48 protein-coding genes (2 of these 48 only partly in view) are annotated in these 57,671 nt (G+C 60.0%); 22 read left to right on the top strand and 26 right to left on the bottom strand.

Going from position 1 to position 57,671, the window contains the following annotated elements; all coding sequences use genetic code 11:
• The 3 genes in view from ACIPY9_RS03760 to ACIPY9_RS03750 are tightly spaced (at most 41 nt apart) and all read left to right on the top strand, a layout consistent with a single transcriptional unit that may run on beyond the window.
• Positions 1–483, top strand: the 3' portion of a protein-coding gene (locus tag ACIPY9_RS03760) for an EAL domain-containing protein (RefSeq protein ID WP_400697117.1). The gene continues 1,647 nt to the left of window position 1, outside the view; 483 of the gene's 2,130 nt are visible here — the last part of the coding sequence; its start codon lies off the left edge, out of view; its stop codon occupies positions 481–483.
• A gap of 41 nt (positions 484–524) precedes the next feature.
• Positions 525–1,052 carry a M48 family metallopeptidase gene (locus tag ACIPY9_RS03755; protein WP_400697116.1) on the top strand — a complete coding sequence of 176 codons (528 nt, stop codon included), beginning with the start codon at positions 525–527 and terminating at the stop codon, positions 1,050–1,052.
• 25 nt (positions 1,053–1,077) lie between these two features.
• Complete coding sequence (locus ACIPY9_RS03750; RefSeq protein ID WP_400697115.1) at positions 1,078–1,374, top strand: helix-turn-helix domain-containing protein; 297 nt, start codon at positions 1,078–1,080, stop codon at positions 1,372–1,374.
• 12 nt (positions 1,375–1,386) lie between these two features.
• On the opposite strand, the gene ACIPY9_RS03745 is transcribed toward ACIPY9_RS03750, so the two are convergent.
• A complete protein-coding gene (locus ACIPY9_RS03745; protein WP_400697114.1) occupies positions 1,387–1,845 on the bottom strand; it encodes a GNAT family N-acetyltransferase in 459 nt (152 codons plus the stop codon).
• Positions 1,846–2,097: 252 nt separating this feature from the next.
• Here ACIPY9_RS03745 and ACIPY9_RS03740 point away from each other — a divergent pair, with 252 nt between their 5' ends.
• Positions 2,098–2,853: a substrate-binding periplasmic protein gene (locus tag ACIPY9_RS03740; RefSeq protein WP_400697112.1), complete on the top strand. Its 756-nt coding sequence runs from the start codon at positions 2,098–2,100 to the stop codon at positions 2,851–2,853.
• Here ACIPY9_RS03740 and yccS read toward each other — a convergent pair.
• The 12 genes from yccS to ACIPY9_RS03680 form a co-directional block, all read right to left on the bottom strand.
• On the bottom strand, positions 2,816–5,014 hold the full coding sequence (gene yccS, locus ACIPY9_RS03735) for a YccS family putative transporter (protein WP_400697111.1): 2,199 nt from the start codon (positions 5,012–5,014) through the stop codon (positions 2,816–2,818). The two genes, ACIPY9_RS03740 and yccS, sit on opposite strands and share 38 nt — an antisense overlap.
• 134 nt (positions 5,015–5,148) lie before the next feature.
• Positions 5,149–6,327, bottom strand: a complete 1,179-nt coding sequence (locus ACIPY9_RS03730; RefSeq protein WP_400697109.1) for an NAD(P)/FAD-dependent oxidoreductase — start codon at positions 6,325–6,327, stop codon at positions 5,149–5,151.
• Positions 6,328–6,392: 65 nt separating this feature from the next.
• Positions 6,393–7,730 (bottom strand): ATP-dependent RNA helicase DbpA, encoded by a 1,338-nt coding sequence (gene dbpA, locus ACIPY9_RS03725; RefSeq protein ID WP_400697413.1) that lies wholly within the window; start codon positions 7,728–7,730, stop codon positions 6,393–6,395.
• A 143-nt stretch (positions 7,731–7,873) separates the two neighbouring features.
• Positions 7,874–9,277, bottom strand: coding sequence for a multidrug transporter subunit MdtD (gene mdtD / locus ACIPY9_RS03720; RefSeq protein WP_400697107.1), 1,404 nt, complete (start codon positions 9,275–9,277; stop codon positions 7,874–7,876).
• A 67-nt stretch (positions 9,278–9,344) separates the two neighbouring features.
• On the bottom strand, positions 9,345–10,670 hold the full coding sequence (locus ACIPY9_RS03715) for a TldD/PmbA family protein (protein ID WP_400697106.1): 1,326 nt from the start codon (positions 10,668–10,670) through the stop codon (positions 9,345–9,347).
• Positions 10,670–12,112: a TldD/PmbA family protein gene (locus tag ACIPY9_RS03710; RefSeq protein WP_400697105.1), complete on the bottom strand. Its 1,443-nt coding sequence runs from the start codon at positions 12,110–12,112 to the stop codon at positions 10,670–10,672. The genes ACIPY9_RS03715 and ACIPY9_RS03710 overlap by 1 nt, the downstream gene beginning before the upstream one ends.
• Before the next feature lie 104 nt (positions 12,113–12,216).
• On the bottom strand, positions 12,217–13,920 hold the full coding sequence (gene betA / locus ACIPY9_RS03705; protein ID WP_400697103.1) for a choline dehydrogenase: 1,704 nt from the start codon (positions 13,918–13,920) through the stop codon (positions 12,217–12,219).
• Between the two features lie 146 nt (positions 13,921–14,066).
• A complete protein-coding gene (betB, locus tag ACIPY9_RS03700) occupies positions 14,067–15,539 on the bottom strand; it encodes a betaine-aldehyde dehydrogenase (protein ID WP_400697102.1) in 1,473 nt (490 codons plus the stop codon).
• Positions 15,540–15,645: 106 nt separating this feature from the next.
• Positions 15,646–16,239, bottom strand: a complete 594-nt coding sequence (gene betI / locus ACIPY9_RS03695; protein WP_400697100.1) for a transcriptional regulator BetI — start codon at positions 16,237–16,239, stop codon at positions 15,646–15,648.
• A 218-nt stretch (positions 16,240–16,457) separates the two neighbouring features.
• Positions 16,458–17,150: an SPOR domain-containing protein gene (locus ACIPY9_RS03690; RefSeq protein WP_400697099.1), complete on the bottom strand. Its 693-nt coding sequence runs from the start codon at positions 17,148–17,150 to the stop codon at positions 16,458–16,460.
• 1 nt (position 17,151) lies between these two features.
• Entirely contained in the window at positions 17,152–18,888 is a 1,737-nt protein-coding gene (gene argS, locus ACIPY9_RS03685) for an arginine--tRNA ligase (RefSeq protein ID WP_400697098.1), read from the bottom strand.
• A 202-nt stretch (positions 18,889–19,090) separates the two neighbouring features.
• Entirely contained in the window at positions 19,091–21,310 is a 2,220-nt protein-coding gene (locus tag ACIPY9_RS03680) for a primosomal protein N' (RefSeq protein WP_400697096.1), read from the bottom strand.
• Between the two features lie 165 nt (positions 21,311–21,475).
• Here ACIPY9_RS03680 and rpmE point away from each other — a divergent pair, with 165 nt between their 5' ends.
• The 3 genes from rpmE to ACIPY9_RS03665 all read left to right on the top strand — a co-directional run bounded on the left by rpmE (position 21,476) and on the right by ACIPY9_RS03665 (position 23,983).
• Positions 21,476–21,697, top strand: coding sequence for a 50S ribosomal protein L31 (gene rpmE / locus ACIPY9_RS03675; RefSeq protein ID WP_400697095.1), 222 nt, complete (start codon positions 21,476–21,478; stop codon positions 21,695–21,697).
• 23 nt (positions 21,698–21,720) lie between these two features.
• Positions 21,721–22,524, top strand: coding sequence for a thermonuclease family protein (locus tag ACIPY9_RS03670; protein WP_400697094.1), 804 nt, complete (start codon positions 21,721–21,723; stop codon positions 22,522–22,524).
• A gap of 190 nt (positions 22,525–22,714) precedes the next feature.
• The gene (locus tag ACIPY9_RS03665) at positions 22,715–23,983 is read left to right on the top strand and encodes a malic enzyme-like NAD(P)-binding protein (RefSeq protein WP_400697092.1); all 1,269 of its coding nucleotides are present in this window, start codon (positions 22,715–22,717) and stop codon (positions 23,981–23,983) included.
• A gap of 138 nt (positions 23,984–24,121) precedes the next feature.
• Here ACIPY9_RS03665 and ACIPY9_RS03660 read toward each other — a convergent pair whose 3' ends face one another.
• Positions 24,122–26,560, bottom strand: coding sequence for a penicillin-binding protein 1A (locus tag ACIPY9_RS03660; RefSeq protein ID WP_400697411.1), 2,439 nt, complete (start codon positions 26,558–26,560; stop codon positions 24,122–24,124).
• 210 nt (positions 26,561–26,770) lie between these two features.
• On the opposite strand from ACIPY9_RS03660, the gene ACIPY9_RS03655 reads away from it, so the two are divergent.
• The 11 genes from ACIPY9_RS03655 (at position 26,771) to hemE (ending at position 42,658) form a co-directional block, all read left to right on the top strand.
• A complete protein-coding gene (locus ACIPY9_RS03655) occupies positions 26,771–27,835 on the top strand; it encodes a pilus assembly protein PilM (RefSeq protein ID WP_400697091.1) in 1,065 nt (354 codons plus the stop codon).
• Complete coding sequence (locus ACIPY9_RS03650; RefSeq protein ID WP_400697089.1) at positions 27,835–28,407, top strand: PilN domain-containing protein; 573 nt, start codon at positions 27,835–27,837, stop codon at positions 28,405–28,407. The genes ACIPY9_RS03655 and ACIPY9_RS03650 overlap by 1 nt, the downstream gene beginning before the upstream one ends.
• Positions 28,404–29,027 carry a type 4a pilus biogenesis protein PilO gene (gene pilO / locus ACIPY9_RS03645; RefSeq protein WP_400697088.1) on the top strand — a complete coding sequence of 208 codons (624 nt, stop codon included), beginning with the start codon at positions 28,404–28,406 and terminating at the stop codon, positions 29,025–29,027. The genes ACIPY9_RS03650 and pilO overlap by 4 nt, the downstream gene beginning before the upstream one ends.
• Complete coding sequence (locus tag ACIPY9_RS03640) at positions 29,024–29,551, top strand: pilus assembly protein PilP (protein ID WP_400697086.1); 528 nt, start codon at positions 29,024–29,026, stop codon at positions 29,549–29,551. The genes pilO and ACIPY9_RS03640 overlap by 4 nt, the downstream gene beginning before the upstream one ends.
• A gap of 47 nt (positions 29,552–29,598) precedes the next feature.
• Positions 29,599–31,695, top strand: coding sequence for a type IV pilus secretin PilQ (gene pilQ, locus ACIPY9_RS03635; RefSeq protein ID WP_400697085.1), 2,097 nt, complete (start codon positions 29,599–29,601; stop codon positions 31,693–31,695).
• 4 nt (positions 31,696–31,699) lie between these two features.
• Positions 31,700–32,218: a shikimate kinase AroK gene (aroK, locus tag ACIPY9_RS03630; RefSeq protein ID WP_400697083.1), complete on the top strand. Its 519-nt coding sequence runs from the start codon at positions 31,700–31,702 to the stop codon at positions 32,216–32,218.
• A gap of 112 nt (positions 32,219–32,330) precedes the next feature.
• Entirely contained in the window at positions 32,331–33,434 is a 1,104-nt protein-coding gene (gene aroB, locus ACIPY9_RS03625; protein ID WP_400697082.1) for a 3-dehydroquinate synthase, read from the top strand.
• Positions 33,435–33,444: 10 nt separating this feature from the next.
• The gene (locus ACIPY9_RS03620) at positions 33,445–35,082 is read left to right on the top strand and encodes an SPOR domain-containing protein (RefSeq protein ID WP_400697080.1); all 1,638 of its coding nucleotides are present in this window, start codon (positions 33,445–33,447) and stop codon (positions 35,080–35,082) included.
• Between the two features lie 360 nt (positions 35,083–35,442).
• Positions 35,443–39,888, top strand: a complete 4,446-nt coding sequence (gene gltB, locus ACIPY9_RS03615; RefSeq protein WP_400697079.1) for a glutamate synthase large subunit — start codon at positions 35,443–35,445, stop codon at positions 39,886–39,888.
• 121 nt (positions 39,889–40,009) lie between these two features.
• Positions 40,010–41,428, top strand: a complete 1,419-nt coding sequence (locus ACIPY9_RS03610) for an FAD-dependent oxidoreductase (RefSeq protein WP_400697077.1) — start codon at positions 40,010–40,012, stop codon at positions 41,426–41,428.
• Positions 41,429–41,593: 165 nt separating this feature from the next.
• A complete protein-coding gene (gene hemE / locus ACIPY9_RS03605; RefSeq protein ID WP_400697075.1) occupies positions 41,594–42,658 on the top strand; it encodes a uroporphyrinogen decarboxylase in 1,065 nt (354 codons plus the stop codon).
• 43 nt (positions 42,659–42,701) lie between these two features.
• Here hemE and ACIPY9_RS03600 read toward each other — a convergent pair whose 3' ends face one another.
• Complete coding sequence (locus ACIPY9_RS03600; RefSeq protein ID WP_400697074.1) at positions 42,702–43,967, bottom strand: MFS transporter; 1,266 nt, start codon at positions 43,965–43,967, stop codon at positions 42,702–42,704.
• Between the two features lie 119 nt (positions 43,968–44,086).
• Between ACIPY9_RS03600 and ACIPY9_RS03595 the strand changes: the two genes are divergently transcribed.
• Positions 44,087–44,971 carry a LysR substrate-binding domain-containing protein gene (locus ACIPY9_RS03595; protein ID WP_400697072.1) on the top strand — a complete coding sequence of 295 codons (885 nt, stop codon included), beginning with the start codon at positions 44,087–44,089 and terminating at the stop codon, positions 44,969–44,971.
• A 66-nt stretch (positions 44,972–45,037) separates the two neighbouring features.
• Here the strand turns inward: ACIPY9_RS03595 and ACIPY9_RS03590 are convergent, their stop codons facing one another.
• Complete coding sequence (locus tag ACIPY9_RS03590; protein ID WP_400697071.1) at positions 45,038–46,303, bottom strand: Hsp70 family protein; 1,266 nt, start codon at positions 46,301–46,303, stop codon at positions 45,038–45,040.
• A 172-nt stretch (positions 46,304–46,475) separates the two neighbouring features.
• Here ACIPY9_RS03590 and ACIPY9_RS03585 point away from each other — a divergent pair, with 172 nt between their 5' ends.
• Together ACIPY9_RS03585 and cbpA are read left to right on the top strand one after the other, a co-directional pair.
• Positions 46,476–48,137, top strand: coding sequence for a DUF4153 domain-containing protein (locus tag ACIPY9_RS03585; protein ID WP_400697070.1), 1,662 nt, complete (start codon positions 46,476–46,478; stop codon positions 48,135–48,137).
• 136 nt (positions 48,138–48,273) lie between these two features.
• The gene (gene cbpA / locus ACIPY9_RS03580; RefSeq protein WP_400697069.1) at positions 48,274–49,218 is read left to right on the top strand and encodes a curved DNA-binding protein; all 945 of its coding nucleotides are present in this window, start codon (positions 48,274–48,276) and stop codon (positions 49,216–49,218) included.
• Between the two features lie 9 nt (positions 49,219–49,227).
• On the opposite strand, the gene ACIPY9_RS03575 is transcribed toward cbpA, so the two are convergent.
• The gene (locus tag ACIPY9_RS03575) at positions 49,228–50,361 is read right to left on the bottom strand and encodes a sensor histidine kinase (protein ID WP_400697067.1); all 1,134 of its coding nucleotides are present in this window, start codon (positions 50,359–50,361) and stop codon (positions 49,228–49,230) included.
• A 204-nt stretch (positions 50,362–50,565) separates the two neighbouring features.
• Between ACIPY9_RS03575 and ACIPY9_RS03570 the strand changes: the two genes are divergently transcribed.
• Positions 50,566–50,910: a thioredoxin family protein gene (locus ACIPY9_RS03570; protein WP_400697066.1), complete on the top strand. Its 345-nt coding sequence runs from the start codon at positions 50,566–50,568 to the stop codon at positions 50,908–50,910.
• Between the two features lie 47 nt (positions 50,911–50,957).
• On the opposite strand, the gene ureC is transcribed toward ACIPY9_RS03570, so the two are convergent.
• From ureC to urtC, 9 genes are all read right to left on the bottom strand, one after another.
• Positions 50,958–52,658 (bottom strand): urease subunit alpha, encoded by a 1,701-nt coding sequence (gene ureC / locus ACIPY9_RS03565; RefSeq protein WP_400697065.1) that lies wholly within the window; start codon positions 52,656–52,658, stop codon positions 50,958–50,960.
• Positions 52,659–52,847: 189 nt separating this feature from the next.
• Entirely contained in the window at positions 52,848–53,156 is a 309-nt protein-coding gene (locus ACIPY9_RS03560; protein WP_400697063.1) for an urease subunit beta, read from the bottom strand.
• Positions 53,153–53,686, bottom strand: coding sequence for a GNAT family N-acetyltransferase (locus tag ACIPY9_RS03555; protein ID WP_400697061.1), 534 nt, complete (start codon positions 53,684–53,686; stop codon positions 53,153–53,155). Before ACIPY9_RS03555 ends, ACIPY9_RS03560 begins: the two co-directional genes overlap by 4 nt.
• A gap of 10 nt (positions 53,687–53,696) precedes the next feature.
• Positions 53,697–54,239 carry a GNAT family N-acetyltransferase gene (locus ACIPY9_RS03550; RefSeq protein WP_400697059.1) on the bottom strand — a complete coding sequence of 181 codons (543 nt, stop codon included), beginning with the start codon at positions 54,237–54,239 and terminating at the stop codon, positions 53,697–53,699.
• Positions 54,240–54,250: 11 nt separating this feature from the next.
• Positions 54,251–54,553, bottom strand: a complete 303-nt coding sequence (gene ureA, locus ACIPY9_RS03545; RefSeq protein ID WP_400697057.1) for an urease subunit gamma — start codon at positions 54,551–54,553, stop codon at positions 54,251–54,253.
• 61 nt (positions 54,554–54,614) lie between these two features.
• Positions 54,615–55,460: an urease accessory protein UreD gene (locus ACIPY9_RS03540; protein ID WP_400697056.1), complete on the bottom strand. Its 846-nt coding sequence runs from the start codon at positions 55,458–55,460 to the stop codon at positions 54,615–54,617.
• Positions 55,461–55,508: 48 nt separating this feature from the next.
• The gene (gene urtE, locus ACIPY9_RS03535; protein ID WP_117183373.1) at positions 55,509–56,207 is read right to left on the bottom strand and encodes an urea ABC transporter ATP-binding subunit UrtE; all 699 of its coding nucleotides are present in this window, start codon (positions 56,205–56,207) and stop codon (positions 55,509–55,511) included.
• 108 nt (positions 56,208–56,315) lie between these two features.
• Entirely contained in the window at positions 56,316–57,176 is an 861-nt protein-coding gene (urtD, locus tag ACIPY9_RS03530; RefSeq protein WP_400697053.1) for an urea ABC transporter ATP-binding protein UrtD, read from the bottom strand.
• Positions 57,173–57,671, bottom strand: the 3' end of a protein-coding gene (urtC, locus tag ACIPY9_RS03525) for an urea ABC transporter permease subunit UrtC (protein ID WP_400697052.1). It continues 581 nt past the right edge of the window; the window shows 499 of its 1,080 coding nt (coding positions 582–1,080); the start codon falls outside the window, past its right edge; its stop codon occupies positions 57,173–57,175. Before urtC ends, urtD begins: the two co-directional genes overlap by 4 nt.

Below are 57,671 nucleotides of genomic sequence, written 5' to 3'. Positions count from 1 at the left end.
ATGCCTAACCTGGCCTCGGAGCTGAAGCGCGCCATGGAGCGTTTCGAGCTTCAGCCCGGTCAGCTGGAAGTCGAGATCACGGAATTGTCATTGGTGAGTAACCTGACCCACAGCCACAAGCAGTTGCGGCAGTTGCGTGAGATCGGTGTGCGGGTGGCGCTGGATGACTTCGGGGTGGGGGAGTGTTCGCTGACACATTTGCGAAACCTTGAGCTGGACACCTTGAAGCTGGATCGGCGTTTCATTGCCGGTCTGCTCGACTCGCCGCGGGATGCCGTCCTGGCGAGCGGTATCATCGATCTGTGTCGCAACCTGGGCATGCTGGTGATTGCAGAAGGTGTCGAAACCTTTCAGCAGTATGAGTGGCTGGCCAGGAACGGTTGTCAGGTGATCCAGGGGTTCCTGGTGGCGTATCCACTGGATGCCGAGGATGCGATGTGTTTCCCCCAACACTTCGACTGGGCAAAGCTGCCACGGGTGTGATTGCGGTAGACTGGCGCTTCTGAACCACTCGATGCGCTCCCATGATTTCACCTGTTCATGCTCCGCTCAAATACTTGCAAGCCTATCCTGCCGCCCTTCAGGATCAGGTCAGGCAGTTGATTGCGCAGAACAGGCTGGGCGATTATTTGCAGCAGCGCTACCCGGAGCGTCATCAGATACAGAGTGACAAGGCCCTATATGCCTATGCGCAGGCCTTGAAGCAGGAGCATCTGCGTAACGCGCCGGCTATCGATAAAGTGCTGTTCGACAATCGCCTCGATCTGACTCATCGCGCACTGGGGTTGCACACCACGATTTCACGGGTGCAGGGCGGCAAGCTCAAGGCCAAGAAGGAAATTCGTGTCGCGGCCTTGTTCAAGGAGGCGGCCCCCGAGTTTCTGCGAATGATCGTGGTGCATGAGCTGGCTCACTTCAAGGAGTCCGATCACAACAAGGCCTTCTATCAGCTCTGTGAGTACATGCAGCCTGGCTACCACCAACTGGAATTCGACTTGCGGGTCTATCTGACGTATCGCGATCTTCAGGCTGCTGCCGGATCGATGACCTGAGTATCGCACCACCAAGGATTTGAAGATGGATGTCAGCAAGACCAAGAGCAGTTTTTATCGTCGTCTGTACGTGGCTTACCTGATCGATTGCCAGCTGGCCAGCAGCGTCCCGGCGTTGATGGACGTCACCGGCATGCCGCGCCGTACGGCTCAGGACACCATTGCAGCCCTGGCGGATCTGGATATCGAATGTGAGTTCGAGCAGCAGGAGGGCGCCCGTAATCATGCCGGGCAGTACCGGATTCGTGACTGGGGTGCGATCGACCGGGACTGGATTACCCGGAACCTGGCACGTATCAAGGATGTGCTGGGCTACCCCTGAGAGGGGTTTTCCTTATTCGAGGTCCCGGCGCATGCCGATGTGAGGAATGTCGTCCTCCATGTACACCTCGCCAACCGGGTTGAAGCCATAGCGGCTGTAGTAACCCTGCAAATGTGCCTGAGCCGACAGATAGATGGGCTGGTCGGGCCATTTTTTCTCGGCATGCTCCAGGGCCTGGACCATCAGTTCATGACCCATGCCCCGGCTGCGAATCGACGGGGCGGTCACCACGCGGCCAATGGTGACATCGCCGCCTTGCTGGATGGGGTCCAGCAAGCGCAGGTAAGCCACCAGGCTACCGTTTTGCCAGGCCATCAAATGGCAGGTGTCGCCTGTCAGGTCCAGACCATCCACATCTTGAAACACGCACTGTTGTTCGACCACGAACACCTCTGAGCGCAGCTTCAGAACGGCGTACAGCTGCTCGATGCTCAGGTCGGTATGGTGTTTGCAGATCCATTTGATAGGCATGTTGTTGACTCGGAGAGAAACCAGAAGGGAATTCTAAACGCATCCGCCGGCATTCCCAATAAAGTGCGGTGAGGTCTGTCTGTTGTTTCAATGTTGGCGGGATGAAAAACCGATGGAGTGATGGTAGGAGTGCAACATTTCTGTGGGTTGTTTCCTGAAGCAATTGGGGCTTCAATACAGACTTCAGGTGACAGTCTTGGCCGAACGCCATCATTCTGGACCGGGCTTGTCGTTCATCCGTGGAGCTTAAGCATGTTGCGATTGCTTCAAGCCATAGGACTACTGGGTTGGCTATTGATGGCCCCGGCTGGTGCAGAAGAAAAACTGCGCCTGGTTGCCGATGCATGGCCTCCGTTTACTGATGAAACATTGCTCAATGGCGGGCTGGCGACCGATATCGTCAGGACGGCATTGCACCGGGCCGGATACAGGACGCTTTACGAGCAGGTTCCTTGGGCTCGGGCCGTGCACGGCATCGCAGAAGGGCGCAATGATGTGCTGATCAATGCCTGGTTCTCTGAAGATCGCACCCGGATTGGTCAATTTTCTGCTGAATACCTGCTCAACAGGATTCGCTTTCTCAAACGCAGGAATACCGAAGTCGATGTCTCGACCCCGGCGCTTTTGCACGCGCACAGGATTGCGGTGGTGCGTGGGTATGCGTACTACCCGCTCTTCGACAATGATCCGGCGCTGAGAAAGGTCCCGGTCCACAGTTTTTCCATGGCCGTGAACATGCTGGCGGCCGGGCGTGTCGATCTGACGCTGGAAGATGAATACGTGGCTCTCTATAACCTGGCGCATGAGTCCGAAGAGGTCCGTGATCGGGTCGAGTTTCTGCCCGGATCACCCAGAGAGAACGGCCTGCACATCCTCGTCAGCCTGAAGAACCCCAGGCATGCGCAGATCGTGGCCGGTTTCGACCGTGAAATCGAGGCCATGAAGGCCGACGGCAGTTACGACGAACTGCTCAGACGGCACGGTCTATGGACGTCTCCGGACCCTTGATCAAGTGGGCCGCCAGCGTGCGCAGCGGTGCCAGCTGGCGATAGATCAAGGCCAGTTGCGTCTGCACCAGTCGCTGGCTTTCGTCCAGGTCGTCGGGCATCTGCTCCAGCTGGGTCGCCAGTGCTTCTTCCGTGTCGTTCTGGACGGCAACCGGCTGCTTGTTGGCCAGGCTCTGGGCAATTTCGTCGATGCTCGACGCCAGGGCCGCGCCTGCACCATCGATGAGCTGTTCATGGACATCGTTGGGCAGTTGGGTGTCGCGATGTGCACCCAGGCCGGACAGGTAACTCAGCAGCGTGTGGGACAGCACCAGAAAGCGGAAACCCACATCGGCCTCCTTACGGAAATGCCCCGGCTCCATGAGCATGTTGGCCAGGGTCGTGGACAGCGCGGCGTCGGCGTTGTGCGCGTTGCGCCGGGCCAGCCGGTAGGCCAGATCGTCGCTCTTGCCCTTGGCGTATTGCTGCATGATCTGACGCAGGTAGATGCTGTTGCAGGTCAGCGTGTTGGCCAGCACCTTGTTCAGCTTGCGGCCTTGCCAGTCTGGCAGGAACAGGAACACCGCCAGGCCTGCAATCAGGCTGCCCAGCAGGGTGTCGAACAGCCGTGGCAGGAACAGCCCGTAACCATCGCCCACCTGATTGAAGCAGAACAGCACCATGACGGTGATGGCGGCGGTCGACAGGGTATAGCGCGTCGTTCGGTTGACGAAGAACACCACGCCGGCCAGCACGGCACACATCGATTGCAGGATCGGGCTGGTGACCAGCTCGAACAGCGCCCAGCCCGCGGTCAGGCCCAGGGCGGTGCCGATGATCCTTTGCCCGAGCTTGCGTCGGGTCGCGCCGTAGCTCGGCTGGCAGACGAAAACGGTGGTCAGGATGATCCAGTAGCCTTGCGAGGGGTGGATCAGATGCACCATGGCATAACCGACCGTCAGGGCCAGCGGCAGGCGCAAGGCATGGCGAAACAGCAGCGACGTCGGTGTCATCTGCAGTCGCAGACGTGTCCAGACATCCTTGAGGTTGCGCGGTGAGCGGTCCAGCAGGCTGCTGTCGGTGGCGTCGGCCACGGCGTCCGGGTTGCTGGCATCGCTGATCAGGCGATCGAGTGTTTCCAGGTTGGCGGCCAGTGCCCGCAAGGAGCGTAGCAGACTGCGCCAGGCCGGATTGCTCTGGATGCGCAGATGCTCCAGGGACGCGCGCAGGTCTTCCATGGCTTCGGCAAAGCTGGGGTCGTAGACAAAGGGCTGGCGCAACTGGATGGATTCGGACAATGCCTGACAGGCCACGCCTTGCTGGCGCAGCAGGCGCTGGCAGCGAAACAGTACGTCGCTGTGGAAAAACGCTTCGGCCAGCGAGTTGTACGGGTAATGCGACGAGCTGGCGCGCTCATGAATGTCCTGGGCGATGAAATACAGCTTCAGGTAGCGGCTGACCTTCGAGCCGGGCCGACCACTGCCGACACGGTGCAGAATGATTTCCTTGGTTGCGTTGAGTGCCGCCACCACCTGACCGTTCTGCTTGGCCAGCTCCAGGCGCCGGGCTTCCACATCCAGCGTCCGGATCGGCTCGAACAGCGTCGACTTGAGCTTCAGGTACAACCCCAGCTCGCGGAACAGGCGCGCCAGGGCCTGCTGGACCGGCTGGTTGGAAAACAGCATCTGCCACAGTACCGACAACAGGCCGTACCAGGCTGCGCCCGCCACCAGCAGCATCGGTTCATGCCAGAAATCGAGGACTTCGCCGCCACGCTGATCCACACCAATCATGGTGTAGACCGACAGGATCAAGGTGCCGTAGGCAATGGCTCCATAGCGCTCGCCCAGCGCACCGAGCATGGTCAGGCAGAAACTGGCCAGCGCCAGTGAGCACACGAACAGCCAAGGGTAGGGAAACAGGAGTTCAACGGCCAGGGCGGCAATGCTGAAACACACCAGAGTCACGGCCAGGGCGTTGAGGCGGCCTTGCCAGCTGTCATCGGTTTCGGCCAGGGCGCAGGCGATAATCCCCAGGAACAGCGGAATCAACAGCCCCATCTCATTCTGATACCAGCACAGCGCCATGCTGCCGGTCAGCGCGATAAAGACCCGAACGCTATAGCTGAACTTGTCCAGTGCCCATAACCGGCGAAACGAATGACTCAGTGATTTTGATGCCATGAATGAGATGACGGCCTTGTTCGCAATTGATCGGTCTTGCAGATGGATATGTACAGGCCCGAAGCAGGCCTGTACATCCGCTTGGGAAAAAAATTATTCCCCCGCGCGTGCCGTTTTTCTGCTGCGCCGCTCTATTACACGTATTGCGCGGCTGCGTAGGCCGATGCCCAGGCCCACTGAAAGTTGAAGCCGCCCAGATGGCCGCTCACATCCAGCACTTCGCCGACAAAATACAGCCCCGGCGATTTCAGCGACTCCATGGTCTTGGACGACACTTCCCGGGTATCGATACCGCCCAGCGTCACTTCGGCGGTGCGATAGCCTTCGGTGCCGGCCGGTATCACCTTCCAGCTCGCCAGTCTGTCGGCAATCCCGGCCAGTTCTGCATGGGTGTACTGCTTCATCGGTCTGGAGACGAACCAGTGCTCGGCAATCAGGTTGGCCATCTTCTTGGTGAAGATTTCCCCCAGCAGGGTTTTCAGTTCGCTGTTCGGGCGTTCGGCCTGTTGTTGCGCCAGCCAGCTTGCGGCGTCATGGTCGGGCAGCAGGTTGATTTCCACGGTGTCGCCGGGCTGCCAGAACGAGGATATCTGCAGGATCGCTGGGCCACTGAGGCCGCGGTGGGTAAACAGGATGTTCTCGCGGAAGCTCATGTCATTACAGCTGACCAGGCAATCCACCGACGTTCCGGACAATTCACTGCACAGCTCCTTGAGCTGGTCGGTGATGGTGAATGGCACCAGACCGGCCCTTGTGGGCAGCAGGGTATGTCCGAACTGTTTGCCGACCTGATAACCGAAACCGGTGGCACCCAGCGTCGGGATCGACAGGCCGCCGGTGGCGATGACCAGCGACTCGCAGTTCAGGGTGCCCAGCGTGGTTTCCAGGCGGTAGCCGGTGTCGGTCTTCTCGATCTGCTGCACGGAGGTGTCCATATGCAGGCTGGCACCGGCCTGTCGGCATTCCTCGAGCAGCATTTCGAGGATGTCGCTGGACTTGTTATCGCAGAACAGCTGGCCGAGCTTCTTCTCGTGATAAGGCACGCCATGTCTGGCGACCATCTCGATGAAGTCCCACTGGGTATAGCGGGCCAGGGCCGATTTGCAGAAATGCGGGTTCTGCGACAGAAAGTTGGCCGGCTCGGTGTACATGTTGGTGAAGTTACAGCGCCCGCCACCGGACATGAGGATCTTCTTGCCCGGTTTGTTGGCATGATCGATCAACATCACCTTGCGCCCGCGCCCGGCGGCGGTGAGCGCACACATCAAACCTGCGGCGCCAGCGCCAATGATGACAACGTCGGTAACGGGCACAGCATGGTCCTCTCGTTACAGCCTTGTAGGAGCGAATTTATTCGCGAAGCTTTTTGTCGGGGGGCTTAAAGAATGCGAACCCGCAGCGACTTGCCCTTGATCTTGCCGTTGTTCAAACGCTCCAGTGCCTGTTTGGCAATGCTGCGATCAACGGCCACATAGGCCTGAAAGTCGAAGATGGCGATCTTGCCGACCTGCGCGCCCGGAATGCCGGCTTCGCCGGTCAGTGCGCCGAGAATGTCGCCCGGACGCAGTTTGTCCTTGCGGCCCGAGCCGATGCACAGCGTCGTCATGGCAGGCAGCAGCTTGCCACCTTCCTTGGGTTTCAGGGCGTCGTACTGCTGCCAGTTCAGCGGAGCCTTTTGCAGCTCTTCGATGGCGCGGGCACGCTGGCTTTCCGAAGGGGCGACCAGGCTGACGGCAATACCTGTTTCACCTGCACGACCCGTACGGCCAACGCGGTGAATGTGGATTTCCGAGTCGCGGGCCAGTTCGACGTTGATGACCATGTCCAGCGCATCGATATCCAGGCCACGCGCGGCGACGTCGGTGGCAACCAGTACCGAGGTGCTGCGGTTGGCAAACATTGCCAGTACCTGATCGCGATCGCGTTGTTCCAGGTCGCCATGCAGGCCAACAGCCGACATGCCCTTGGCGGTCAGGTGATCGACGACTTCCTGAACCTGCTGTTTGGTGAAGCAGAAGGCCACACAGGATGTCGGACGGAAATGAGCGAGCACCTTGACCACGGCTTCCAGACGTTGCTCTGGAGCGATTTCATAGAAGATCTGCTCGATCTGGCTGTCGGCATGCAGTGTTTCGACCTTGACGGTCTGCGGGTCGCGCATGAACTTCGAGGCAAGCTGCTTGATGCCGACCGGGTAAGTGGCGGAGAACAGCAGGGTCTGGCGACGTTGCGGGGTCTGCTCGATGATGTCGGCGATGGCGTCGTAGAAGCCCATGTCCAGCATGCGGTCGGCTTCATCGAGAATCAGGGTGTTCAGCCCGTCCAGCACCAGCGAACCTTTGCGCAAATGCTGCTGGATACGGCCCGGTGTGCCGACGATGATGTGCGCGCCGTGCTCCAGCGAGCCGATCTGCGGGCCGAAAGGCACGCCGCCACACAGGGTCAGCACCTTGATGTTGTCTTCGGAGCGGGCCAGACGGCGGATTTCCTTGGCCACCTGATCGGCCAGCTCGCGGGTCGGGCACATCACCAGTGCCTGGCAGCCGAAGAAGCGCGGGTTGATCGGATTCAGCAGGCCGATCCCGAACGCTGCGGTCTTGCCGCTGCCGGTCTTGGCCTGGGCGATCAGGTCCATGCCCTTGAGAATCACCGGCAGGCTTTGCGCCTGAATCGGTGTCATTTCGGCGTAACCAAGCGACTCCAGGTTAGCCAGCATGGCAGCGGACAGGGGCAAAGTGTTGAAAGCGGTGTTAGTCACGACGGTGAACCTGTAAAACAAAAATGTCGCGCAGTGTATCAGGTCGTGAGGGTGGCATTGATGCCTTCGCGAATGAATTCGCTCCCACCGTAGGAGCGGATTCATTCGCGAACAACAATTTTCTTGCCCTCCCGCGCCGGCAATTGCAGAAATATCCCCGCCGCAAACATCGCCAGCATGCCGACACTCAGGAACGTCAGCTGGAAGGCGCCCAATACACTGCTGACTTCGCCAGTGGCCACGTCATCGGTAAAACCGCCGAGCAGGGCTGCTGCGCTGGCCACGCCAAGGCTCAACGACAATTGCGCCACGACCGACAGCAAACTGTTGCCGCTGGCCGCGCTGGCATCGTCCAGATCGATCAGGGTGACGGTGTTCATGGCCGTGAACTGCAAGGAGTTCACCGCACCCAGCAGGCCCAGGTGCACCAGCAGCACCCAATACGGTGTCTGGGTGTCGACCAGCGCCAGTGTCGCCAGCAGGATACCCAGCAACAGCGTGTTGCCGGTCAGGATGATGCGATAGCCCAGCCACTCGATCAGCCAGCGGGCGATGGTCTTGGCGAACATGCCCGCCGCAGCCAGAGGCAGCATGCTCATCCCGGCCTGGGACGGTGAATAGCCCAGCGCGACTTGCAGCAGCAACGGCACCAGAAACGGCAGCGCGCCACTGCCCAGCCGGGCAAACAGGTTACCCAGGATACCCACCGCAAAGGTTCGCGTGCGGAAGAGGGTCGGAGAGAAGAGAGGAAACTCCACATGCCCGGCCCGCAGCCAATAGGCCGCCAGACAGCCCATGCCCGCGAACAACAGCAACACCACGCGCATGTGGGGCAGGTGCAGTTCGCCCAGCCCTTCCAGTGCAATGGTGATCAGCACCATCGCGGCACCGAACAGGATGAAGCCTGTGCCGTCGAAGCGCGTGCGCCCGCCGCCGGGAATATCCGGGATGAAATGTTTGACGGCGTAACAGCCCAGCAAGCCCACCGGAATATTGATCAGGAAGATCCAGTGCCAGCTGAGGTATTCGACCATCCAGCCGCCCAGGGTCGGCCCCAGCAATGGCCCGAGCAGACCGGGCACGGTGATGAACCCCATGATCCGCACCAGCTCCGAACGTGGATAGGCACGCAAGACGATCAGCCGTCCGATCGGCAGCATCAACGCACCGCCAAACCCCTGGATCACCCGTGCCGCCACCAGCATGTTCAGCGAGTTGGACAGTGCGCACAGCAGTGAACCAAAGCTGAACAACAGGATCGCGCTGAAGAAGATGCGCTTGATGCCGAAACGGTCGGCGATCCAGCCGGAGGCCGGGATCAGCAGAGCGATGGTCAGCATGTAGGCAATGACCACCGACTGCATGCGCAGCGGGTCCTCTTCCAGCGAATGGGCCATGGACGGCAAGGCGGTATTGAGGATCGTGCCGTCCAGGCTTTGCATGAAGAAGGCGATGGCAATGACCCAGGGCATCCAGCGCAGGGTTTTTTCGTCCAGAAGTGGCATGTGAATTCCCTGTGGCAATTCGCGAATGAATTCGCTCCTGCAGCGAATTCATTCGCGAAAAACGACCTTACAACGTCAAGGTCAGCTTGCTGATCAGCGCTCCGGGCAACTGGTTGGACGCAGTCTGACGCTGGCTGTAAGTGCTGGCCGACAGAATCAGCTCACGCTCGCGGGTCAGGTTTTCCAGTGCATGGCCCAGCAGGCTGTAGGCGCTGTCATCGAAACGCATGGTGCTGACGGGGGCAACGATCTTGCCGTCCTCGACCCAGAAGGTCGCAAAGCGGGTCATGCCGGTCAGGCGTGCGGCCGACTGGTCGGAGAAGTTCAGGTACCAGAGGTTGCTGATGTACAGGCCGGTGCCGAGTTGTTGCAGAATCTGATCCTGCTCCAGCGTGCCGCCTGCCATGTTCAACGCGCTGGGCCATTCCCCGTTGTCCGCACCGTTGGCTTGCAGGCCATATTCGGCGGCGCTGCTGGAGTCGACCAGTTGTTCGCGAGCTTCACCGGCCGCGATCAGGGACAAGTCCTTGCGAGGGTAGCCTTCGCGGGAGAACGCAGGCGAGAGCGAGCCGCTGACCTGTTCGTCGAGGCTGAACAGCGGGCTGAACCGGGTATCGCCGCTGTACAGCCGCTGTAACGGGCTGTGTTTGCTGGCCAGTGCCTGAGCGGAGAACCCGCCCCAACACAGCATGCCAATGATTTCATCCAGGGCAGCCGGTGCCAGATAGGCGCGGTATTGCCCCGGTTCCAGCGTGCGTAGCGGGCGGCCAAGAAACTGCAACTGCTCGCGGGCCTGATTGAAGCGTCTGGCAAAGGCCTCGTCGTTCCAGTCATGCCCGGCATAACCGGCTTTTACGGCCTGACCGTTTTCGTGGAACAGGCTCCAGTCGAAATTGAAGCTATTGGCCTGATGCCAGCCCAGAGCACCCCATGAGCTGGCGAACCCACGGTAGACAGGGCCGGCAGCATAGAAACCCACCAGATCCAGCCCCTCGGAGAGCTCACTGATCCGTTTCACGACATGCCCGCTGTCCGGTAGCGGTCGTTCTTGCTGATTGTGGCTGTTCCAGGCTTCGGTATTGGGCAGCAGATAGGGGTCTTTGGCCAGCAAACTCACGGTTGCACGCAATTGCAGCAAGGCCTGGGTCAGGCGCTGGTCATCGACCTGGGCATCACCCGACAGGGTCAGATCCAGATCGGCATGGCGTCCGTCATCGATCAGCTTGAAGGTCACGCTGGCTTGCTGCACATGCCCGGCCTGACGCACCTGGCCATGGTTGAAACGAATGAAATCCGAGGCCTCTGCGTTGTAGGTCAGGGTGAAGTGTTCGTTCGGGCTGATCTGCTTCTTGAGGGCGGCGACCAATGCCTCGAATTGCTGTTGATGCGACATCAGGCATCACCTCCAAAGACATCGACGTTGGCGAAAACACAGGCTGGCGAGGCGTGACCGACACGCACCACCTGATTGGGTTCGCCTTTCCCGCAATTGGGTGTGCCCAGCACCTTGAACGTACTGGCATCGCCGACTGCGCTGAGGTTGCGCCAGAACTGCGCGGAAATCGCCCGATAGTTGGGGTTCTTGACCACGCCCTTGAGTTCGCCGTTCTCGATCAACTGGCCCCACTCGCAGCCGAACTGGAATTTATTGCGTGCATCGTCGATGGACCACGAACGGTTGGTCGACATCAGGATGCCGTGCTCGATGCCGCCGATCAGTTGCTCCAGAGACTGGTCGCCCGGTTCAATATTCAGGTTGGCCATGCGGTCGATGGGCGGGCGGTTCCAGTTGCAGGCGCGGCTGTTGGCGACGCCCGGCAAGCCGGAGCGGTATTGCGACAGGGCACCGCCCAATGGGCGTTGCAGCAGGCCGTCGCGAATCAGGAATTGCTTGCTCGCTGCCGTGCCATCGTCGTCATGACCGTAGCTGGCCAGTTGTTCGGGAATGTCCGGGTCGAAGGTCACGTTCAACAGCCTGGAGCCGTATTGCAGCGTGCCGAAATCCGAGGCCTTGACGAAGCTGGTGCCCGCGTAATTGCGCTCGTCACCCAGAATGCGGTCCAGTTCCAGCGGATGGCCGATGGATTCGTGGATCTGCAGGATCATCTGGTCCGGCATCAGTAACAGGTCACGCGGGCCGGTGGGCGTGTTGGGGGCGAGGATCAATTGCAGGGCCTGATCGGCCACGTGTGTGGCGGCACCGATCAGGCCGCAGTTGTGGATGATCTCCGCACCGCCTTGCTGACCGAAATTGTCCCGGCCCAGGCTGCGTGTCTGGCTGTCGCGCCCGTCGTAGGCGGTCACCGTCATGCCCGGAAAGACGAAACGTTGCGCCTGACGAATCTCTGCGCCTGCGCTGTTGAGGTAGATCTGCTCGACGTTTTCCAGCCCGAGACTGGCCTGCCAGTTCACCAGGCGTTCGTCCCTGGGGACGGCGTTCGACTCGGCCATCAGCAGGTCGATGCAGTCGCTCAGGTTCGGGAAGGCGCTGTTCAGGTTGGGCGACAGGTAATCGGCGCGTGCCGTGGACACGGCATGATCGGTCAGGTCCAGCAACGTATGCGGTGCCAGACGACGGGCCAGTGCTTCGGCCTGTTGCAGTGCGGCCTGCAAGCCGCGCTGTGAAATATCGTTGGTGGCGGCGTAGGTTTCGACACCGTTGAGGCGGACCGTCAGCATCGCCCCTTCATCGCTGCCCAGCGACGGTGGTTCAGCCACGTTCTTGCGCACACTAAGGTGCTGGCTGCTCCGGCGGACATAACGAACCGAAAAGAATTGCGCATCGCTCTGCAAGGCGGCGAACCGCTGCTTGAGCTGAGCGGAGAAATCGAACATGCAGAGGGACTCCTTGTGGGGCGGGCTTCGCGAATGAATTCGCCTGTCTGTAGCGAATTCATTCACGAACAAGACGGACTCGCCCGCGAATCATAGAGCCTGAATTACGCCTGTGCTACCTCGCGCACCGGCTTGCCGCGTGCCGGGCGGTCGCCTGCCACGAAATAATCGGCGGTGCTGCGTGGCAACGGCTGGCGGCCACGGATTCGATCGGCGATCTTCTCGGCGATCATGATGGTCGGGGCATTGAGGTTGCCGGTGGTGATGATCGGCATGATCGAGGCATCCACCACGCGCAGGCCTTGCAAGCCATGGACGCGACCCTGGCCATCGACCACGGCCATTTCATCGGTGCCCATCTTGCAGGAGCAGGACGGGTGGAACGCGGTTTCGGCGTGTTCGCGGACGAACTTGTCTAGGTCCTCATCGGACTGCACATCGATTCCGGGGCTGATTTCCCGGCCGCGATACGGGTCCAGTGCCGGTTGCTGCATGATCTCCCGGGTCAGGCGAATGCCGTCGCGGAACTCCTGCCAGTCCTGTTCGGTGGCCATGTAATTGAACAGGATGCTCGGGTGTTCGCGAGGGTCCCTGGACTTGAGCTGCACCCGGCCACGGCTCGGTGAGCGCATGGAGCCGACGTGCGCCTGGAAGCCATGTTCCTTCACACCATTGCTGCCGTTGTAGTTAATCGCAACCGGCAGGAAGTGGTACTGAATGTTCGGCCACTCGAACTCCTCCCGCGAACGGATGAAACCGCCGGCCTCGAACTGGTTGCTGGCGCCGATGCCTTTGCCCAGGAACATCCACTCTGCACCAATCGCCGGCTGGTTCCACCACAGCAGGGAAGGGTAGAGCGAAACGGGTTGAGTGCAGGCGTATTGCAGGTACATCTCCAGGTGGTCCTGAAGGTTCTGGCCGACACCGGGCAGGTCGTGGACCACCGGAATGTCGAGCTTCTGCAGCAATTCGGCAGGGCCGACGCCGGAGCGTTGCAGGATCTGCGGCGAGGCGATGGCTCCGCTGCACAGCAGGACTTCCTTGCGCGCACGGGCTTCAATGCGGGTGTCGCTGTCGCCGTGCAGGTAAGCCACGCCTACGGCACGCTTGTTGTCGAACAGAATGCGGTCAGTCAGGGCATGGGTGACGATGGTCAGGGTCGGGCGCTTCCTGGCTTCGTCCAGATAACCACGCGCGGTGCTGGCGCGACGGCCGTTGGGAGTCACGGTCCTGTCCATCGGCCCGAAACCTTCCTGTTGATAGCCGTTGAGGTCGTCGGTGCGGGGGTAACCGGCCTGGACACCGGCTTCGACCATGGCGTGGAACAACGGGTTGTTGCCCGCCTTGGGCGTGGTCACGCTGACCGGGCCGTCGCCGCCGTGATAATCGTTGGGGCCGATGTCGCGGGTTTCGGCCTTGCGGAAATAAGGCAGGCAGTCGAGGTAACTCCAGTCTTCCAGACCGGGCTCCTTGGCCCAGCCGTCATAATCCATGGCGTTGCCGCGGATGTAGCACATGCCGTTGATGAGCGATGAACCGCCCAGCCCCTTGCCGCGTCCGCATTCCATGCGGCGGTTGTTCATGTGGGGCTCGGGATCGGTTTCATAGGCCCAGTTGTAGCGACGGCCTTGCAGGGGAAACGCCAGTGCGGCGGGCATCTGGGTGCGGAAGTCCAGACGATAATCCGGGCCGCCGGCTTCCAGCAGCAGAACGGTGACGCCTGCGTCCTCAGTGAGACGGGCTGCCAGGGTATTACCGGCGGAACCGGCACCGATGATGATGTAGTCGAATTCGGATTGCGTGGTCATAGGGGCTCCTTCGTAGAGCTGCAAGCTTCAAGTTTCGAGCTGCAAGCAAAGGCAGTGAGGCGTTGCCTGTAAGGATGGAGCAGCAAGCTGCTTTGCTTTTGCTTCTACTTGAAGCCTGCAGCTTGCCGCTTGAAACGGATGTTTCTTTAAAATACGGATGCGTAATCGCCCAGTTCCACCTGCACGGATTTGATGCGGGTGTATTGCGCCAGCGAGCTGATGCCGTTTTCACGGCCGACACCGGATTGCTTGTAGCCGCCGACCGGCATTTCTGCCGCCGACTCTCCCCAGGCGTTGATCCAGCAGATACCGGCTTCAAGCTGGTGAATCACGCGGTGTGCGCGGTTCAGGTCGCGGGTCACGATGCCTGCGGCCAGTCCGAAGTCGGTGTCGTTGGCGCGGCGGATCACTTCTTCTTCGCTGTCGTAACCCAGGATGCTCATGACCGGGCCGAAGATTTCTTCGCGCACGATGGTCATCTCGTCCGTGCAATCGGTGAACACGGTCGGGGCCACGAACGCGCCCCTGGCCAGAGCACCTTCGGTCAGGCGTTCGCCACCGCACAGCAGGCGCGCACCTTCTTCCTTGCCCTTGGCGATGTAACCCAGCACGTTTTCCATGTGGTCGAAGCTGACCAGCGGCCCGAAGTTGGTGTTTTCATCTTCGGGGTTGCCGATGCGGATGCGTTTGACGCGCTCCAGGATTTTGGCTTCCAGTTGTGCTTTAAGCGCGTTGGGCACGAACACGCGGGTGCCGTTGGTGCAGACCTGACCGGAGCTGTAGAAGTTGGCCATCATCGCAATGTCGGCGGCGCGATCCAGGTCGGCGTCGTCGAAGATGATCAGCGGCGACTTGCCGCCCAGTTCCATGGTCACTTCCTTGAGCGAAGAGCTTGAAGCGCTGGCCATGACCTTCTTGCCGGTGTCGGTGCCGCCGGTGAAGGAAACCTTTTCGATACGCGGATGCTCGGTGATCCAGGTGCCGACTTCACGACCGCTGCCGGTCAGGACGTTGAAGACGCCGTCGGGTACGCCTGCTTCGGTGTAGATCTCTGCCAGTTTCAGAGTGGTCAGGGACGTGACTTCGCTGGGCTTGAAGATCATCGCGTTGCCTGCCGCCAGGGCGGGAGCGGACTTCCACAGGGCGATCTGGATCGGGTAGTTCCAGGCACCGATGCCGGCCACGACTCCCAGCGGCTCGCGGCGTGTATAGACGAACGAGGAGGTCCGCAGCGGGATCTGCTCGCCCTCGATGGCAGGCACCAGTCCCGCGTAGTATTCCAGCACATCGGCACCGGTCACGATGTCGACATAGCGGGTTTCGGAGTAGGCCTTGCCGGTGTCCAGTGTTTCCAGTGCCGCCAGTTCATCGTTGCGCTCGCGCAGGATATCCACGGCACGGCGCAGGATGCGCGAGCGCTGCATGGCGGTCATGGCGGCCCAGACTTTCTGGCCCTTCTCGGCACTGAGCACGGCGCGCTCGACGTCTTCCTTGCCTGCACGCTGTACTTGCGCGAGGACTTCGCCGTTCGCCGGGTTGATGGCGTCGAACGTGGCGGAGTGACTGGCGTCGACGTAACCGCCATCGATGTAGAGTTTCTGCAATTCAAAACGGGCCATAAAGTCCTCGCAAATTCAGGGGTTGGGCGATGACTGATCTCAGCTTGCCGGTGAGTTTGGGCAACATTCGTATCGAGTCGTTCGATGAGTTTTGCGTTAACGCGCTTCAGCTCACCGCTTTCGCCAGTTGGAAATCCATGTATTCGTAAGCGATCCGTTGCGCCTGTCCGGTGTCGAAGGCATCACCTGACAACGCCCCGCGCAGCCACAGACCATCGATGAGTGCCGCCAGCCCTCGGGCAGCGCTGCGTGCCTGTTCCAGCGGCAGTACGCGGCGGAACTGGCAGCACAGGTTCGAGTACAGGCGGTGGTCGTTGATCCGCTGCAATCTGTGCAGTGACGGGTGATGCATGCTGGTGGCCCAGAAGGCCAGCCAGGTTTTCATCGCGGGGCCATTGACCTGACTGACATCGAAGTTGCCTTCGATGATGACTTGCAGGTGGGCTCTCGGGCTGTTGTCTGTCAGGGCCAGACGGCGCTCGCCGATGTTCTGGATCAAGGCATTCATCAGGTGGCGCATGGTGGCGGCGATCAGGCCGTTCTTGTCCTGAAAGTAGTGGCTGATGATGCCGTTGGAAACGCCTGCCAGACGTGCGATCAAGGCAATACTGGCGTCGCCCATACCGACCTGATCGATCGCACTGAGCGTGGCCTGGATCAGTTGCTGGCGACGGATGGGTTGCATGCCAACCTTGGGCATTGGTCTGGTCTCCTCGACTTGCTGACCCTTTTTAGCCTATTTGTTTTTAATTGAACGATCAATCAATAAAAAATCACGGGTGCAGCGAAAGGCTCTGAAATGGCGTTTTCAGGCGGAATGTTTTTTAGGGGGAATGGGCTGAGTCTGCTGCCCGCAGCTTCCACAATGGGTTGTGGGAGGCCTTGCCCGAGTGTGGGCAAGGCGGTGTTCTGGAGGGGTTAACGGCTGCGCTGTTGCAACAACAGGTTGTTGAATCCGCCACCCGCCAGTTGTTTCTGAGCGGTGGTCAGTTGTTCCCGGTTGCTGAACGGACCGACCAGCACGCGGTACCAGGTTTCTTCCTTGACCGTGCCGGATTCGACGGACGCGGCCTGACCGAGCAGGATGATCTGGGCCCGTACCTTGTCGGCGTCTTCTTTCTTACGGAACGAGCCCGCCTGGAGGAAGAACTGGGTCACGGCCGCCGGTTTTGCAGTGGCCACGGGCGGAGCCGGAGGTGGTGTCAGGCCGCTGAGGGCTGCCTGGGCGCGTGCCGTATCGATCTTTGCCGCCTGCTCGGGGGTGACCGGCGCAATCGGTGTTACCGGTGGCGGTGTCTTTTCAGGCACCGCTTCGTTCGGCACGATCACTTCCGATTCCGGCAGCAGCGTGTAGAAGTCGTACTTGGGCTTGACCGGTGCCGTCGGGCTCGGCGGTGTCTTGTTCGCTTCAGCGATCTTTGCCGCCTTGGCCTCGGCCTTGGCGCGCTTGACGTCTTCGCCGCCTGGTTCGAGCTTCATCAGAAAAACAATGAATGCCCCTACGGTCAAACCGATAACCAGCCATAACCATCCTGGAATCGGCTTCTTCGCGGGTGCCTGATAACGGCTGGCGCCCCGCTTGGGAGCCGGTTTCTTCTTCGCAACTGCCAACTTACATACGCTCCAGAGTTTCCAGACCCAACAGATCCAGGCCTTGCTTGAGAGTGCGACCGGTCAGGGCCGCCAGACGCAGGCGGCTTTGTTGTTGATCGGGGTTTTCCGCACCAAGGATCGGGCAGTTTTCATAGAAGCTGGAAAACAGACCCGCAAGGTCATACAGGTAAGCACAAAGTACGTGAGGTGTGCCTTTTTCTGCGACGTTATTCAGGGTTTCGGTGAATTGGGCCAGACGCGCCGCCAGTTCCTGCTCCTGTGGAGCCTCGAGGACGATGCTGCCCTGAGTGGCGTCGAACGGCGTGCCCAGTTTGCGGAATACACCCGATACGCGGGTGTAGGCATACAGCAGATACGGAGCGGTATTGCCCTCGAAGCTGAGCATCTGGTCGAAGTTGAAGCTGTAGTCGCTGGTGCGGTGCTTGGACAGGTCGGCGTATTTCACCGCGCTGATACCCACGGCCTTGGCAATGCTGCGCAGTTCGCTTTCGGCAGCGTCCGGGTTCTTTTCCTTCACCAGGGTGTAGGCACGCTCTTCGGCTTCGTTGAGCAGGTCGATCAGCTTGACGGTGCCGCCATCGCGGGTCTTGAACGGACGGCCATCGGCGCCGTTCATGGTGCCGAAGCCCATGTGTTCAAGCTGCATGCCTTCATGGATGAAGCCTGCACGACGTGCGACTTCAAACACTTGCTGGAAGTGCAGGGCCTGACGCTGATCGACGAAATACAGCACGCGGTCGGCTTTCAGCGTCTTGCTGCGATAACGGATGGCGGCCAGATCGGTGGTGGCGTACAGGTAGCCGCCACCAGCCTTTTGCACGATGACCGGAAGCGGCGTGTCTTCGGCGGTGCGGAATTCTTCGAGGAATACACACTGCGCGCCGTTGCTTTCCACCAGCAGGCCGGCTGCTTTCAGGTCGCTGACGACATTGGCCAGATCGTCGTTGTAGGCGCTTTCACCCTTGACGTCGGCGGGCGTCAGCTTGACGTTCAGGCGTTCGTAGGTCTTCTGGCAGTGGGACAGCGAAATCTCGTTGAAGCGGTTCCACAGGGCCAGACAGTCGGCATCGCCTGCCTGCAACTTGACCACCAGACCACGGGCGCGCTCTGCAAACTCTTCAGACTCGTCGAAGCGTTGCTTGGCGGCACGGTAGAAGTTTTCCAGATCCGACAGTTCGTCGCTGGTGGCGGGCTTTTCCTGGAGATAGGCCAGCAACATGCCGAACTGGGTGCCCCAGTCGCCCACGTGGTTCTGACGAATCACGGTGTCGCCCAGGAATTCCAGGACGTTGGCCACGCCGTCGCCGATGATGGTCGAACGCAAGTGGCCTACGTGCATTTCCTTGGCCAGGTTCGGAGCCGACAGGTCAACGACCACGCGCTGTGTCGGGCCGGCCTTGCGCACCGACAGTTGCGGGTCGGCCAGTGCGGCATCCAGGCGAGAAGCCAGGGCCTGGGTGTTCTGGAAGAAGTTCAGGAAGCCGGGGCCTGCGATTTCGACCTTGCTGACCTGCTCGTCGGCAGGCAGGGCGGCGATCAGCTTTTCGGCCAGATCACGCGGTTTCATGCCCGCTGGCTTGGCGAGCATCATCGCAATGTTGCTGGCGAAGTCGCCGTGAGTCTTGTCACGGGCGTTTTCCACCTGAATCGCCGGCGTCAGCCCTTCTGGCAAGACGCCCTCGGTGACGAGTCGGGTCAGGGCTTGTTGGATCAGCTGGCGAATGGTGTCTTTCATGATGCTCTCTTCAACCGCAAGCGCGGTAGCGCCGGGATGCGCGGGTGGAAAAACTGGCTATTATCCGTTGCCGGGGCAAGCTTGCCAATTCATTCTGGTTCGGACGCCCCTTTCGCGAATGAATTCGCTCCTACACGAGCAAATGTATTCGCGAAAAACTCTCCCGTGTAGGAGCGGATTCATCCGCGAACAAAACCCGCAATCAATAAAGATCCACAGGGTCTACATCCAGCGACCAGCGCACCTGTCGCCCGCTGGGCATCTGCTCCAGAGCCAGCAGCCAGGTGCTCAGCAGCTTGTGCAACGGGGCGCGAGCGTTGGCCTGAACCAGCAATTGCGCACGGTAGCGCCCTGCGCGTCGCTCCATCGGAGCCGGAACCGGGCCAAGTAGTTCAACGCCGCTCAGATTCATGTGCGCCAGCCAGTGTTCGGCTTCCGTACAGGCGTGGTCCAGAAACTCTTCTGCCTGACCAGGCTTGTGTGCTTCGGCACGCAACAGGGCCAGGTGGGAGAAGGGCGGCAGTCCGGCAGCCCGGCGTTCGCTCAGGGCCTGTTCGGCAAAGGCGAAGTAGCCTTGTTCGGTCAATTGAATCAGCAGCGGGTGGTCGGCCAGGTGTGTCTGGATGATGACCTTGCCCGGCTCTTCGGCCCGGCCTGCGCGCCCGGCCACCTGCACAATCAGTTGCGCCATGCGCTCGCTGGCCCGGAAATCCCCGGAAAACAGCCCGCCATCGGCGTCCAGGATCGAAACCAGCGTCACGCGAGGGAAGTGATGTCCCTTGGCGAGCATCTGTGTGCCGACCAGAATGCACGGCTGCCCGCGCTGAATGGTGGCGAACAGGTTATTCATCGCGTCCTTGCGTGAGGTGCTGTCGCGATCCACCCGCAGAACCGGGTAGTCAGGAAACAGAATGGCCAGACGCTCCTCGGCCCGCTCGGTCCCGGCACCCACCGGCCGTAAATCCACCTTGCCGCACGACGGACACTGGCGTGGAACGCGCTCGACATGCCCGCAATGATGGCAGCGCAGTTCGTCGGAGCGCTGATGCACGGTCATGCGCGCATCGCAGCGGGGGCATCCCGACAGCCAGCCGCAATCATGGCACAGCAGTGTGGGCGCGAAGCCGCGTCGATTGAGGAAGACCAGTACCTGTTGGCCTGCCGCCAGGGTCTGGCCGATGGCTTGTTGCATCGGCCCGGAAATGCCGCTGTCCAGCGGCCTGCTCTTGACGTCCAGGCGCAGGAAACGGGGTTGGCTGGCACCGCCGGCCCGCTGATTCAGGCGCAGCAGGCCATAACGACCGGTGTAGGCGTTGTGCAGGCTTTCCAGAGAAGGTGTGGCCGAACCCAGCACAATCGGGATGTTTTCCTGTCGTGCTCGCACCAGTGCCAGATCACGGGCGTGATAGCGCAAGCCTTCCTGCTGTTTATAGGAGCCGTCGTGCTCTTCGTCGATGATGATCAGGCCCGGATGCTTCATGGGGGTGAACAGCGCCGAGCGGGTGCCGATGATGATGTCGGCCTCTCCATCTCGCGCAGCCAGCCAGGCATCCAGCCGTTCGCGGTCGTTGACGGCCGAATGCAGCAACGCGATGCGTGCATTGAAACGCTGCTCGAAGCGCGCCAGGGTCTGCGGCCCCAGGTTGATTTCCGGAATCAGTACCAGCGCCTGTTTGCCAGCCTCCAGTGTTTCGCGGATCAGCTGTAGATAGACTTCGGTCTTGCCGCTGCCGGTAACGCCTGCCAGCAGGAACGCATGGAAACTGCCGAACCCGGCCCGAATGGCCTCGCAGGCAGCGCGTTGCTCGCTGTTGAGCGGCAGTTCTGGCTGTGCCAGCCAGTGTTCGTGACGGGCGATGGGCGCATGGCTGCGGACTTCCACCTGCACCAGCTCCTTGGCCAGCAGCAGATTGAGGCTGTCCTTGTTCAGCATGAGCTTGCTGAGCAACTGATGGGCCACGCCATGGGGATGCTGGGCCAGGGTGCTCAGGGCTTCCCGCTGCTTGGGCGCGCGGGCGATACGCGGATCGTTGAGACTGGCGCCGGGCGCGACGTGCCAGAAGCGTTCCTGGCGAGCCTCGGCCGGTTCTCCCTGACGCAGCAGGACAGGCAGCGCCCAGCTGAGGGTGTCGCCCAGGCTGTGCTGGTAATACTGGGCCGTCCACAGGCACAGCTTGAACAACGATGCTGGCAGGGGGGGCTGGCTGTCGAGCAGGGCGATGGCTGGCTTGAGCTTGTCGTCGGGGACTTCGCTGTGATCGACGATTTCCACCAGGATGCCGATCATTTCCCGTCGTCCGAACGGCACCCGCAAACGCATGCCGGGCTGCAAGGCGCTGCGCGAGACGCCGGCAGGCGCACGATAATCGAACAGGCGGCGAAGCGGCGAGGGCAGGGCCAGGCGCAGGATGGCGTTGGGCAAGCGAGGCGTCCTGTGGTGGAGTGGGATGGATGCGCGATCTTAGCAGACGACCGGTTCAAAGGTTCGCTTGCGTCAGATGGATTGTCTGGTAATATCCGCGGCCTGATTGCGTGCGGTATTCAACAATAGTGTTGGATGGCGGCTCGCTAGACCGAGGAAGTATCCATGAAAGCTGATATCCATCCAGTTTACGAAGCCATTGACGCCACTTGCAGCTGCGGCAATGTCATCAAAACCCGTTCCACTCTGGCCCAGCCTCTGAGCCTGGACGTGTGCAACGAGTGCCACCCGTTCTACACCGGCAAGCAAAAGACTCTGGACGTGGGTGGTCGTGTAGACCGCTTCAAGTCGCGTTTCGGTGCGTTCGGCGCAACCAAAGCCAAGTAATATTGGCCGTTCTGGGCTGGCTTGTGAGCTATTCCAGGCTGCTTGAAAAGGCACCCCTCGTGGGTGCCTTTTTTATGGCCGCAATCTGGCTGCCCGGTGCGCAGGCTTTCTGCCCGGCCCCTGACGGGTTGCCGGTCGCTCAGGTACAGCGCGTGGTCGATGGCGACACCTTGCGTCTGACCGATGGGCGCAGTGTCCGCATGATCGGCCTCAATACACCTGAAACCGGCAAGCAAGGCCGCTCCGCCGAGCCCTTTGCCGTGGCAGCGCAGCGTCGTCTTCAGGCGCTGGTGGACGAAAGTGGCGGTCAGGTCCGTCTGCTCGTCGGTCAGCAGGGCCAGGATCATTACGGCCGTACACTGGCCAACGTCTATGTCCGCAACGGCAACAATCTTGAAGCGCAGATGCTGGCCGAAGGGTTGGGCTATCTGGTGGCTGTGGCTCCCAACGTGGCGCTGGTCGACTGCCAGAAGGATGCAGAACTCAAGGCGCGTCGGGCAGGGCTGGGTGTGTGGCGCGATTCGCCGGTTCAGCCTGCCGCACAGATCGACAAGGGCGGCTTTGCCCTGGTGTCCGGTCAGGTTCGTGACGTGCAGCGCAATCGTGGCGGCGTCTGGATCGAGCTGCAGGATTCGCTGGTGTTGCGCATTACGCCCGAGCTGCTTTCTCAATTCGACGCCAGCAGGCTGGACCGTCTGAAGGGGCAGCAGATCGAGGCGCGTGGCTGGGTAGTGGACCGTTCCCGGCGCGGTGGTCTACAGTCAGGACAGGCGCGCTGGATGATGCCGATTACCCATCCCGCCATGCTGAGCCTGTCGAGCCACTGACGTCCTGTCTTCACGCCCTGGCCCTGGCATTTTGCTGATGAATGGCTCGGGCTTTTGTATTTTGTGGCTCTAAGCGTAAAGTCTATACCCCCGCCCCTTGACAGCAGTGACTGGTCAGTCTTGTTAGGACTATGCATCTTGCGTATCCTCGGCGGTCCGTCTGTCCCACAGTAAAAAGCGGAATCCCTAAATGTCAGATTTGAAAACTGCCGCGCTCGAATACCATGCCAATCCACGTCCTGGTAAATTGAGCGTCGAACTCACCAAGCCGACCGCAACTGCTCGTGACCTGTCTCTGGCGTACAGCCCGGGTGTTGCTGAACCTGTGCGTGAAATTGCCCGTGATCCCGAGCTTGCCTACAAGTACACCGGCAAAGGCAACCTGGTAGCAGTTATTTCCGATGGCACCGCGATCCTCGGCCTCGGCGATCTGGGTCCATTGGCTTCCAAGCCTGTCATGGAAGGTAAAGGGGTTCTGTTCAAGCGTTTCGCCGGTATCGACGTTTTCGATATCGAAGTCGACTCCGAAAGCCCGCAGGCCTTCATCGACACCGTTAAACGCATCTCCATCACCTTCGGCGGCATCAACCTGGAAGACATCAAGGCACCTGAGTGCTTTGAGATCGAAAAGGCGCTGATCGAACAGTGCGACATCCCTGTTTTCCACGATGACCAGCACGGCACCGCTATCGTGACAGCCGCTGGCATGATCAACGCCCTGGAAATCGTCGGCAAGACGCTGGACACCGCCAAGATCGTCTGCCTGGGCGCTGGCGCTGCGGCCATCTCCTGCATGAAGTTGCTGGTGAGCATGGGCGCGAAGATCGAAAACATCTTCATGGTTGACCGCACTGGCGTGGTTCACTCCGGCCGTACCGATCTGAACCAGTACAAGGCTGTGTTCGCCCACGCGACTGAAAAACGCACCCTGAGCGAAGCGCTGGACGGTGCTGACGTTTTCGTCGGTCTGTCCGGTCCTAACCTGCTGAGCGCTGAAAACCTGAAGTTGATGGCCAAGGATCCGATCGTGTTCGCGTGCTCGAACCCTGATCCGGAAATCTCCCCGGAGCTGGCTCACTCCACTCGCGACGACGTGATCATGGCGACCGGCCGTTCGGACTACCCGAACCAGGTCAACAACGTGCTGGGCTTCCCGTTCATCTTCCGTGGTGCTCTGGACGTTCGTGCCAAGCGCATCAACGAAGAAATGAAAATCGCAGCTGCCAACGCTCTGCGTGAACTGGCCAAGCTGCCTGTTCCTCAGGAAGTCAGCGACGCCTACGGCGGCATCAAGCTGGAATTCGGTCGTGAGTACATCATTCCGAAGCCAATGGACGCTCGCCTGCTGGGTCTGATCTCTGACGCAGTGGCCAAGGCTGCCATCGAAAGCGGTGTTGCTACCCTGCCGTATCCGAAGCACTACCCGCTGACCAGCGTGGATGATGTGTTCAAGGGTTAAGTTGTAGCCCACAAAAAACCGGCCTGTTGGCCGGTTTTTTTATGGCCGTAGGAGCGGATTCATCCGCGAAGAGGCTGTTACATTCCGGCATGTTCATCGCCAGAAAGAATGCCTTAGCGGATGAGTCCGCTCCTACGGTCAGAACAGATCGATCGGTGCCGACTCGTCTGCTGGCAACGGGCTGCCTGGTACGCTGCCGCCCAGTTCGTTCACGCTGGGTGGTGTGTCTTCGCTCTTGAACAGCTCGAAGAAGGCATTGGGCGTGCTCGGTGTTGCGGCGCGGCCACTGACCGGGTCGACCCGCAGGCTGAGGATGCCGTCCGGTTCAGCCTGTTCGTGAGGTGGCTTGTCCTTGAGCGCAGCGCTCATGTACTCCATCCAGATTGGCAGAGCGACAGTGCCGCCGAATTCATGGCGTCCCAGGCTTTCCGGCTGGTCGAAGCCGGTCCAGACGGTGGTCACGTAATCCGCGTTATAGCCGGAGAACCATGCATCCTTGGATTCGTTGGTCGTACCGGTCTTGCCCGCGATATCCGGCCGGTTCATGGACAGGGCGCGACGCCCGGTCCCGCGCTTGATCACGTCCTGCAGCATGCTGTTGAGGATGTAGGTCGTGCGCCCGTCGACAATGCGTTCTGCCACGACCGGTGCCTGAGGCTCGGCGGGTGACGTCGAGGATGCAGGCGTGATGGCGGGTGTGTCGTGCACTGCGAATGTCGAGGTGTCGGGGGCGGTCCGGGCGTCGACGGCCGGAACACTCGCCGGGTTGGCGACGAACAGGGTCTGGCCGTCACGGTTCTCGATCTTCTGGATCAGGTATGGGCTGACCTTGTAACCGCCGTTGGCGAACGTGCTCCAGCCGGTGGCGATTTCCATCGGCGTCAGCGTTGCCGTGCCCAGCGCCAGCGACAGGTTGCGTGGCAGGTCCTGTTTCGCGAACCCGAAGCGGGTGATGTAATCGATTGAAGTATCGATACCCAGGGCCTGCAGCAGGCGGATCGAAACCAGGTTGCGCGATTTGTAGAGTGCTTCACGCAGCCTGATCGGGCCCAGGAAGGTGCCGGTGTCGTTCTTGGGACGCCAGACCTTGTCCAGGTACTCGTCGACGAAGACGATCGGGGCGTCGTTGACCAGGCTGGAGGCGGTGTAGCCGTTATCCAGGGCGGCGCTATACAGGAAAGGCTTGAAGCTTGAACCCGGTTGACGCTTGGCCTGCATCGCCCGGTTGTAGTTGCTCTGCTCGAATGCAAAGCCGCCGACCAGAGCGCGAATGGCACCGTTTTGCGGATCAAGTGAAACCAGCGCGCTCTGGGCGGCAGGCACCTGGCTGAACTTCAGCGAGCCGTCTTTTTCGCGCAGAAGGCGAACAAGGTCGCCGACATGAGCTACGTCAGCAGGTTGACGCGGGTTTGCGCCCAGACTGTTGGTATTCAGGTAAGGACGTGCCCACTTCATGCTGCTCCAGTCGACGACTTCTTCCTTTTCGCCATTGCGGGTCAGGACACGAATGCCGTTCTTGTCGATCTGGGTGACGATGGCGGGTTCCAGGCCGTTGATCGTGCGTTGCCTGGTCAGCTCCTGTACCCAGCCGGCACGGGTCATGCCCGGGAAGCGGCTTTCGGGACCGCGATAGCCGTGGCGTTGATCGTATTCGATCAGCCCTTGCTGAACGGCTGTATTGGCGTATTCCTGAAGATCGCTCGGCACGGTGGTCGTGACGCGGAAGCCTTCGGTATAGGCTTCGCTGCCGTAGCGACCGACCATTTCGGCGCGAGCCATCTCGGCGATGTAGGGGGCGTTAACTTCCGGTGTCGGAACGTGATAGCTGGCGTTGATGGGCTCGTTCAGGGCGGCCTGATAGGCGCTCTGGTCGATCTTGCCCAGCCGGTACATGCGGCCCAGGATCCAGTCGCGGCGCTCCTTGGCGCGTGCGGGGTTGGCCAGAGGGTTGAAGCGTGACGGAGCCTTGGGCAGACCGGCAATCATGGCCATTTGCGCAAGGCTTACATCGCGAATCGATTTGCCATAGTAGACTTGCGCCGCTGCCTCGATGCCATAGGCGCGGTTGCCCAGGTAGATCTTGTTGACATACAGCTCAAGAATCTCGTCCTTGGTCAGTTGGCGCTCGATTTGCAAGGCAAGGAGAATTTCGGTGGTTTTGCGTGAAAAGCTTCTTTCGCTGGTCAGGAAAAAGTTTTTCGCAACCTGCATCGTGATGGTGCTGCCGCCTGACTGGATATGGCCGCTTTTCACCAGTTGTGTGGCGGCGCGCATCAGGCTGCTGGGGTCGACGCCGTAGTGATTGGCGAAGTTGTCGTCTTCGGCGGACAGCAGGGCGTTGATGAAGTTGGGGGGGATCTCGGCAAAGCGGATGGGAGCCCGGCGCATTTCGCCAAATTCTGCTATCAGTTTGCCGTCGCTGCTGTAAACGCGAAGCGGAATCTGCAGCTGGATGCTTCTCAGCGCTTCAACAGAGGGAAGGTTCGGGCTCAGATAGAGAAAGGCGCCGCTCAGACCGAGCAGCAGTCCGCAGAATACTGCTACGAGAGACCACCAGAAGAACTTCAGCAGGCGTATCAAGGCTTTTGGATTTCCACAAAAAAGAATGGGTTAAGCACAGGCATTTACAAATGAACACGCCTTGAAGCTTTGTTAAACGTAAAAAACGCTGGGCATTATAAGCATTTTTCGTCTCCGGGCGTGATTTGCGCTACTGTCAAGACTGTTGACAGTGATGTTGACCAAAAAATACTCCGTAAGTGTCGGAAAACTCATAGGAATCAGGTTGTGTTCGAACTCTTCGGTAAGAAGGCCAGCACCCTTCTAGGGATCGATATTAGCTCTACCTCGGTAAAACTCCTTGAGTTGAGTCGTACGGGCACTCGCTACAAAGTCGAGTCGTATGCGGTCGAGCCGCTGCCGGCCAATGCCGTCGTGGAAAAGAATATTGCCGAACTCGAAGGGGTCGGCAATGCTTTGACGCGCGTACTGACCAAGGCCAAGACAAGTGCCAAAATCGTGGCGGTTGCAGTGGCCGGGTCGGCTGTCATTACCAAGACGATCGAGATGGACGCGGGCCTGTCCGACGATGACATGGAAAACCAGCTCAAGCTTGAAGCTGACCAGTACATCCCTTATCCCCTCGAAGAAGTCGCCATCGATTTTGAAGTGCAGGGCTATTCGGCGCGTAATCCCGAGCGCGTCGAAGTCTTGCTGGCGGCTTGCCGCAAGGAAAACGTGGAAGTGCGTGAGGCCGCATTGGCGCTGGCCGGGCTGACGGCCCGTGTCGTCGATGTCGAAGCGTATGCGCTGGAGCGCTCGTTCGGTCTGCTCTCTGCTCAGTTGGGCAATGGGCACGATCAGTTAACGGTGGCGGTGGTCGACATCGGTGCGACCATGACGACCCTGAGCGTGCTTCACCACGGTCGTATCATCTACACTCGCGAGCAATTGTTCGGCGGTCGGCAACTGACTGAAGAGATTCAGCGTCGCTATGGGTTATCCATGGAAGAGGCGGGGCTCGCAAAGAAGCAGGGCGGGCTGTCCGACGACTATGTCAGCGAAGTATTGAATCCCTTCAAGGATGCACTGGTTCAGCAGGTGTCGCGCTCGCTGCAGTTCTTCTTTGCTGCCGGGCAGTACAACTCGGTGGACTACATCATGCTGGCCGGTGGTACGGCCTCTATCCCGGGACTTGAGCATTTGATCCAGAAACGTCTGGGGACGCCCACCATGGTTGCCAACCCTTTTGCCGACATGGCCCTGAGTTCCAAGGTCAATGCCGGTGCTCTGGCCAGCGATGCTCCTGCCCTGATGATCGCGTGCGGTCTGGCATTGAGGAGCTTTGACTGATGGCGCGGATTAACCTTTTACCGTGGCGTGAAGAGCTTCGCGAAGAGCGCAAGAAGCGTTTTCTGACGGCTCTGGCCGGCGTGCTGGTCTTTTCCGTGGGCACGCTCTTCATGGTCGATCGCTACATCAGCAATGCGATCACCTACCAGGAATCCCGCAACGCGTTCCTGCAGAAGGAAATCGCTCAGCTCGATATCCGGATCAAGGAAATCAGCGATCTTCGGGCGCGTCGCAAGCAATTGCTGGAGCGGATGAAGATTATCCAGGACTTGCAGGGCAACCGCCCGATCATTGGCCGCATATTCGACCAGATGGCGCGCACCTTGCCGGATGGCGTCTATTTCACTGATGTCAAAATGACAGATAAATTGATTTCGATCAGCGGCGCTGCCGAATCGAACAACCGGGTATCGGACCTGATGCGTAATCTGGACGCCTCGGACTGGCTGGAGTCTCCCAGCCTGGCCGAGGTCAAGGCAACTACGGCGGGTGCCGTGGATCAGGCGAACGTCTTTCAGTTGACTGTACGCCAGACCCAGCCTGCTGCCGTTGTCGAAGGAGCCAAGCCATGAATTTCTCCGAATGGCTGGAAGGGTTGCGCAAGGTCGATATCAACGACCTGGACATCAATAACCTGGGATCCTGGCCGGCGGCGGTCAAGGCGATCTCCGGCGCATTGGTGATGATACTGGTGCTTGCGCTGGGCTATTTCTTTTTCATTCAGGAACTGGAAACCCGGCTCGAGGGGGCCGAGGCCAATGAGCTGATGCTGCGCGAGCAGTTTTCAACGAAGGCGTTTCAGGCGGCGAACCTGGAGCCCTACAAGAAGCAGATGGAAGAGATGGAAAACACCTTTGGTGCCCTGCTGCGGCAACTGCCCAGCGACACCGAAGTGCCAGGCCTGCTTGAAGACATCACGCGGACAGGACTGGGAAGCGGTCTTGAGTTCGAGGAAATCAAGCTGTTGCCCGAGGTGGTCCAGCAGTTCTACATCGAGTTGCCGATACAGATCACGGTGGTGGGCGGGTATCACGACCTGGCCACGTTCGTCAGTGGCGTCGCCAGCCTGCCGCGTATCGTGACGCTGCATGACTTCGAGATCAAACCGGCCGATCCGAAAGTCCAGACGAAACTGCGGATGAACATTCTTGCCAAGACCTACCGCTACAACGATGAAGGGCTGAAGAAATGAGGGCGGCGCGACTGTTGTGCGTCAGTATGGTTGTGCTTGGGCTTGCCGGTTGCGATAACGATCAGGAGTTTTCGGACCTGAACGCGTTCATGAGTGACGTTCGGGCGCGCCCCTCTGGCAGCATCGAGCCATTGCCCAAGTTTCGGCCTTATGAAACCTTTACCTACAACGCGGCCAACCTGCGCAGCCCGTTTCAGCCCCCGGTCAAGATCGATCCGCTCAACCGCCAGAAAGGTTCGCGGCTGGTCAAGCCCGATGAAACACGGGTCAAACAGTTTCTTGAAGGGTTCAATATCGAATCGTTCGAGATGGTCGGAACGATTGGCAACGAATCGGGTACATTCGCCCTGTTGCGCGGTGCCGGAGGGGTTCATCGCGTAAAAGTGGGTGACTATCTGGGCCGTAATCATGGTCGGATTGTGTCGGTCAGCGATGCGCAGGTCGATGTCATTGAAATAGTTCCTGATGGAGAGGGGGCCTGGCTTGAAAGGCCGCGCAGTATTTCCCTCAAAGAACGCTCATGAAGTGGGCAAGGCCAAGCATGCATAACACCGCACAACGGAAACTCATCATGACCAGGATTCTCTCGATTATCGGCGTGTCGCTATGGATAGCGATGGTTTCGCCGGTTCTCCAGGCAGCCAACCTCAAAACCCTGGATGTCGCGGCCTTGCCAGGCGACCGGATCGAGCTGAAGCTTTCCTTCGACAGCCCGGTGCCGGCGCCGCGTGGCTACACCACCGAGCAGCCGGCGCGTATTGCGCTGGACCTGCCGGGCGTGACCAGCCAGCTGGCCACCAAGAGCCGTGACCTGGGTGCCGGAAATGCACGCAGCGTTGTCGTGGTTCAGGCTCAGGACCGTACGCGGGTCATCATCAACATGACGACGCTGTCGCCTTACAGCTCGCGTGTCGAAGGCAACAACCTGTTCGTGGTCATCGGCCAGGGCGCTGCCGCTGCGCAGGCTTCCCAGGCGAGCACGGCCACGGGCGCCTCGAGGGCTGCGGTTCCGGTCCCGGCTCCGGCTGCTCGGCCAGCCTTGCCCGCGAGTGTGAAGGCCATCAGGAATGTCGATTTCCAGCGCGGTGAGCTGGGCGAAGGCAATGTGGTCATCGAGCTGAGCAACCCGAGTATTTCCCCGGATATCCAGGAGCAGGGCGGCAAGATTCGTGTGGACTTCGCCAAGACCCAGTTGCCCGATCCGTTGCGGGTCCGGCTGGACGTCAAGGATTTTGCAACGCCTGTGCAGTTCGTGAATGCCACGACCTCGGGTGACAAGACCAGCATCACCATCGAGCCGTCGGGTGCCTATGATTATTCGGCCTACCAGACTGAAAACAAGCTGACCATCAGCGTACGCCCCCTGACCAACGAGGATCTGGATCGCCGTGCGGCGGACAAGCCGGTCTACACCGGTGAAAAGCTGTCGCTGAACTTCCAGGACATTGATGTGCGTTCGGTGCTGCAGTTGATCGCAGACTTCACCAACCTGAACCTGGTCGCCAGCGATACCGTACAGGGCGGCATTACCCTGCGCCTGCAAAACGTACCGTGGGATCAGGCGCTGGACCTGGTGCTCAAGACCAAGGGGCTGGACAAGCGCAAGGTCGGCAATGTCCTGCTGGTCGCGCCGGCCGATGAAATTGCGGCTCGCGAGCGTCAGGAGCTGGAGTCCCTCAAGCAGATCGCCGAGCTGGCGCCGTTGCGTCGTGAACTGTTGCAGGTCAACTACGCCAAGGCTGCTGACATCGCCAAGCTGTTCCAGTCCGTGACCAGTGCCGAGTCCAAGGCCGATGAGCGTGGCTCGATCACTGTGGATGAGCGGACCAACAACATCATTGCCTACCAGACCCAGGACCGGCTCGACGAACTGCGCCGTATCGTGTCGCAGCTGGATATCCCGGTGCGTCAGGTCATGATCGAGGCGCGTATCGTCGAGGCCAACGTCGACTACGACAAGGCGCTGGGTGTGCGCTGGGGGGGAACCAAGGTCGGCAGCGGCAACTGGAATACCTATGGTCTGGACGATAATGGGGACGAAGCGGGTAATACCGGTTCCGATCTGAGCGCCAATACACCGTTCGTCGACCTGGGAGCAGCCGATGCAACCTCCGGTATCGGCATTGCGTTCGTGACCAATAACACCTTGCTCGATCTTGAGCTGAGTGCGATGGAGAAAACCGGTAACGGTGAGATCGTCTCCCAGCCCAAGGTGGTGACCTCCGACAAGGAGACCGCCAAGATCCTCAAGGGTACGGAAGTCCCTTATCAGGAATCCAGTTCCAGCGGTGCTACGACGGTGACGTTCAAGGAAGCTGCGCTCTCGCTGGAAGTGACCCCGCAGATCACGCCGGACAATCGCATCATCATGGAGGTCAAGGTCACCAAGGATGAGCCTGACTATCTCAATGCGGTACTCGGCCAGCCTCCGATCAACAAGAACGAGGTCAACGCCAAGGTGCTGGTTTCCGACGGTGAAACCATCGTGATCGGTGGCGTGTTCTCCAATACGCAAAGTAAAGTTGTCGAGAAAGTGCCATTTCTTGGCGATGTGCCGTATCTTGGCCGACTTTTCCGTCGGGATACGGTTTCAGAAGCGAAATCCGAGCTGTTGGTATTTCTGACTCCGCGTATCATGAACAACCAGGCGATTGCTGTGAGTCGTTGATTCTGTGCGAAATTTAATACTTGTAGGGCCGATGGGGGCTGGTAAAAGCACCATCGGCCGTTTACTTGCCAAAGAGCTGCGATTACCGTTCAAGGATTCCGACAAGGAAATCGAGCTGCGTTCAGGCGCCAATATCCCATGGATTTTCGACAAGGAAGGCGAGCCGGGCTTTCGTGACCGTGAGCAGGCGATGATTGCCGAGCTGTGCGAAGCCGACGGTGTCGTTCTGGCGACGGGTGGCGGTGCGGTCATGCGCAAAGAGAACCGTGAGGCACTGCACGCCGGAGGGCGTGTGGTGTATCTGCATGCCTCTGTCGAGCAGCAGGTCGGCCGTACGGCCCGGGATCGTAATCGTCCATTGCTGCGCACTGCCGACCCGGCCCGTGTGTTGGGCGAACTTCTGGCGATCCGCGATCCGCTGTACCGGGAAATCGCCGATCTGGTGGTTGAAACCGATGAACGGCCCCCACGTATGGTCGTTCTTGACATACTGGCCCGCTTGGCAGAGCTTCCTCCCCGTTAAAGCGCAGACGAAAATGCGCTATCCTCGGCGACCATCAAAACAGCGACAGCGTTTTGCTGTCCTGGCGCGTGAAACACGCGCAACGCCCAATCGGTAATCAATGTGGGGACACATGCAGACACTTAAGGTCGAGCTTGGTGAGCGTAGCTACCCGATCCATATTGGCGAAGGCCTGCTGGATCAACCTGAACTCCTGACCCCGCATATCGTTGGGCGACAGGTGGCTATTGTTTCCAATACGACGGTTGCTCCTCTTTATCTTGAGCGATTGACGCGAACCCTGGCGGGCTACAACGTCTTGCCGGTGGTGCTTCCCGATGGCGAGGCGTTCAAGAACTGGGAAACCCTGCAGCTCATCTTCGATGGCCTGCTGACGGCCCGTCATGATCGCCGCACGACGGTGATCGCGCTGGGGGGCGGTGTCATCGGTGACATGGCCGGTTTTGCAGCCGCCTGCTATCAGCGTGGCGTGAACTTCATCCAGATCCCGACCACCCTGTTGTCCCAGGTGGACTCGTCGGTGGGCGGCAAGACCGGCATCAACCACCCGTTGGGCAAGAACATGGTGGGCGCTTTCTATCAGCCGGGCGTTGTGCTGATCGATACCTCCACACTCAATACCCTGCCTGAGCGTGAACTGTCCGCCGGGCTGGCCGAGGTCATCAAGTACGGCCTGATCTGTGACGAGCCGTTCCTGACCTGGCTTGAAGAACACATCGATCAACTGCGTGGTCTGGATCAGGCCGCTCTGACCACCGCCATCCAGCGTTCATGCGCTGCCAAGGCGCTGGTTGTGGGTGCAGACGAGCGTGAGTCCGGCATCCGGGCCACCCTGAACCTGGGTCATACTTTCGGCCACGCCATCGAGACGCAGATGGGCTATGGTGTCTGGCTGCATGGCGAAGCGGTTTCTGCCGGTACGGTCATGGCCCTGGAAATGTCCTCGCGCCTGGGCTGGATCACCCCTCAGGAGCGTGATCGCGGCATTCGCCTGTTGCAGCGGGCCGGTTTGCCGGTCGTGCCGCCTCAGGACATGACGGCAGACGATTTCCTTGAACACATGGCAATCGACAAGAAAGTGATCGATGGTCGCCTGCGTCTGGTGCTTCTGCGCCGGATGGGTGAAGCGGTTATCACGGACGATTATCCACGAGAAGTACTACAGGCCACCCTGGTTGCGGATTACCGTGCCTTGGTGGATCAGCTTAGAGGTTAACGGAAAACCCATGACTAGTTTGCATGCCGACGAGGCCTTCCTCGGCCACTATCAGTTGAGTCATGACCCTTTTGCGGCGCGGGTGCCTGGCTTCAAGTTTTTCCCTGCCCAGCGCAAGTCGGTGCTGGGTCAGCTTCATCATCTGGCGCGTTACAGCCAGTTATTGCTTGCCGTTACCGGCCCCCAGGGCAGTGGCAAGACCTTGCTGCGTCAGGCGTTGGTGGCGAGCACCAACAAACAGTCGGTGCAGAGTGTCGTCATCTCGGCCCGTGGGGCCAGCGATGCCGCCGGTGTCTTGCAGCAGGTCGCTCAGGCGCTGCTGGTCGCCCAGGCTGAAATGCAGGCGATTCTGGCGCAGGTCGTGCAACTCGCATTGACTGGTCAGGAAGTCTATTTGCTGGTCGATGATGCGGAACAACTGGGCGATTCGGCGCTCGAAGCGTTGCTGGGTCTGGCCGCAGGCACGCCTGAAGGGCGTCCGCATGTGTTCCTGTTTGGCGAGCCGTCGCTGATCGATCGACTCGATCAGTTGTGTGCCGACCTGCAAAGCGACATCGAAGGCGAGCGCTTTCATGTCATCGAGCTGCAACCTTATACCGAAGAAGAAACCCGGGAGTATCTGGCTCAACGTCTGGAAGGTGCAGGGCAAGGAATCGCGTTGTTCACTGCCGAGCAGATTACCGATATCCATGAACAGTCCGACGGCTGGCCTGGCGCTATCAACCAGGTGGCCCGCGATTCAATGATCGAGGCGATGATCGCGAGTCGTTCCGCGGTCAAGCGCCCAAGTGTGGGGTTCAACATGCCGAAAAAACACGTACTGGCCCTCGGGGCGGTTGTCGTGGTCGCTGTGGCAGCCGCCGTGCTGATCCCGGGCCGTGGCGACAAGGCTGGCGTGCCAGCCAATGCACCGGCCCAGGCGCAACTGCCGCTGGGGCAGGGTACACCCGCGAATCAGCAATCCAATAACGGTGGCCCGGCGATCGAGTTCGCAGGCAATTCGCAACCGATGCCTCTGCCGTTGGTCGGTAATTCTCAGCCTGTCATGCGCGGCCCTCTGGCTGAAGCGGCAGGTGCCGGAGAAAACGACGAAGACGCCGTGCCGATGGGGTCGCCCTCCCAGCCGGCTACGGTAACGACCACAGCGCCTCCTGCTGGCGTGCCGGCAGGCCAGGCAGCTTCTGCCGTGCCTCGGTCCTCGATTCCTGCGCCAGCGGCGGCAACGCCGGTTGCTCCGGTTGCCAGGCCGACGCCTGCGCCTGCGGCAGCTCCTGCTCAGGTGGCAGCGGCCAAGCCTGCCCCGGCTCCGACCGCCAAGCCTGCTGAAAAACCGGCGGCTGCCGCTGCCAAGCCAGCATCCGGTGGCAACTGGTACAGCGGTCAGGCACCCGGACATTATGTCGTACAGATTCTGGGCACCAGCTCCGAAGCGACGGCACAGGCCTATGTGGCCGAGCAGGGTGGCGAGTACCGTTACTTCAAGAAAACGTTGCAGGGCAAGCCGCTGTATGTGGTCACCTACGGCAACTTTTCAGACCGGGCTGCTGCCCTTGCAGCCATCAAGGTCTTGCCAGCCAAGGTTCAGGCTGGTAAACCTTGGCCTCGTACTGTCGCCAGCATCCAACAAGAGCTGGGCGCCACCCGCTGAAGTCGCAGCGGCCTTATCCAGGCCGCTCACCCGGCACACCTGATTCTACCTGCACGGACGCGCCGCTTTCAGGCGGCGCGCCTTGCAGCGTCTGCGTTACAAACGCAAAGCCTGTTTCGGTCGCTTCGGTCAGATTATTTGAAAAATACTTTGACTAGCACAGTGCGTGACTATAAAACTTTCATAAATGCGACATGGGTTTTCGGCTTTTCGCCGTAAAATTTGTGGGCTTTTGTGTCGCTGTGTACAATGACCTCCGTTTTGCCTGTCCAAAGTCGGCGTACGTTCGGCGTGAAAGGTAATTGATTGAATTGAAAAGAAATATGCCTCGCATAGAGGCAGCCTGGTGAGAAAGTGTCTATGAAAGCAGGTCTGTACCAACCAGATGAATTCAAGGATAACTGTGGCTTCGGCCTGATCGCTCATATGCAGGGCGAGCCCAGTCATCACCTGTTGCAGACGGCTATCCAAGCCCTGACCTGCATGACCCACCGTGGCGGGATCAACGCCGACGGCAAGACCGGTGACGGTTGCGGGCTGTTGATCCAGAAGCCGGATGCCTTCCTGCGTGCGGTCGCCAAGGATCACTTCGGTGTCGATCTGCCCCGTCAATATGCCGTGGGTATGGTGTTCCTCAATCAGGACGACGCCAAGGCCGATGTCGCCCGCGAGAACATGAACCGCGAGATCCTGGCCGAGGGCCTGGAACTGGTCGGCTGGCGTCAGGTTCCGGTTGATACCAGCGTGCTGGGCCGTCTGGCTCTTGAGCGCCTGCCTAAAATCGAGCAGGTGTTCATCGGTGGTGAAGGCCTGAGCGATCAGGAATTCGCGATCAAGCTGTTCAGCGCCCGTCGCCGTTCGTCGGTGGCCAACGCGGCCGATGCCGATCACTACATCTGCAGCTTTTCGCACAAGACCATCATCTATAAAGGCCTGATGATGCCGCGCGATCTGACGGCATTCTTCCCGGACCTGAGCGACGAGCGCCTGCAGACCGCAATCTGCGTGTTCCACCAGCGCTTCTCGACCAACACCCTGCCGAAATGGCCGCTGGCGCAGCCGTTCCGCTTCCTCGCCCACAACGGCGAGATCAACACCATTACCGGTAACCGTAACTGGGCACAGGCGCGTCGTACCAAGTTCACCAACGATCTGATGGATCTGGAAGAGCTGGGGCCGCTGGTCAACCGTGTCGGTTCTGACTCCTCGAGCATGGACAACATGCTTGAACTGATGGTCACCGGTGGTATCGACCTGTTCCGTGGCGTGCGGATGATCATTCCGCCTGCGTGGCAGAACGTCGAAACCATGGACCCCGATCTGCGGGCGTTCTACGAGTACAACTCCATGCACATGGAGCCGTGGGACGGTCCGGCTGGCGTGGTGATGACCGAAGGTCGCCATGCGGTCTGCCTGCTCGACCGTAACGGTCTGCGTCCGGCCCGCTGGGTCACGACCAAGAACGGTTACATCACCCTGGCGTCGGAAATCGGCGTATGGGACTACAAGCCCGAGGACGTCGTCGCCAAGGGGCGTGTCGGCCCAGGGCAGATTTTCGCGGTGGACACCGAAACCGGCCAGATCCTCGATACCGATGCCATCGATAACCGCCTGAAATCCCGTCATCCATACAAGCAATGGCTGCGCAAGAATGCCCTGCGCATCCAGGCGACCATGGAAGACAACGATCATGGTTCTGCCTTCTACAACAGTGACCAGCTCAAGCAATACATGAAGATGTATCAGGTCACGTTCGAGGAGCGCGATCAGGTGCTGCGTCCGCTGGGCGAGCAGGGGCAGGAAGCGGTCGGCTCCATGGGCGACGACACGCCAATGGCCGTGCTGTCGCGCCGTGTGCGTTCGCCTTACGATTACTTCCGTCAGCAGTTCGCACAGGTGACCAACCCGCCAATCGACCCGCTGCGTGAAGCCATCGTCATGTCGCTGGAAATCTGCCTCGGTGCCGAGCGCAACATTTTCCAGGAGTCGCCTGAGCATGCGTCGCGCGTGATTCTCAGCTCGCCGGTCATTTCCCCGGCCAAATGGCGTTCGCTGATGAACCTGGAGCGTCCAGGCTTCGAGCGCCATATCATCGACCTGAACTATGACGAAAGCGTCGGCCTGGAAGCGGCCGTGCGCAACATCGCCGATCAGGCTGAAGAAGCCGTTCGTGCCGGTCGCACGTTGCTGGTGCTCAGTGACCGACACATTGCGCCTGGCAAGCTGCCAGTCCATGCCTCGCTGGCCGTGGGTGCCGTGCACCACCGTCTGACCGAGCAAGGTCTGCGTTGCGACAGTAACATCCTGGTCGAAACCGCTACTGCCCGTGACCCGCACCACTATGCGGTGCTGATCGGTTTCGGTGCTTCGGCGGTCTATCCGTTCCTGGCTTACGAAGTGCTGGGCGACCTGATCCGCACGGGCGAAGTGCTGGGCGATCTGTACGAAGTCTTCAAGAACTATCGCAAAGGCATCACCAAGGGCCTGCTCAAGATCCTGTCGAAGATGGGGATCTCGACCATCGCGTCCTACCGTGGCGCGCAGTTGTTCGAGGCCATCGGTCTGTCCGAGGAAGTGTGCGACCTCAGCTTCCGTGGCGTACCGAGCCGCCTGAAAGGTGCCCGTTTCGTCGATATCGAAGCCGAGCAGAAAGCACTGGCGGCCGAAGCCTGGAGCCCGCGCAAGCCGATTCAACAGGGCGGTCTGCTCAAGTTCGTGTTCGGTGGCGAGTACCACGCCTACAACCCGGATGTGGTTAACACCCTGCAAGCCGCCGTGCAACAAGGCGACTACAGCAAGTTCAAGGAATACACCGCACTGGTGGATAAACGCCCGGTGTCGATGATTCGCGACCTGTTCCAGGTCAAGACTCTCGACCAGCCGCTGAGCATCGACGATGTCGAGCCTCTGAGCGAGATCCTCAAGCGTTTCGACTCTGCCGGGATTTCCCTCGGCGCACTCTCGCCAGAGGCTCACGAAGCACTGGCCGAGGCGATGAACCGTCTGGGTGCCCGTTCCAACTCCGGTGAGGGCGGTGAAGATCCGTCGCGTTACGGCACTATCCGCAGCTCCAAGATCAAGCAGATCGCGACAGGCCGCTTTGGTGTGACGCCTGAGTATCTGGTCAACGCCGATGTGTTGCAGATCAAGGTCGCTCAAGGTGCCAAGCCGGGTGAGGGTGGACAGCTTCCGGGCGGCAAGGTCAACGGCCTGATCGCCAGGTTGCGCTATGCCGTGCCGGGCGTGACCCTGATCTCGCCGCCGCCGCATCACGACATCTACTCCATCGAAGACTTGTCGCAACTGATCTTCGACTTGAAGCAGGTCAACCCTGAGGCTCTGGTTTCGGTGAAACTGGTGGCCGAAGCGGGCGTCGGCACCATCGCGGCCGGTGTGGCCAAGGCCTATGCCGACCTGATCACCATTTCCGGTTACGACGGCGGTACAGGTGCTTCGCCCCTGACCTCGATCAAATACGCCGGTGCGCCGTGGGAACTGGGTCTGGCCGAAACTCACCAGACCCTGCGCGGCAACGACTTGCGCGGCAAGGTCCGGGTACAGACCGACGGTGGTCTGAAAACCGGCCTGGACGTCATCAAGGCGGCCATCCTCGGTGCCGAAAGCTTCGGTTTCGGTACAGCGCCGATGATCGCCCTGGGCTGCAAATACCTGCGCATCTGTCACCTGAACAACTGCGCCACCGGCGTAGCGACCCAGAACGACAAGCTGCGCAAGGATCACTACATCGGCACCGTCGAGATGGTGATCAACTTCTTCACCTACGTGGCCGAAGAAACCCGTGAGTGGCTGGCCAAGCTGGGTGTGCGTTCGCTTGAAGAGCTGATCGGTCGTACCGACCTGCTGGATATCCTGCCGGGCGAAACCGAGAAGCAGCAGCATCTGGACCTGACACCTCTGCTGGGCAGTGACCACGTGCCTGCCGACAAGCCGCAGTTCAGCCTGGTGGACCGCAACCCGCCGTTCGATAAAGGCCTGCTGGCCGAGAAAATGGTAGAGATGGCCAAGCCGGCCATCGAATCCCTGAGCGGCGGCGAGTTCGAGCTGGATATCTGCAACTGCGACCGTTCCATCGGTGCGCGGATCTCCGGTGAAATCGCCAAGTTGCACGGCAACCAGGGCATGAACAAGGCGCCGATCACCTTCCGCTTCAAAGGTACTGCCGGGCAAAGCTTCGGTGTGTGGAACGCCGGTGGCCTGAACATGTATCTGGAAGGCGATGCCAACGACTACGTCGGTAAAGGCATGACCGCTGGCAAACTGGTCATCGTTCCGCCCAAGGGCAGCCCGTTCAAGACCAACGAAAGCGCCATCGTGGGCAACACCTGCCTGTACGGCGCGACCGGCGGCAAGCTGTTCGCGGCCGGTACGGCGGGCGAGCGTTTCGCTGTGCGCAACTCCGGTGCCCACACGGTCGTGGAAGGCACGGGCGACCACTGCTGCGAATACATGACGGGCGGCTTCGTCTGCGTACTGGGCAAGACCGGTTACAACTTCGGCTCCGGCATGACGGGCGGTTTCGCTTACGTGCTTGATCAGGACAACACCTTCGTTGACCGGGTCAACCATGAGCTGGTCGAGATTCAGCGCATCAGCGGCGAGGCGATGGAGGCTTATCGCACTCACCTGCAAAGCGTGCTGAACGAGTATGTCGAGGAAACCGGCAGCGAGTGGGGTCGTAACCTGGCCGAAAACCTGGACGACTACCTGCGCCGTTTCTGGCTGGTCAAGCCCAAGGCGGCCAACCTGAAATCGCTGCTCTCCAGCACCCGGGCGAATCCGCAATAAACGCAGCTGCAAGCGGCAAGTTTCAAGCCGCAAGTTAACAGCAGTGCGCGAATTGCCTGCGATCATGATTCTTGCAGCTTCAGGCTTGTCGCTTGAAGCTGCCGTGTAGAGGTTCCAGAGTATGGCTGAACGTCTCAGTAACGACTTCCAGTTCATCGAGGTCGGGCGTAAAGATCCGAAGAAGAAGCTGCTGCGCCAGCGCAAGAAAGAGTTCGTGGAAATCTACGAACCTTTCAAACCCCAGCAGTCGTCCGATCAGGCGCATCGTTGCCTGGGTTGCGGCAACCCGTATTGCGAATGGAAATGTCCGGTACATAACTTCATTCCCAACTGGCTCAAGCTGGTATCCGAAGGCAACATCCTGGCGGCTGCCGAGCTGTCCCACCAGACCAACACCCTGCCGGAAGTCTGCGGCCGCGTATGCCCGCAGGATCGCCTGTGCGAAGGTGCCTGTACCCTCAATGACGGGTTTGGTGCGGTAACCATTGGTTCGGTCGAGAAGTACATCACCGACACGGCCTTTGCCATGGGCTGGCGTCCGGACATGTCCAAGGTCGTGCCGACCGGCAAGCGTGTTGCAATCATCGGTGCAGGCCCGGCGGGCCTGGGCTGTGCGGATGTTCTGGTCCGTGGTGGCGTGACGCCGGTGGTGTTCGACAAGAACCCGGAAATCGGCGGCCTGCTGACCTTCGGCATCCCTGAGTTCAAGCTCGAGAAAACCGTACTGAGCAACCGTCGTGAAGTGTTCAGCGGCATGGGTATCGAGTTCCGTCTCAATACCGAAGTCGGCAAGGACGTGACCGTCGATCAACTGCTCGAAGAGTTCGATGCGGTCTTCATGGGCATGGGGACCTACACCTACATGAAAGGTGGCTTTGCCGGTGAGGAGTTGCCGGGTGTGCACGATGCGCTCGACTTCCTGATCGCCAACGTCAACCGCAACCTGGGCTTTGAAAAGTCGCCGGAAGATTTCGTCGACATGAAAGGCAAGAAAGTTGTGGTGCTCGGTGGTGGCGATACCGCGATGGACTGCAACCGTACTTCGATTCGTCAGGGTGCCAAGTCAGTAACCTGCGCTTACCGTCGTGACGAAGAGAACATGCCGGGTTCGCGCAAGGAAGTGAAAAACGCCAAGGAAGAGGGCGTGAAGTTCCTCTACAACCGCCAGCCGATCGCCATCGTGGGTGAAGACAAGGTTGAGGGCGTGAAAGTGGTCGAGACTCGCCTCGGCGAGCCTGACGCCCGTGGTCGCCGCAGCCCTGAGCCGATTCCAGGTTCCGAAGAAATCATCCCGGCGGATGCCGTGGTCATCGCTTTCGGTTTCCGCCCAAGCCCGGCGCCATGGTTTGAGCAGTTCGGCATCAACACCGACAGCCAGGGCCGCGTCATCGCGCCGGAACAGGCGAAATTCAAGCACCAGACCAGCAACCCGAAGATCTTCGCGGGTGGCGACATGGTGCGCGGTTCCGACCTGGTCGTGACAGCCATCTTTGAAGGCCGTAACGCGGCGGAAGGGATCCTGGATTACCTGGGCGTCTGATGACGTCCCTGTAGGAGCGAATTCATTCGCGAGTTGTTTTTTCGCGAATGAATTCGCTCCTACGCGCTGCGTCAAATCGCCTCGATAGAGAAAAGAAACCGCTCTTGCCGTGCCTTTTGTGTCCGCGTCTGAGAAAATGCCCGCACTTTTTTTGCGGATGCCGACATGACTGCCCTCAAGAACGACCGTTTCCTTCGTGCCCTGCTCAAGCAACCCGTAGACGTCACGCCTGTCTGGATGATGCGTCAGGCGGGCCGCTACCTGCCTGAATACCGCGCCAGCCGTGCGAAGGCGGGCGATTTCATGAGTCTGTGCAAGAACGCCGAGTTCGCGTGTGAAGTCACGTTGCAGCCGCTGGATCGTTATCCGCTGGATGCCGCGATCCTGTTCTCCGACATTCTGACCGTTCCCGATGCCATGGGCCTGGGCCTGTATTTCGAGACGGGCGAAGGTCCGCGTTTCAAGAAAACCGTCAGCACCATCGCCGACATCGAAGCCTTGCCGATTCCTGATCCACAACAGGACCTGGGCTATGTGATGAATGCCGTCAGCACCATCCGCCGTGAGCTCAACGGTCGTGTGCCGCTGATCGGCTTCTCCGGCAGCCCATGGACGCTGGCTACTTACATGGTCGAAGGCGGTTCGTCGAAAGACTTCCGCAAGTCCAAGGCCATGCTCTATGAAAACCCGCAAGCCATGCACCTGCTGCTCGACAAGCTGGCGCAGTCGGTGACCTCGTACCTCAATGGCCAGATCCTGGCGGGTGCCCAGGCGGTGCAGATCTTCGACAGCTGGGGGGGCAGTCTGTCCGCAGCGGCGTACCAGGAGTTCTCACTGGCTTACATGCGCAAGATCGTCAGCGGCCTGATCCGTGAGCACGACGGCCGCAAGGTCCCGGTCATCCTGTTTACCAAGGGCGGCGGTCTGTGGCTGGAAAGCATCGCCGATGCCGGTGCCGATGCATTGGGTCTGGACTGGACCTGCGATCTCGGCCAAGCCCGTCAGCGCGTCGGCCTCAAGGTGGCGCTGCAAGGAAACATGGACCCGACCGTACTCTATGCGCGCCCTGAAGCCATCCGTCAGGAAGTAGCCCGCATCCTTGCCAGCTACGGCAGCGGCACCGGCCACGTCTTCAACCTGGGCCACGGCATCACCCCGGAAGTCGACCCGGCCAATGCGGGCGCTTTCATTGAAGCGGTGCATGAGTTGTCGGCGCAGTATCACCGTTAACGGGAACCCATGAATTCGTCCTGTTCAGCAGGACCGGGCGAATTCAGGATTTGGCCAGCGGCTGCAACCTCGACAGCCGCAACGCCACGGCCAGTGCCACCAGCAATAACAGGCCGATGAACAGGCCGATCCCGTTCCAGCCTGCGTAATGCCAGAACACGCCGCCACCGGTTCCCGCCACGCTTGAGCCTGCGTAATAGCAGAACAGGTACAGTGATGTGGCCTGACCTCTGGCCTTGACGGCTCTGCGACCCACCCAGCTACTGGCGAGCGAGTGGGCACCGAAGAAGCCGAAGGTGAAGATCAAGACCCCGATAACGACGACTGCCAGCGGGGTGAACAGGGTCAGGATCAGTCCGAGCAGCATCATGACGATCACCGCCCAGAGCACTTTGCGTCGTCCGAGCCTGTCGCCCAGTGCGCCGATCTTTGCCGAGCTGTAGATGCCTGACAGGTAAACCACCGAAAACACACCGACCACTGCCTGGCTCAAGTTGTAGGGTTCGCTCAGCAGGCGGTAACCGATGTAGTTGAACAGGGTGACGAATGAGCCCATCAACAGGAAGGCGAGCAGAAACAGCAACGGCAGTCCGGCATCGCGAAATTGCAGGACGAAGCCATCCAGCAGGCTGCGTGGGTGCAGCGAGCGGGGTTTGAAGTTACGGGACTCGGGCAGAATCTTCCAGAAAACGGCAGCGGCCACGAGGGCCATGCCTCCGACCGCCAGCATCGCGGTATGCCAGCTTACATAGTCGATCATCACGCCGGTAATCAGCCGCCCGCTCATGCCGCCGACAGCGCTGCCGCCGATATAAAGTCCCATGGCCAGGCCAAGGTGCATGGGATGGATTTCTTCGCTGAGGTAGGTCATCGCCACGGCCGCCAACCCGCTGAGCGACAGGCCGACCAGCGCTCTTGTCACAAGAACTCCCTCCCAACCGGGCATCAGTGCGCTGGCAATGGTAAAGAGTGCCGCGCAGAACAGGGCCAGCACCATCACCGACTTGCGCCCCAGCCGGTCAGAAATCGGACCGGTGATCAGCAGGCCGATGGCGAGCATGGCCGTTGCCACTGAGAGGATCAGGCTGCTTTGTGCCGCGTTGATCGAGAACTCCTGAGACAGCAACGGCATCATCGGTTGCACGCAATACAGCAGGGCGAAGGTCGCAAACCCGCCAGCGAACAGGGCCAGCGCCGTTCTGGTGAAGGCGGGCGTGTTCTTTTCGATATAGCTGTCGCCAGTTGGAAGCGTTGCTTCGGCGGCCTGGGGGGGCAGTTCTGTAGTGAGCGGGGCGGCGGCAGGGTTCACGGTGGACCTCGGGGCACGGGCAGGCATGTTGTAATGAAAAAAGCATATAGCGCTGAAATCATTCAATCCAATATATTGTTCGACCTGTTTGATAGGTAAAACGACTTAATGGAGGCCGCATGGAATTGCGTCATCTGCGTTACTTCATCGCGGTTGCCGAAGAACTGCATTTTGGGCGAGCGGCACAAACACTGGGTATTTCCCAGCCGCCGCTGAGCCAGCAGATCCAGATGCTGGAGCAGGAGCTGGGCGCACGTCTTTTCGATCGCACCAACAGACGGGTCGAATTAAGTGAGGCTGGCAGGCTGTTTCTCGAAGAGGCTCGCGGTGTGCTGGCGCAGGTCGACAAGGCTGCGGATGTGGCGCGCCGTGCACAACTGGGTGAACTCGGAGAGCTGAAGATAGGCTTCACGGCTTCTGCGCCTTTCACGTCCAGCATCCCGCAGGCGATTTTCGCCTTTCGTCAGACGTATCCGGCTGTGCATCTGGCCTTGAAGGAAATGACCAGCAAGGAGGTGGCGCAAGGGCTGGAGGAAAAGTCGATACAGGTCGGCATCATGCGCCCGCTGGCTCTGCCTGACTCACTGGTGTCTTTCGAGTTGTTGCGCGAGCCACTGGTCGCGATTCTGCGCTCGGATCATCCCTTGGCGGAGGGCAGCGAGCAGGGGCTTTACATGTCGGCCCTGGCGGCTGAGCCGTTCGTATTCTTCCCGCGCTCTTACGGCAGCGGTTTGTACGCGCAGATACTGGATCTCGCGAGGGACGCCGGTTTCAGTCCGTTGATCACCCAGGAGGCCGGGGAAGTGATGACCATTATCGGACTGGTTGCCGCAGGCCTTGGCGTCACGGTTCTGCCGGCGTCTTACCAGCGGATGCGGATTGATGGGGTGGTTTATCGCACTTTGCTCGACCCGGCAGCGACCAGTGCCGTTTGGCTGGTGCAACGAAAGGATGAGCAGTCGCCGATGGCCAAGGCATTTTATGAATTGGTGAATGGCCGTTAGGCATCGCTGCGTCCAACCCCCCTCCCTCAAGCGGTATGGGGGAGGGGATTGGGTCACGAAAGCGGTTTACCCGTAACGCTTTTTGGCCTCGATCGCCAGACCGCTGCCGATGCTGCCGAAGATATTGCCTTCCACATGACGGGCGTTCGGCAGCATGGCCGATACGCTGCTGCGCAGCGCCGGAATACCGCTTGAACCACCGGTGAAGAACACCGTATTCACCTGCTCGACGCCTACTCCGGCATCACTCAGCAGTTTGCTCACGCTGTCACGCACACGCTCAAGTTGCGCGTCGATGGCCGACTCGAACATGGCCCGGCTCAGGTCCACGCTCAGGCCGCTTTCGATGCGATCCATCGGCACATGGCGGTTGTCGGCGTGGGTCAGCTGTATCTTGGTTTCTTCCACTTCCATGGCCAGCCAGTGCCCGGCGCGCTGTTCGATCAGCTTGAACAGGCGGTCGATGCCGCCGGTGTCTTTGATGTCGTAGCGCATGCTGCCCAGCGCCAGCTGGGACTTCTGTGAGTACACCGCGTTGATGGTGTGCCAGGTCGCCAGGTTCATGTGATGGCTGGTGGGCATGTAGGCCCCGCTTTTCATGCGGCTGCCATAACCGAACAGTGGCATCACGCCTTGCAGGCTCAGTTGCTTGTCGAAGTCGGTTCCGCCGATATGCACACCGCCGGTGGCCAGAATGTCTTCGTGGCGGTCGTCACGGGTACGACGTTCCGGTGACAGGCGTACCAGCGAGAAGTCCGATGTACCCCCGCCGATATCGACGATCAGGACCAGCTCTTCGTTGTTGATGCTGGACTCATAGTCGAAAGCGGCAGCAATGGGTTCGTACTGGAACGAGACATCCTTGAAGCCGATCTTGCGGGCGACTTCGGCCAGGGTGTCTTCGGCTTCCTGGTCGGCCTGCGCGTCGTCATCGACGAAGTACACCGGGCGGCCCAGCACCACTTGCTCGAACTCACGACCGGCGGTGCGTTCGGCACGCTTCTTCAGTTCGCCGATGAACAACCCCAGCAGATCCTTGAACGGCATGGCCGTGCCCAGCACGCTGGTGTCGTGCTTGATCAGCTTGGAGCCCAGCAGACTCTTGAGCGAGCGCATCAGGCGGCCTTCATAGCCTTCCAGGTATTCATGCAGCGCCAGGCGGCCGTACACCGGGCGGCGTTCTTCCATGTTGAAGAACACCACCGACGGCAGGGTGATCTTGTCGTCCTCCAGCGCAATCAACGATTCCACGCCGGGTCTGTGCCAGCCGACAGTGGAATTGGACGTGCCGAAATCGATGCCGCAGGCACGGGCCGGGGATTGGTCATTCATGTCTTTTACGTTCCAGTCAAAAAACGGCCGCGCAGTGTATGTCAGTGCATCGTGATTGCGTAGTGTTGTCGAGTGAATGGAGTCACGACGTTTTCCGTGACATGATCCGCGGCCTTGTGGCTTGTGTATGGAATTCAGCCAGCCCCGTTTTCGTTTGTAATAAGGAAGTTCAATGTCTGTGCTCAAGGGATCCTTGCCGTTCTACCTTGTTGTCGGCTTGCTACAGGCTGCGGTGATGGTGGGCGCATGGGAGTTTGAAAAAGCGTCTGTCGCTGTGGCTGCGCTGGTCTTCGGGGTCAACCTTCAATTGTTGGGTAACCAGTTCAGGCAGCGTGGCGCCTGGATTCTGGCCGGGTTGCTGGCATTGGTCATGGGGCTGGTCACTGAGTGGGTCTGGCACGAGTCGTTCAAGTGGTGGAGGGAAGGCTGGCCGCTAGGCGCAATCATCGTGGGTTATACCTGTTCGGCTTTCATCCAGAGCTGGCCATCCGGTAACCGGTGGCGTCTGTCCTATCGAGAGCTGTTTCAGCATGGCTGGAACAATGCCCTCATTCTGTTGCTGGCCTTGTTACTGGCGGGGCTGTTCTGGTCGTTGCTGCAGCTGTGTTCCAGCCTGTTTCAGATGATCGGCATCGACACATTCAAAGAGCTTCTCAAGTCCCGTAACTTCAATATCATCAGCCTGTCCGTTGTTTTTTCGCTGGGTATCCGCATGGGCCGCGAGAACGACAAGGTCATCAGTATGCTGCGTGGCATTCTGTTGAGCCTGTGCCGTTTTCTGGCTCCGTTGTCGGCCTCGATCGTGCTGCTGTTCACCCTGGCTTTGCCGTTCACCGGGCTGGAGTCGATCTGGGAGACGGGCTATGCCACGACGATCTTGTTGGGTCTGGTGGCCGCGAATATCTTTTTGATCAATGGTGTTTTTCAGGAGGGTGACCAGCCTCGTGCTTACCCAACGTGGCTGGTGTGGGGGATCAATGTCAGTCTGATGGCATTACCGGTGTTAGTGGCCCTGGCAGGCTATTCGACCTGGTTGCGTATCGAGCAATACGGCTTGTCTCCATCACGCATTATTGGCCTGCTGTCAGTGATAGCCGCTGCGCTCTACAGCCTGGCCGCCTTGTGGGCGGTTTTGAGGTCCGGGCCTGTCTGGCTTGGTCATTTGAGGGTCACCAATCCCTGGCTTGCTCTTTGGGTGTGCCTGGTGGTGGTTCTGGTCCACTCTCCATGGCTTAACCCGCAAGAATTCAGTGCTCGTGAACAGGTGCAACGTCTGAAGGACGGTCGAACTCCACCGGACAGCTTCGACACCTATAACCTGCGCAATCGGCTGGGTAAACCGGGGCGCAGGGAGTTCGATCGTCTTATTGCAGACATGGACAGCCTTCAGCAGTTTGAGCCGGATGTTCGTGCAAGGCTCAAGACCCGGATGTATGACACTTACGACGGGTCTTATAGTGCCTCACAACGGTCTATACCCGAGCATAACTTCGTCTGGATCGGGTTACCGGTAGATGGCCATGAGCAGTTTTCCAACCCTGATCTCGGGAGTCTCAATTGCAACCGGTACCGGTGCGGCATGTGGGCTGTCGATCTGGATGGCGATGGGCAGAACGAGGTGATTCAGTTTTCTTCCGAGTTCGCGAGGATGTATTTCTTCAGGCTCGGCGCCGATGGCCGTTGGGAAAAAGCCGGAAAAATGCACGGCCCGTCCCACATCAGCAAGAAATGGGCTGACTTGATCCGCAAAGGCGAGACCAGAGTCGTCGAACCGACCTATCGAAGTCTGGAGATTGGTGGACAGTTGTATGTCCCTACAGAAGCGGATCGCTAATCAAGTGTGTAGGTTGTCATCTATTAAGAGCGTTTGCGGATACACTCTGCGTCTTGAGTTTTCCAGGCACCGCCCCGTGACAGGTTAAGCGTTACGTTGGGAGCGGCTGGACATATTGGGGATGGGTGACCATTAGATGGATTTCAAAGATTATTACAAGATTCTCGGCGTTGAGCCGACGGTCGATGACAAGGCGCTAAAGGCCGCCTATCGCAAGCTTGCGCGCAAATATCACCCCGACGTCAGCAAGGAGTCGGGTGCGGAAGACAAGTTCAAGGAAGCGTCCGAAGCCTATGAAGTCTTGAGCAGCCCGGAAAAGCGCGCCGAGTATGACGAGCTGCGCAAGTACGGACGCCAGGGCCGGCCTTTCCAGCCGCCACCCGGCTGGCAGAGCCGTGCAGGAGCCGGTGGTTTCGGTGGCGATACCACGGACTTTTCCGAGTTTTTCAGCTCCATCTTCGGTGGGCGGGCTCAACAGCAGGGTGGCCGTTCGCGCAATCAGGGCCGCAAGGGTCAGGATGTGGAAATGGAGCTGGCGATCTTCCTGGAAGAAACCCTGTCGGCCGAGTCCAAACAGGTCAGCTTCAAGGTGCCGCAGCACAGCCCCAATGGGCAGCGCATGGCGGATATCACCAAGACCCTGAACGTGAAGATTCCCGCCGGTGTCGTCGATGGCGAGCGTATCCGCCTCAAAGGCCAGGGTGCGCCCGGCGTGGCGGGCGGTGAAAACGGCGACTTGTACCTGATCATCCGTCTGGCACCGCACCCGCTGTACGAGGTCGAGAATCATGACCTGATCATTACGGTGCCGCTGGCTCCGTGGGAAGCAGCCCTGGGGGCCAAGGTCGCGGTACCGACGCTGACCGGCAGGATCAACCTGACCATTCGTCCGGACAGCCAGAGCGGTCAGCGCCTGCGCATCAAGGGCAATGGCCTTCTGGACAAGAAAGGCGAGCGCGGCGACTTGTACGCTCAGCTCAAGATCGTCATGCCCAAGACCACCGACGATGCAACCCGGGCACTCTGGCAAAAGCTGGCCGACAAGGCCGCTTTCGACCCCCGGAGCCAGTGGAGCAACTGACGGGCCCGTTCAGGCCTTGCGCGGCAACACCACGGTAAACGTCGTTCCATCTCCGATGGTCGATGTTACCGTGATGCTGCCGCCATGGGCGTTGACCACTTCCTTGACGATGAACAGCCCCAGGCCCAGGCTTGCCGACGGGTTGTGCAGCCCCGACTCCGGATTCCCGCTGCGCACCATCGGATCGAAAATCGTGCCGATGTCACTTTCGGCAATCGGCTCGCCATCGTTATGAACGATCAGATCCACGTTGTCTTCGCGCCCAATGACACTGACGACAACTTCATGGCTGGACGCGCCATGCTGCAGCGCATTGCCGATCAGGTTCTGTAGCAGTTGACCGATCCTGGCGTTGTCCCATTCGCCTTGGGTATTGCCTGTCACCTCCAGTGTCGGTGTTCGGGCCGGTTGTCCGGCACAGGCTTCTTCAATGGCTTCACGGCAGGCGCTCGCAAGATCCATGGTCTTGCGTTCGACCGGCAGGCTGGCGCCCAGCCTGCTGCGCACGAACTCCAGCAAGTCCCCGACCATGGCGCTCATGTGCCGGGTGCTGTTCTTGATCTGGGCAATGTAGGAGAGCGTCTTCTCGTTCAGATCGGCCTTGCGCATCAACAGGTCCGTAGACATGCTGACGGCCTGCAACGGTGCCCGCAGGTCATGCCCGAGAATGGCCAGAAACATGTCTCTTGAACGGGTGACCTGCTCGGCGTAAGCCGCAGTGGATTCGGCAAGCGCTTCGTCGATGGTTTCGTTGAAACGAATCATGTCCTGAAAACAGGCCAGTTCGGGCTTGTCCAGATGATCGACCCAGAGCCGGATGACGCAGGCCCTCAGATGGCGGAACTCCGAGGTCATCTGCACCAGGTCGAAGCCGACCGTATGCCTCAGTTCGCCATGGTTGGCGGCAGCCTCATCCAGGCTGGGTGTCTTGCTCTGTTCCTCACCCTTGGCCTTGGCGGCCTGTTCGTTTCTGGTCTGGGCGGTGTTCATGTCACGGGCGGCTGCCAGAAGAATCGATTTGGCATGATCGCGCAGCTCCAGACGATTCATGGAGTCAGCCGCAGGTTTCAGGGTTTTGGCGAAATGCTCCCACTCATCGACGATGCGGTTCACATGAGCAACGATGAACTCGGATAGACGCATTGCCGGTTACCTTGCCTGATGAGAGGGAAGAAATGATGCCATGCACCCTGAGATCTTTGCATGGCCCGAAAGGTGTTGTCCGACCGTACCATCCTGGCGGGTCAAACGACGAGCTGCCTTCTGGCTGACAGAGGCAGGGCTATTCTTACACGTGCTGTATCGCATACATCCTCTCCTGAAGATCCATTGCAAGGAGTTGAAGTCATGAGCGTAATGAATGTAGATGATGACGCTTTTCAAGACCAAGTCTTTACGACGAATTTGCTCGTGCTGGCCGAGTTCAGTGGCCCAGGCATCAATGAAAACGGCGACCCGGACAGCAGTGCACTGACCAATCGGATCGTTGACGATCTGGCAGTGGAATACGATGGCCGGGTCTTGATGCTGCGGGTGCACAAGGACAGCAGTGAAGCGACAGCCGAAAACTTCGGGGTAGACAGCGTACCCTCCGTCATCTTCTTCAAAAATGGTGCAGAAGTGTCGAGAACGACCGGGTTTCACGACAAGGACTGGTACAGACAGGAAATCGATCGCCTCCTGCGGAGTTGAACCGGAGAGGGCCTTCCTTGAAGGAGGGAAGGCCCCGGCAGGTTAGATTAGAAAAGGAAATATCGCTGCGCCATCGGCAACACATCCGCCGGTTCACACCATAGCAACACGCCATCAGCCTTGACCTGATAGGTCTGTGGATCGACATCGATCACGGGCAGGTAATCGTTGTGAATCAGGTCCTTCTTCTGCACGCTGCGGCAGCCTTTGACCACCCCGATCTGCTTTTTCAGGCCCAGTGTTTCCGGAACGCCTGCCTCGAAGGCGGCCTGGCTGATGAAGGTCAGGCTGGTGGCCTGCAATGAGCTGCCATGGCTGGCGAACATCGGGCGGTAATGCACCGGCTGCGGCGTCGGAATCGAGGCGTTGGCATCGCCCATCAGGCTGGCGGCAATGGCCCCGCCCTTGAGAATCAGCGTAGGTTTCACGCCAAAGAAGGCCGGACGCCACAGCACCAGGTCTGCCCATTTGCCGACTTCGATGGAGCCCACTTCATGACTGATGCCATGGGTGATGGCCGGGTTGATGGTGTACTTGGCGATGTAGCGCTTGGCGCGGAAGTTATCGTTGCCAACGCCGTCCTGCGGGAGCGGACCGCGCTGTTTCTTCATCTTGTCGGCGGTCTGCCAGGTGCGCATGATCACCTCGCCGACCCGGCCCATGGCCTGGCTGTCGGAGCTGAGCATCGAAAACGCGCCCAGATCGTGGAGGATGTCTTCGGCGGCAATGGTTTCCCGGCGGATGCGGCTTTCGGCGAAGGCCACGTCTTCAGCGATGCTCGGGTCCAGGTGATGGCAGACCATCAGCATGTCCAGGTGCTCGTCGATGGTGTTGCGGGTGAACGGCCGCGTGGGGTTGGTGGAACTGGGTAGCACGTTGGGTGAGCCGCAGGCCTTGATGATGTCCGGCGCATGACCACCGCCCGCACCTTCGGTGTGGTAGGTGTGGATCGTGCGATTCTTGAACGCGCCCAGTGTCGTTTCGACGAAGCCCGATTCGTTGAGGGTGTCGGTGTGAATCGCCACCTGCACGTCGTATTCGTCGGCCACGCTCAGGCAGTTGTCGATGGCGGCAGGCGTGGTGCCCCAGTCTTCGTGCAGCTTCAGGCCGATGGCACCGGCCTTGACCTGCTCGATCAGCGGGCCGGGCAGGCTGACGTTGCCCTTTCCGGTGAAACCGACGTTCATCGGGAACGAGTCGGCCGCCTTGAGCATAAGGGCCATATGCCATGGGCCAGGCGTGACCGTGGTGGCATTGGTGCCGGTGGCCGGGCCTGTGCCGCCGCCGATCATGGTGGTCACGCCACTCATCAACGCTTCTTCGATCTGTTGCGGGCAGATGAAGTGAATGTGGGTATCGACACCGCCAGCGGTCAGGATCATGCCTTCACCGGCAATCACCTCGGTGGCAGCGCCCACGGCGATGGTCACGTTCGGCTGGATATCCGGGTTGCCCGCCTTGCCGATGGCCGCGATGCGACCGTCCTTGAGGCCGACGTCTGCCTTGACGATGCCCCAGTGATCGATGATCAGGGCGTTGGTGATCAGTGTGTCCACCACATCGGCAGCCATCAGCTGGCCCTGGCCCATGCCGTCACGAATGACCTTGCCGCCACCGAACTTCACTTCTTCACCGTAGGTGGTGAAGTCCTTTTCGACTTCGATCCAGAGATCGGTATCGGCCAGGCGCACCTTGTCGCCCACCGTGGGGCCGAACATGTCGGCATAGGCTTGTCGGCTTATTTTCATCTATCGGGTCTCCAGAGCTGCAAGTTTCAAGTTGCAAGCTGCAAGTAAAAACGGCGGCTGCGCTGGTAAACAAAGGGCCTGTAGGACCGGATTTATCCGGGAAGAGGCCCACATTCACAGCATTTGCGTTGTCAGACAGAATGCCTTCCCGGATAAATCCGGTCCTACAGAGGTGAAGGCGTTTTCATGTCAATCCAGCGCGCCCATGACTCGTCCGGCAAATCCATACACCTTGCGGTCGCCTGCCAGGTCCACCAACTCGATTTCCCGCGACTGGCCCGGCTCGAAACGCACGGCGGTGCCGGCGGGGATGTTCAGGCGCATGCCACGACTCGCGGCCCGGTCGAAGGTCAGGGCGTCGTTGGTTTCAAAGAAGTGGAAGTGAGAACCGACCTGGATCGGACGGTCGCCGCTGTTGGCGACGGTCAGACTGATGGTACGGCGACCGGCATTAAGCTCGATTTCGCCAGGCTGAATCTGGTATTGGCCAGGGATCATGTTGGTTGCCCCAAGGTTTTGAAATAGATCGCAGTCGGCATGTAGCGACCGTCCGGTGTGGCGCAATAATTCGGCAGTTCGCCGACACGGGTGTAAGCGAGTGAGCGGTAGAAGGCTTCGGCGGGTGAGCCGGCTTCGGTGTCCAGGTAGAGCAGGCCGCGCTTGTGCTGGACGGCGGCATGCTCGACGGCCTCCATCAATTGCGTGCCCAATCCACGTCCCCGGGCCTGTTGCCGCACCATGAGTTTCTGAACTTCGGCACGGTTGAGGCCATTGGGTTTCTGGCACAGGGCAAGCTGTACGCTGGCCAGTACCTCTTCGTTCTGAACCACGACCCAGAGCAGCAGACTGCCATTGGTAATCTCGGCGTGCAGGCTGTCGCTCCAGGCCTGGGCCTGCGAGGCGTTCAGATCGGCCATGAACCCGACCGATGCGCCGTTGCGCACGGCGTCGAGCAGCAGCTCGGCCAATCCGTGGCGGTAATGCGCAAAACTTTCAGCGTTTACACGACGCAACTGTGCAGGGTTCATGGGCAATGACCTATCGAGGTTGAGGAGCCTGGGAAGCCGGTGCGGGAGCGCCGGGAGACAGATCCAGCTGCATGAAGGTCAGGTCCAGCCAGCGCCCGGACTTGGTGCCGACCTGAGGCATCTGCCCGGTGGTCTTGAAGCCCAGACGTTCATGCAGAGCGATGGATGCGGCATTACCGCTCTCGATGGCGGCGACCATGATGTGCTTGTCGCAGAGGCGGGCACGCTCGATCAATGCAGCCATCAGTTTTGGCCCCAGCCCCTTGCCGCGCTGATCGGCACGGACATAGACCGAGTGTTCGACGGTGTGGCGAAAACCCTCGAAAGGGCGCCAGTCACCGAATGACGAATACCCCAGCACTTCTCCTTCGCTGTCAACGGCGACCAGGATGGGATAGGCCTGTGCCTGACGGGCGTCGAACCAGGCCTGACGGTTGGCCAGGTCCACGGGCTGTTCGTTCCAGATGGCCGTGGTGTTGAGCACCGCATCGTTGTAGATGGCCAGAATACCGGCCAGGTCGGCGGGCAGGGCATCGCGAATCAGGTCGTTCATGGGTCGTTGGCTCAGGCAATCGGTTGATGCACGGTGACCAGTTTGGTGCCGTCCGGGAAGGTGGCTTCCACCTGGATCTCGGGGATCATCTCCGGGATGCCTTCCATGACCTGATCGCGGCTCAGCAGGGTGGTGCCGTAATGCATCAGATCGGCCACGGTCTGCCCGTCGCGGGCGCCTTCCAGCAGTGCCGCCGAGATATAGGCTATGGCTTCCGGGTAGTTGAGTTTCACTCCGCGAGCCAGTCGGCGTTCGGCAACCAGGCCAGCGGTGAAAATCAGCAGTTTGTCTTTTTCGCGTGGAGTCAGGTCCATTGTCGGGTCCGTTTCTTTGAGTTTTGATGATGTTGTTCGCGAACAACATCACCCCGCACAATCATGTATTCCAGATTCTGGGTGTTACGGCCTCGCGCCCGAGTAAAACCGGGCGCAGCAGCTTCCATAATTCGATCAGCCAGGCCCGTGCGTGCATGGCCTCATCCGCCAGGCAGCGCGCCACCACCAACCCCGGTAATTGAGTCAGGTCGCCACGGACCGGGTTGGGCAGCGAAATCGAACGGCAGGTTTCGAGCAGTTCGCTGTCGATTTCTCCGGTGATCAGCAATGTGCCAAAGACCGTCTTGCCGTCCAGGCCGATGGGCGAGTCCAGCAGACCGTCGCCTCCGACAATGCGCTGCCGTTCGTGCCAGAGCAACTGGCCGTCGCGGCGAATGTCCAGATGAGACTGGAAATGACCTTGCTCGAAGCGTTCATCACTGGCAGGGCGCCCCAGCGCCACCACGTCCCAGTAGCACAGCCGGGCATTGCCCATCAGCTCGATTCGGGTGGCCAGTTCAGCCTGGGCCTTGCTGAATACGATGGTTTCCTGAGGCAGCCATTCGAGGGTCGCGCCGGGTTCGACGCGCAACTCCAGTTGCTGATAGGCCGGGCTCGCGGCGCGATACCATTTGGCGGCGCCGGGGCTGGTCAGTTGGGCCCAGGCCTGCTGGCCGACCGTGGCCGAGATATCCAGTAGATCCCCGCCTGCAATGCCGCCGGGTGGGTGAACAATGATGTGCTGGCAGACTTGCGGGCCTTCGGCATACAAGTGTTTCTGCACTCGCAACGGCCCTTTGTGGCGTCGCTGGACCGGTCGCGTGGTGTCGTCGAAGCGCCCATAGCCCAGCTCCAGCTCGGCATGCCAGCTGGGGGTGAACAGGGCGGTGTGGGCAGGCAGGTTCATGGTGTCTTCATGGGGTTGTCGAATGCAGCACCTTAACGGATTGGCGTCTCAAATGGTGACCAGACCACGGACGCCCTCGGCTTCCATGTTCTCGCCCCGGCCTTGCTGGACGATTTCGCCCCGGGACATCACCAGATACTGGTCGGCCAGTTCGGCGGCGAAATCATAGAACTGTTCCACCAGCAGAATAGCCATGTCACCCCGTTCGGCCAGCTTCTTGATGACCGCGCCGATTTCCTTGATGACCGAGGGCTGAATGCCTTCGGTGGGTTCATCGAGAATCAGCAACCGTGGACGGCTGGCCAGCGCACGACCGATTGCCAGTTGTTGCTGTTGACCGCCAGACAGGTCACCGCCGCGCCGATGCTTCATCTGCAACAGCACGGGGAACAATTCATAGATGAACGCCGGAACCTCTTTGGCCTCCGAACCGGGGAAACGTGACAGGCCCATCAACAGGTTTTCCTCGACCGTCAGCCGCCCGAAGATTTCCCGGCCCTGAGGCACGTAGGCAATGCCGGCATGCACGCGCTGGTGCGGCTTGAAGCCGGTAATGGGCTTGCCTTCCCACTGGACTGAGCCTTCCTTCGAGGGCAGCAGCCCCATCAACACCTTGAGCAATGTTGTCTTGCCCACGCCGTTACGTCCGAGCAGGCAGGTGACTTCACCGACTTTCACATCGAAGGACAAGCCACGCAGGATGTGACTGCCGCCGTAGTATTGATGAAGCTTTTCGACTTGAAGCATGGCTATGGTTTCTCATCTATTGCGGCGTCCACCCGTAGGAGCGGATTCATCCGCGAAAACGTCGTCGCGTTTCACACAGCATTCGCGGATGAATCCGCTCCTACGGCTTCAGCGCCCCAGATACACTTCGATCACGCGTTCGTCGGCCTGTACGTCGGCCAGCGAGCCTTCCGCCAGAACGCTGCCCTGGTGCAGCACGGTCACGTGGTCGGCGATCGAGCCGACGAAGCCCATGTCGTGTTCCACCACCATCAGCGAGTGTTTGCCTGCCAGGCTCTTGAACAGCTCTGCCGTGAATTCGGTTTCTGCGTCGGTCATGCCGGCAACCGGCTCGTCGAGCAGCAACAGTTGCGGGTCTTGAACCAGCAGCATGCCGATTTCCAGAAACTGCTTCTGGCCGTGGGACAGCAAGCCCGCGGGGCGATGCAGCGAAGCCGTGAGGCGGATGGTTTCCAGCACTTCGTTGATCCGGTCCTGCTGCTCGCCGGTGAGGCGGGCGCGGAGGCTGGCCCAGACGGACTTGTCGGTTTTCTGCGCCAGTTCCAGGTTCTCGAACACACTCAGGGCTTCAAACACCGTGGGCTTCTGGAATTTGCGGCCGATCCCGGCCTGAGCGATCTGCACTTCGCTCATCTGTGTCAGGTCCAGGGTTTCGCCGAACCAGGCCTTGCCATGGCTGGGGCGAGTCTTGCCGGTGATCACGTCCATCAGCGTGGTCTTGCCCGCGCCATTGGGGCCGATGATGCAGCGCAACTCGCCCACGCCGATGTACAGGTTCAAATCGTTGAGGGCCTTGAAACCGTCGAAGCTGACACTGATGTCTTCCAGGGTCAGGATCGTGCCGTGCCGGGTATTGAGCCCCTGGCCTGCACGCTGGCCCAGGCCGATGGCGTCCCGGCTGGTGCCAGCATCGGAGTTGGGGTCCAGAATCGGTTCGAGCATGAAGGCCGGTGTCGGTGTGTTTTTCATGACTCGCTCCTTTTCTTCAACAGGCCGATCACGCCCTTGGGCAAGTACAGCGTCACGATGATGAACAGGGCGCCGAGGAAGAACAGCCAGTATTCCGGCAGCGCTACGGTGAACCAGCTCTTCATGCCATTGACCAGACCGGCCCCCAACAGAGGGCCGATCAGCGTGCCGCGTCCCCCCAGTGCGACCCAGACGGCGGCTTCGATGGAGTTGGTCGGGGACATTTCGCTGGGGTTGATGATGCCCACCTGCGGGACATACAGCGCCCCGGCCAGCCCGCAGAGCACAGCGCTCAGCACCCAGACGAACAGTTTGAAACCCCGTGGATCGTAGCCGCAGAACATCAGGCGGTTTTCGGCGTCGCGCAACGCGGTCAGCACCCGACCGAACTTGCTCTGCGCCAGCCGCCAGCCCACATACAGGCTCGCCACCAGCAGCAGGACCGTTAGCAGAAACAGGGTGGCTCGTGTGCCCTGTGAGCTGATGCTGAAGCCC

This window comes from Pseudomonas sp. NPDC089734 (assembly GCF_044748865.1).
Classification (GTDB): Bacteria; Pseudomonadota; Gammaproteobacteria; order Pseudomonadales; family Pseudomonadaceae; genus Aquipseudomonas.
Note: the sequence above shows the minus strand (reverse complement) of the source record. Positions and strands in the feature narration are given on the sequence as shown.

Bases quoted from the DNA above. Each gene is read 5' to 3' on its own strand.
- ACIPY9_RS03755 (WP_400697116.1), top strand. From the start codon at position 525: ATGATTTCACCTGTTCATGCTCCGCTCAAATACTTGCAAGCCTATCCT.
- ACIPY9_RS03750 (WP_400697115.1), top strand. From the start codon at position 1,078: ATGGATGTCAGCAAGACCAAGAGCAGTTTTTATCGTCGTCTGTACGTG.
- ACIPY9_RS03745 (WP_400697114.1), bottom strand. From the start codon at position 1,845: ATGCCTATCAAATGGATCTGCAAACACCATACCGACCTGAGCATCGAG.
- ACIPY9_RS03740 (WP_400697112.1), top strand. From the start codon at position 2,098: ATGTTGCGATTGCTTCAAGCCATAGGACTACTGGGTTGGCTATTGATG.
- yccS (WP_400697111.1), bottom strand. From the start codon at position 5,014: ATGGCATCAAAATCACTGAGTCATTCGTTTCGCCGGTTATGGGCACTG.
- dbpA (WP_400697413.1), bottom strand. From the start codon at position 7,730: ATGCTGGCTAACCTGGAGTCGCTTGGTTACGCCGAAATGACACCGATT.
- mdtD (WP_400697107.1), bottom strand. From the start codon at position 9,277: ATGCCACTTCTGGACGAAAAAACCCTGCGCTGGATGCCCTGGGTCATT.
- ACIPY9_RS03715 (WP_400697106.1), bottom strand. From the start codon at position 10,670: ATGTCGCATCAACAGCAATTCGAGGCATTGGTCGCCGCCCTCAAGAAG.
- ACIPY9_RS03710 (WP_400697105.1), bottom strand. From the start codon at position 12,112: ATGTTCGATTTCTCCGCTCAGCTCAAGCAGCGGTTCGCCGCCTTGCAG.
- betA (WP_400697103.1), bottom strand. From the start codon at position 13,920: ATGACCACGCAATCCGAATTCGACTACATCATCATCGGTGCCGGTTCC.
- betB (WP_400697102.1), bottom strand. From the start codon at position 15,539: ATGGCCCGTTTTGAATTGCAGAAACTCTACATCGATGGCGGTTACGTC.
- betI (WP_400697100.1), bottom strand. From the start codon at position 16,239: ATGCCCAAGGTTGGCATGCAACCCATCCGTCGCCAGCAACTGATCCAG.
- argS (WP_400697098.1), bottom strand. From the start codon at position 18,888: ATGAAAGACACCATTCGCCAGCTGATCCAACAAGCCCTGACCCGACTC.
- rpmE (WP_400697095.1), top strand. From the start codon at position 21,476: ATGAAAGCTGATATCCATCCAGTTTACGAAGCCATTGACGCCACTTGC.
- ACIPY9_RS03665 (WP_400697092.1), top strand. From the start codon at position 22,715: ATGTCAGATTTGAAAACTGCCGCGCTCGAATACCATGCCAATCCACGT.
- ACIPY9_RS03650 (WP_400697089.1), top strand. From the start codon at position 27,835: ATGGCGCGGATTAACCTTTTACCGTGGCGTGAAGAGCTTCGCGAAGAG.
- pilO (WP_400697088.1), top strand. From the start codon at position 28,404: ATGAATTTCTCCGAATGGCTGGAAGGGTTGCGCAAGGTCGATATCAAC.
- ACIPY9_RS03640 (WP_400697086.1), top strand. From the start codon at position 29,024: ATGAGGGCGGCGCGACTGTTGTGCGTCAGTATGGTTGTGCTTGGGCTT.
- pilQ (WP_400697085.1), top strand. From the start codon at position 29,599: ATGACCAGGATTCTCTCGATTATCGGCGTGTCGCTATGGATAGCGATG.
- aroB (WP_400697082.1), top strand. From the start codon at position 32,331: ATGCAGACACTTAAGGTCGAGCTTGGTGAGCGTAGCTACCCGATCCAT.
- ACIPY9_RS03620 (WP_400697080.1), top strand. From the start codon at position 33,445: ATGACTAGTTTGCATGCCGACGAGGCCTTCCTCGGCCACTATCAGTTG.
- gltB (WP_400697079.1), top strand. From the start codon at position 35,443: ATGAAAGCAGGTCTGTACCAACCAGATGAATTCAAGGATAACTGTGGC.
- ACIPY9_RS03610 (WP_400697077.1), top strand. From the start codon at position 40,010: ATGGCTGAACGTCTCAGTAACGACTTCCAGTTCATCGAGGTCGGGCGT.
- hemE (WP_400697075.1), top strand. From the start codon at position 41,594: ATGACTGCCCTCAAGAACGACCGTTTCCTTCGTGCCCTGCTCAAGCAA.
- ACIPY9_RS03595 (WP_400697072.1), top strand. From the start codon at position 44,087: ATGGAATTGCGTCATCTGCGTTACTTCATCGCGGTTGCCGAAGAACTG.
- ACIPY9_RS03590 (WP_400697071.1), bottom strand. From the start codon at position 46,303: ATGAATGACCAATCCCCGGCCCGTGCCTGCGGCATCGATTTCGGCACG.
- ACIPY9_RS03585 (WP_400697070.1), top strand. From the start codon at position 46,476: ATGTCTGTGCTCAAGGGATCCTTGCCGTTCTACCTTGTTGTCGGCTTG.
- cbpA (WP_400697069.1), top strand. From the start codon at position 48,274: ATGGATTTCAAAGATTATTACAAGATTCTCGGCGTTGAGCCGACGGTC.
- ACIPY9_RS03575 (WP_400697067.1), bottom strand. From the start codon at position 50,361: ATGCGTCTATCCGAGTTCATCGTTGCTCATGTGAACCGCATCGTCGAT.
- ACIPY9_RS03570 (WP_400697066.1), top strand. From the start codon at position 50,566: ATGAGCGTAATGAATGTAGATGATGACGCTTTTCAAGACCAAGTCTTT.
- ureC (WP_400697065.1), bottom strand. From the start codon at position 52,658: ATGAAAATAAGCCGACAAGCCTATGCCGACATGTTCGGCCCCACGGTG.
- ACIPY9_RS03560 (WP_400697063.1), bottom strand. From the start codon at position 53,156: ATGATCCCTGGCCAATACCAGATTCAGCCTGGCGAAATCGAGCTTAAT.
- ACIPY9_RS03555 (WP_400697061.1), bottom strand. From the start codon at position 53,686: ATGAACCCTGCACAGTTGCGTCGTGTAAACGCTGAAAGTTTTGCGCAT.
- ACIPY9_RS03550 (WP_400697059.1), bottom strand. From the start codon at position 54,239: ATGAACGACCTGATTCGCGATGCCCTGCCCGCCGACCTGGCCGGTATT.
- ureA (WP_400697057.1), bottom strand. From the start codon at position 54,553: ATGGACCTGACTCCACGCGAAAAAGACAAACTGCTGATTTTCACCGCT.
- ACIPY9_RS03540 (WP_400697056.1), bottom strand. From the start codon at position 55,460: ATGAACCTGCCTGCCCACACCGCCCTGTTCACCCCCAGCTGGCATGCC.
- urtE (WP_117183373.1), bottom strand. From the start codon at position 56,207: ATGCTTCAAGTCGAAAAGCTTCATCAATACTACGGCGGCAGTCACATC.
- urtD (WP_400697053.1), bottom strand. From the start codon at position 57,176: ATGAAAAACACACCGACACCGGCCTTCATGCTCGAACCGATTCTGGAC.